54 protein-coding genes, 1 tRNA gene, 4 pseudogenes and 1 riboswitch (2 of these 60 cut by a window edge) are annotated in these 56,574 nt (G+C 64.8%); of the genes and pseudogenes, 55 read left to right on the plus strand and 4 right to left on the minus strand.

The features are described 5' to 3' along the window. The 3 genes in view from ugpE to ugpQ are tightly spaced (at most 32 nt apart) and all read left to right on the plus strand, a layout consistent with a single transcriptional unit that may run on beyond the window. Positions 1-7, plus strand: the 3' end of a protein-coding gene (ugpE, locus tag WS87_RS02610; RefSeq protein WP_059820880.1) for a sn-glycerol-3-phosphate ABC transporter permease UgpE. The gene continues 839 nt to the left of window position 1, outside the view; 7 of the gene's 846 nt are visible here — the last part of the coding sequence; its start codon lies off the left edge, out of view; its stop codon occupies positions 5-7. 32 nt (positions 8-39) lie between these two features. After that, positions 40-1,125 (plus strand): sn-glycerol-3-phosphate import ATP-binding protein UgpC, encoded by a 1,086-nt coding sequence (locus tag WS87_RS02615; protein ID WP_059702559.1) that lies wholly within the window; start codon positions 40-42, stop codon positions 1,123-1,125. A 28-nt stretch (positions 1,126-1,153) separates the two neighbouring features. Beyond that, on the plus strand, positions 1,154-1,918 hold the full coding sequence (ugpQ, locus tag WS87_RS02620; RefSeq protein WP_059820881.1) for a glycerophosphodiester phosphodiesterase: 765 nt from the start codon (positions 1,154-1,156) through the stop codon (positions 1,916-1,918). Positions 1,919-2,082: 164 nt separating this feature from the next. On the opposite strand, the gene WS87_RS02625 is transcribed toward ugpQ, so the two are convergent. After that, positions 2,083-2,814: an OmpW/AlkL family protein gene (locus WS87_RS02625; RefSeq protein WP_059692376.1), complete on the minus strand. Its 732-nt coding sequence runs from the start codon at positions 2,812-2,814 to the stop codon at positions 2,083-2,085. Positions 2,815-3,007: 193 nt separating this feature from the next. Between WS87_RS02625 and WS87_RS02630 the strand changes: the two genes are divergently transcribed. The 5 genes from WS87_RS02630 (at position 3,008) to thpR (ending at position 12,609) form a co-directional block, all read left to right on the plus strand. Next, on the plus strand, positions 3,008-3,721 hold the full coding sequence (locus tag WS87_RS02630; protein WP_059467849.1) for a transposase: 714 nt from the start codon (positions 3,008-3,010) through the stop codon (positions 3,719-3,721). Positions 3,722-4,009: 288 nt separating this feature from the next. After that, positions 4,010-8,713: a glutamate synthase-related protein gene (locus WS87_RS02640; RefSeq protein WP_059820882.1), complete on the plus strand. Its 4,704-nt coding sequence runs from the start codon at positions 4,010-4,012 to the stop codon at positions 8,711-8,713. Between the two features lie 85 nt (positions 8,714-8,798). Next, the gene (locus WS87_RS02645) at positions 8,799-10,265 is read left to right on the plus strand and encodes a glutamate synthase subunit beta (RefSeq protein WP_059820883.1); all 1,467 of its coding nucleotides are present in this window, start codon (positions 8,799-8,801) and stop codon (positions 10,263-10,265) included. A 308-nt stretch (positions 10,266-10,573) separates the two neighbouring features. After that, positions 10,574-12,064, plus strand: a complete 1,491-nt coding sequence (locus WS87_RS02650; RefSeq protein ID WP_059820884.1) for an alanine/glycine:cation symporter family protein — start codon at positions 10,574-10,576, stop codon at positions 12,062-12,064. Beyond that, positions 12,061-12,609 carry an RNA 2',3'-cyclic phosphodiesterase gene (thpR, locus tag WS87_RS02655; protein ID WP_059820885.1) on the plus strand — a complete coding sequence of 183 codons (549 nt, stop codon included), beginning with the start codon at positions 12,061-12,063 and terminating at the stop codon, positions 12,607-12,609. Before WS87_RS02650 ends, thpR begins: the two co-directional genes overlap by 4 nt. A gap of 67 nt (positions 12,610-12,676) precedes the next feature. Here thpR and WS87_RS02660 read toward each other — a convergent pair whose 3' ends face one another. Then, positions 12,677-14,446, minus strand: a complete 1,770-nt coding sequence (locus WS87_RS02660) for an ABC transporter ATP-binding protein/permease (protein WP_059535620.1) — start codon at positions 14,444-14,446, stop codon at positions 12,677-12,679. Positions 14,447-14,715: 269 nt separating this feature from the next. Continuing rightward, positions 14,716-14,839, plus strand: a riboswitch (TPP riboswitch). A 234-nt stretch (positions 14,840-15,073) separates the two neighbouring features. Here WS87_RS02660 and WS87_RS02665 point away from each other — a divergent pair. The 29 genes from WS87_RS02665 to tatC all read left to right on the plus strand — a co-directional run bounded on the left by WS87_RS02665 (position 15,074) and on the right by tatC (position 36,516). After that, positions 15,074-16,210 carry an FAD-dependent oxidoreductase gene (locus tag WS87_RS02665; protein WP_059820886.1) on the plus strand — a complete coding sequence of 379 codons (1,137 nt, stop codon included), beginning with the start codon at positions 15,074-15,076 and terminating at the stop codon, positions 16,208-16,210. Positions 16,211-16,242: 32 nt separating this feature from the next. After that, the gene (gene thiS / locus WS87_RS02670; protein ID WP_014898319.1) at positions 16,243-16,440 is read left to right on the plus strand and encodes a sulfur carrier protein ThiS; all 198 of its coding nucleotides are present in this window, start codon (positions 16,243-16,245) and stop codon (positions 16,438-16,440) included. 39 nt (positions 16,441-16,479) lie between these two features. Further along, positions 16,480-17,295 carry a thiazole synthase gene (locus tag WS87_RS02675; RefSeq protein ID WP_039322226.1) on the plus strand — a complete coding sequence of 272 codons (816 nt, stop codon included), beginning with the start codon at positions 16,480-16,482 and terminating at the stop codon, positions 17,293-17,295. Then, positions 17,292-18,416, plus strand: a complete 1,125-nt coding sequence (gene thiE / locus WS87_RS02680; protein ID WP_082750779.1) for a thiamine phosphate synthase — start codon at positions 17,292-17,294, stop codon at positions 18,414-18,416. Before WS87_RS02675 ends, thiE begins: the two co-directional genes overlap by 4 nt. A gap of 84 nt (positions 18,417-18,500) precedes the next feature. After that, positions 18,501-19,322 (plus strand): ABC transporter ATP-binding protein, encoded by an 822-nt coding sequence (locus tag WS87_RS02685; protein WP_059535623.1) that lies wholly within the window; start codon positions 18,501-18,503, stop codon positions 19,320-19,322. After that, positions 19,319-20,086, plus strand: a complete 768-nt coding sequence (mlaE, locus tag WS87_RS02690) for a lipid asymmetry maintenance ABC transporter permease subunit MlaE (RefSeq protein ID WP_059535625.1) — start codon at positions 19,319-19,321, stop codon at positions 20,084-20,086. The genes WS87_RS02685 and mlaE overlap by 4 nt, the downstream gene beginning before the upstream one ends. Positions 20,087-20,110: 24 nt before the next feature. Further along, on the plus strand, positions 20,111-20,671 hold the full coding sequence (gene mlaD, locus WS87_RS02695) for an outer membrane lipid asymmetry maintenance protein MlaD (RefSeq protein ID WP_059820887.1): 561 nt from the start codon (positions 20,111-20,113) through the stop codon (positions 20,669-20,671). Positions 20,672-20,703: 32 nt separating this feature from the next. After that, positions 20,704-21,669 carry an MlaA family lipoprotein gene (locus tag WS87_RS02700; protein ID WP_059820888.1) on the plus strand — a complete coding sequence of 322 codons (966 nt, stop codon included), beginning with the start codon at positions 20,704-20,706 and terminating at the stop codon, positions 21,667-21,669. A gap of 110 nt (positions 21,670-21,779) precedes the next feature. Beyond that, positions 21,780-22,409 carry an MlaC/ttg2D family ABC transporter substrate-binding protein gene (locus WS87_RS02705; protein ID WP_059535680.1) on the plus strand — a complete coding sequence of 210 codons (630 nt, stop codon included), beginning with the start codon at positions 21,780-21,782 and terminating at the stop codon, positions 22,407-22,409. Then, positions 22,406-22,681: an STAS domain-containing protein gene (locus WS87_RS02710; protein ID WP_059820889.1), complete on the plus strand. Its 276-nt coding sequence runs from the start codon at positions 22,406-22,408 to the stop codon at positions 22,679-22,681. Before WS87_RS02705 ends, WS87_RS02710 begins: the two co-directional genes overlap by 4 nt. A gap of 192 nt (positions 22,682-22,873) precedes the next feature. Continuing rightward, a complete protein-coding gene (locus WS87_RS02715) occupies positions 22,874-23,800 on the plus strand; it encodes an ABC transporter ATP-binding protein (RefSeq protein ID WP_059535631.1) in 927 nt (308 codons plus the stop codon). Further along, positions 23,797-24,552 carry an ABC transporter permease gene (locus WS87_RS02720; RefSeq protein ID WP_059820890.1) on the plus strand — a complete coding sequence of 252 codons (756 nt, stop codon included), beginning with the start codon at positions 23,797-23,799 and terminating at the stop codon, positions 24,550-24,552. Before WS87_RS02715 ends, WS87_RS02720 begins: the two co-directional genes overlap by 4 nt. A 50-nt stretch (positions 24,553-24,602) precedes the next feature. After that, positions 24,603-24,842 (plus strand): BolA family protein, encoded by a 240-nt coding sequence (locus tag WS87_RS02725; RefSeq protein WP_006477131.1) that lies wholly within the window; start codon positions 24,603-24,605, stop codon positions 24,840-24,842. Between the two features lie 13 nt (positions 24,843-24,855). Further along, entirely contained in the window at positions 24,856-26,205 is a 1,350-nt protein-coding gene (gene murA, locus WS87_RS02730) for a UDP-N-acetylglucosamine 1-carboxyvinyltransferase (protein ID WP_059535635.1), read from the plus strand. Continuing rightward, complete coding sequence (gene hisG / locus WS87_RS02735; protein WP_006751807.1) at positions 26,202-26,855, plus strand: ATP phosphoribosyltransferase; 654 nt, start codon at positions 26,202-26,204, stop codon at positions 26,853-26,855. Before murA ends, hisG begins: the two co-directional genes overlap by 4 nt. A gap of 24 nt (positions 26,856-26,879) precedes the next feature. After that, complete coding sequence (gene hisD / locus WS87_RS02740; RefSeq protein ID WP_059692366.1) at positions 26,880-28,196, plus strand: histidinol dehydrogenase; 1,317 nt, start codon at positions 26,880-26,882, stop codon at positions 28,194-28,196. Between the two features lie 119 nt (positions 28,197-28,315). Beyond that, the gene (gene hisC / locus WS87_RS02745; RefSeq protein WP_059820891.1) at positions 28,316-29,389 is read left to right on the plus strand and encodes a histidinol-phosphate transaminase; all 1,074 of its coding nucleotides are present in this window, start codon (positions 28,316-28,318) and stop codon (positions 29,387-29,389) included. Between the two features lie 65 nt (positions 29,390-29,454). After that, positions 29,455-30,042 (plus strand): imidazoleglycerol-phosphate dehydratase HisB, encoded by a 588-nt coding sequence (gene hisB / locus WS87_RS02750; protein WP_006751804.1) that lies wholly within the window; start codon positions 29,455-29,457, stop codon positions 30,040-30,042. 62 nt (positions 30,043-30,104) lie between these two features. After that, the gene (locus tag WS87_RS02755) at positions 30,105-30,725 is read left to right on the plus strand and encodes a MarC family protein (RefSeq protein ID WP_059535640.1); all 621 of its coding nucleotides are present in this window, start codon (positions 30,105-30,107) and stop codon (positions 30,723-30,725) included. After that, positions 30,722-31,363 (plus strand): imidazole glycerol phosphate synthase subunit HisH, encoded by a 642-nt coding sequence (gene hisH, locus WS87_RS02760; RefSeq protein WP_059535642.1) that lies wholly within the window; start codon positions 30,722-30,724, stop codon positions 31,361-31,363. Before WS87_RS02755 ends, hisH begins: the two co-directional genes overlap by 4 nt. A gap of 175 nt (positions 31,364-31,538) precedes the next feature. Beyond that, a complete protein-coding gene (hisA, locus tag WS87_RS02765) occupies positions 31,539-32,294 on the plus strand; it encodes a 1-(5-phosphoribosyl)-5-[(5-phosphoribosylamino)methylideneamino]imidazole-4-carboxamide isomerase (RefSeq protein WP_059535644.1) in 756 nt (251 codons plus the stop codon). 106 nt (positions 32,295-32,400) lie between these two features. Then, the gene (gene hisF, locus WS87_RS02770; RefSeq protein WP_059535646.1) at positions 32,401-33,174 is read left to right on the plus strand and encodes an imidazole glycerol phosphate synthase subunit HisF; all 774 of its coding nucleotides are present in this window, start codon (positions 32,401-32,403) and stop codon (positions 33,172-33,174) included. Next, positions 33,174-33,590 (plus strand): phosphoribosyl-AMP cyclohydrolase, encoded by a 417-nt coding sequence (gene hisI, locus WS87_RS02775; protein ID WP_044845954.1) that lies wholly within the window; start codon positions 33,174-33,176, stop codon positions 33,588-33,590. Before hisF ends, hisI begins: the two co-directional genes overlap by 1 nt. Then, positions 33,587-33,952 (plus strand): phosphoribosyl-ATP diphosphatase, encoded by a 366-nt coding sequence (locus WS87_RS02780; RefSeq protein ID WP_044845953.1) that lies wholly within the window; start codon positions 33,587-33,589, stop codon positions 33,950-33,952. The genes hisI and WS87_RS02780 overlap by 4 nt, the downstream gene beginning before the upstream one ends. Positions 33,953-34,023: 71 nt before the next feature. Further along, entirely contained in the window at positions 34,024-34,416 is a 393-nt protein-coding gene (locus WS87_RS02785; RefSeq protein WP_059449807.1) for a DUF4870 family protein, read from the plus strand. Positions 34,417-34,445: 29 nt separating this feature from the next. Next, positions 34,446-34,811, plus strand: coding sequence for a histidine triad nucleotide-binding protein (locus WS87_RS02790; RefSeq protein WP_059820892.1), 366 nt, complete (start codon positions 34,446-34,448; stop codon positions 34,809-34,811). Positions 34,812-34,904: 93 nt separating this feature from the next. Next, the gene (gene tatA, locus WS87_RS02795) at positions 34,905-35,135 is read left to right on the plus strand and encodes a Sec-independent protein translocase subunit TatA (RefSeq protein WP_034183658.1); all 231 of its coding nucleotides are present in this window, start codon (positions 34,905-34,907) and stop codon (positions 35,133-35,135) included. 26 nt (positions 35,136-35,161) lie between these two features. Further along, positions 35,162-35,692: a Sec-independent protein translocase protein TatB gene (tatB, locus tag WS87_RS02800; protein ID WP_059535650.1), complete on the plus strand. Its 531-nt coding sequence runs from the start codon at positions 35,162-35,164 to the stop codon at positions 35,690-35,692. A gap of 41 nt (positions 35,693-35,733) precedes the next feature. Then, positions 35,734-36,516, plus strand: coding sequence for a twin-arginine translocase subunit TatC (tatC, locus tag WS87_RS02805; protein WP_044845948.1), 783 nt, complete (start codon positions 35,734-35,736; stop codon positions 36,514-36,516). A 226-nt stretch (positions 36,517-36,742) separates the two neighbouring features. On the opposite strand, the gene WS87_RS02810 is transcribed toward tatC, so the two are convergent. Further along, on the minus strand, positions 36,743-37,948 hold the full coding sequence (locus WS87_RS02810) for a Do family serine endopeptidase (protein ID WP_059820893.1): 1,206 nt from the start codon (positions 37,946-37,948) through the stop codon (positions 36,743-36,745). A 21-nt stretch (positions 37,949-37,969) separates the two neighbouring features. Here WS87_RS02810 and WS87_RS02815 point away from each other — a divergent pair, with 21 nt between their 5' ends. The 8 genes from WS87_RS02815 to WS87_RS02850 all read left to right on the plus strand — a co-directional run bounded on the left by WS87_RS02815 (position 37,970) and on the right by WS87_RS02850 (position 43,890). After that, positions 37,970-38,716 carry a Nif3-like dinuclear metal center hexameric protein gene (locus WS87_RS02815; RefSeq protein ID WP_059535656.1) on the plus strand — a complete coding sequence of 249 codons (747 nt, stop codon included), beginning with the start codon at positions 37,970-37,972 and terminating at the stop codon, positions 38,714-38,716. Positions 38,717-38,934: 218 nt separating this feature from the next. Next, complete coding sequence (gene petA, locus WS87_RS02820) at positions 38,935-39,555, plus strand: ubiquinol-cytochrome c reductase iron-sulfur subunit (RefSeq protein WP_059820894.1); 621 nt, start codon at positions 38,935-38,937, stop codon at positions 39,553-39,555. Next, positions 39,555-40,937: a cytochrome b gene (locus WS87_RS02825; RefSeq protein ID WP_059820895.1), complete on the plus strand. Its 1,383-nt coding sequence runs from the start codon at positions 39,555-39,557 to the stop codon at positions 40,935-40,937. Before petA ends, WS87_RS02825 begins: the two co-directional genes overlap by 1 nt. 21 nt (positions 40,938-40,958) lie before the next feature. Continuing rightward, a complete protein-coding gene (locus tag WS87_RS02830; RefSeq protein ID WP_059820896.1) occupies positions 40,959-41,717 on the plus strand; it encodes a cytochrome c1 in 759 nt (252 codons plus the stop codon). A 94-nt stretch (positions 41,718-41,811) separates the two neighbouring features. Continuing rightward, positions 41,812-42,423, plus strand: a complete 612-nt coding sequence (locus WS87_RS02835; protein WP_006400565.1) for a glutathione S-transferase N-terminal domain-containing protein — start codon at positions 41,812-41,814, stop codon at positions 42,421-42,423. Between the two features lie 70 nt (positions 42,424-42,493). Beyond that, positions 42,494-43,015, plus strand: a complete 522-nt coding sequence (locus WS87_RS02840) for a ClpXP protease specificity-enhancing factor (protein ID WP_059449799.1) — start codon at positions 42,494-42,496, stop codon at positions 43,013-43,015. A 19-nt stretch (positions 43,016-43,034) separates the two neighbouring features. Continuing rightward, positions 43,035-43,110, plus strand: a tRNA-Thr gene (locus tag WS87_RS02845). A gap of 576 nt (positions 43,111-43,686) precedes the next feature. Then, positions 43,687-43,890: a hypothetical protein gene (locus WS87_RS02850; RefSeq protein WP_059820897.1), complete on the plus strand. Its 204-nt coding sequence runs from the start codon at positions 43,687-43,689 to the stop codon at positions 43,888-43,890. Positions 43,891-43,971: 81 nt separating this feature from the next. Here the strand turns inward: WS87_RS02850 and WS87_RS02855 are convergent, their stop codons facing one another. After that, positions 43,972-44,772 carry a cystine ABC transporter substrate-binding protein gene (locus WS87_RS02855; protein WP_059820898.1) on the minus strand — a complete coding sequence of 267 codons (801 nt, stop codon included), beginning with the start codon at positions 44,770-44,772 and terminating at the stop codon, positions 43,972-43,974. Positions 44,773-45,109: 337 nt separating this feature from the next. On the opposite strand from WS87_RS02855, the gene tssI reads away from it, so the two are divergent. The 10 genes and pseudogenes from tssI to WS87_RS33470 all read left to right on the plus strand — a co-directional run. Next, positions 45,110-48,289 carry a type VI secretion system Vgr family protein gene (gene tssI / locus WS87_RS02865; protein ID WP_059820899.1) on the plus strand — a complete coding sequence of 1,060 codons (3,180 nt, stop codon included), beginning with the start codon at positions 45,110-45,112 and terminating at the stop codon, positions 48,287-48,289. 35 nt (positions 48,290-48,324) lie between these two features. Next, positions 48,325-52,962, plus strand: coding sequence for an RHS repeat-associated core domain-containing protein (locus WS87_RS02870; protein WP_236873198.1), 4,638 nt, complete (start codon positions 48,325-48,327; stop codon positions 52,960-52,962). Positions 52,963-52,964: 2 nt separating this feature from the next. Further along, positions 52,965-53,507 (plus strand): hypothetical protein, encoded by a 543-nt coding sequence (locus WS87_RS02875; RefSeq protein ID WP_059820900.1) that lies wholly within the window; start codon positions 52,965-52,967, stop codon positions 53,505-53,507. Positions 53,508-54,055: 548 nt separating this feature from the next. Continuing rightward, positions 54,056-54,234: pseudogene (locus WS87_RS34660) on the plus strand (RHS repeat-associated core domain-containing protein); the annotation flags it as partial. 133 nt (positions 54,235-54,367) lie between these two features. Beyond that, complete coding sequence (locus tag WS87_RS02890; protein WP_082750781.1) at positions 54,368-54,856, plus strand: Imm21 family immunity protein; 489 nt, start codon at positions 54,368-54,370, stop codon at positions 54,854-54,856. A gap of 30 nt (positions 54,857-54,886) precedes the next feature. Then, positions 54,887-55,030 (plus strand): annotated as a pseudogene (locus WS87_RS34665) (RHS repeat-associated core domain-containing protein); the annotation flags it as partial. Further along, positions 55,025-55,338, plus strand: a pseudogene (locus WS87_RS34195) (hypothetical protein). The pseudogenes WS87_RS34665 and WS87_RS34195, both read left to right, overlap by 6 nt. A gap of 43 nt (positions 55,339-55,381) precedes the next feature. Beyond that, positions 55,382-55,765, plus strand: a complete 384-nt coding sequence (locus tag WS87_RS02905) for an Imm10 family immunity protein (protein WP_059820901.1) — start codon at positions 55,382-55,384, stop codon at positions 55,763-55,765. After that, positions 55,765-56,049, plus strand: a pseudogene (locus WS87_RS34670) (RHS repeat-associated core domain-containing protein); the annotation flags it as partial. The gene WS87_RS02905 and the pseudogene WS87_RS34670, both read left to right, overlap by 1 nt. 280 nt (positions 56,050-56,329) lie before the next feature. Further along, on the plus strand, positions 56,330-56,574 hold the start of the coding sequence (locus tag WS87_RS33470) for a hypothetical protein (RefSeq protein ID WP_159085630.1). Its footprint extends 259 nt past the window's final position; the window shows 245 of its 504 coding nt (coding positions 1-245); it begins with the start codon at positions 56,330-56,332; its stop codon lies off the right edge, out of view.

Consider the following 56,574-nt stretch of genomic DNA (forward strand, 5'->3'; position numbering starts at 1 on the left):
GAAATGAACCACGGACGGTAACCGGGAGAAGGACCAGGTATGGCTGCGCTGAGCTTGAAGGGCGTCAGGAAATCCTACGACGGCAAGCAGCATGTGCTGCATGGCATCGACGTGGAGATCGCCGACGGCGAATTCATCGTGCTGGTTGGCCCGTCGGGCTGCGGCAAGTCGACGCTGCTGCGGATGATCGCGGGGCTCGAGACGGTGACGGACGGCGAGATCGCGATCGGCGAGCGCGTGGTCAACGCGCTGGAGCCGAAGGATCGCGACATCGCGATGGTGTTCCAGAATTACGCGCTGTATCCGCACATGACGGTCGCGCAGAACATGGGCTACGGGCTGAAGATCCGCGGCATCGAGCGCGCGACGATCGACGCGCGGGTGGCCGCGGCCGCGAAGATCCTCGAACTCGAGCCGCTGCTCGCGCGGCGGCCGCGCGAGCTGTCGGGCGGCCAGCGGCAGCGCGTGGCGATGGGGCGCGCGATCGTGCGCGAGCCGTCGGTGTTCCTGTTCGACGAGCCGTTGTCGAACCTCGACGCGAAGCTGCGCGTGCAGATGCGGCTGGAGATCCAGCGGCTGCATGCGCGGCTCGCGACGACGAGCGTGTACGTGACGCACGACCAGATCGAGGCGATGACGCTCGCGCAGCGCGTGATCGTGATGAACCGCGGTTATGCGGAGCAGATCGGCGCGCCGGTCGACGTGTACGAGAAGCCGGCGACGGTGTTCGTCGCGGGCTTCATCGGCTCGCCGGCGATGAACCTGATGCACGGCCGGCTGTCCGAGGATGGCGCGACGTTCACGGTCGCGGGCGGCGGCCCGGCGCTGCCGGTTGCCGGCGCGCCCGGCATCGGCACCGCGATCGCCCCGGGGCGCGACTGGGTGCTCGGCGTGCGGCCGGAGCACATGACGCCGCAGCCGGGTGTCGCGCAGGCGACGCTGCCGGTCGACTCGTGCGAGCTGCTCGGCGCGGACAACCTCGCGCACGGACGCTGGGGCAACCACGACGTCGCGGTGCGCCTGCCGCACGCGGATCGTCCCGCGCGCGGCACGGCGCTGGCCGCCGCGCTGCCCGCGCATCGGCTGCACTTCTTCGATCCCGAGACCGGCAAGCGTGCCGGCTGACCCTGACGCACCCGCTGGGAGGCGCACGATGACTTTCCGTTCCGACTGGCCATATCCGCGCGTCGTCGCCCATCGCGGCGGCGGCACGCTCGCGCCGGAGAACACGCTCGCCGCGTTCGACGAAGGTGCGCGGCGCGGTCACCGGATGGTCGAGTTCGACGCGAAGCTGTCCGCCGACGACGTGAGCTTCCTGCTGCACGACGACACGGTCGACCGCACGTCGAACGGCAGCGGGCCGGCAGCGGGCATGCGCTACGCGGCGCTGGCCGCGCTCGACGCCGGCGCCTGGTTCGACGCGCGTTTCGCGGGCGAGCGGATGCCGACGCTCGAGGCGGCGGCGGCGCGCTGCATCGCGCACGGGCTGGCGGCGAACGTCGAGATCAAGCCGTGCCCGGGCCGCGAGCGCGACACCGGGCAGCGGGTGGCGGCCGATGCGGCCGCGTACTGGCACGGCGCCGCCGTGCCGCCGCTGCTGTCGTCGTTCTCGTTCGACGCGCTGCAACAGGCGCGCGCAAGCGCACCGGCGCTGCCGCGCGGGATGCTGTACGAGGCGGTGCCGGACGACTGGCACGCGCAGGTCGTCGGCGCGCTCGGCTGCGTATCGTTGCACGCGAACCACAAGACGCTCGACGAACCGCTCGTGCGCGCGATCAAGGCGGCCGGGCTGCGCATCCTGGTCTACACGGTCAACGACCTCGCCCGGGCGCGCGAACTCGTGCGCTGGGGCGTCGAAGCGGTCTGCACGGACCGCATCGACCTGATCGGCCCCGATGCACTGGACGACATCACGTAGCGAGCGGTCCCGCGCGATGATGAATGCGGGAAAACCCTGAGACAAAAAAACGACGCCCCGGCGGGATTTCCGCCGGGGCGTTTTGCGTCGAGGAGACGTTACGTCACGAAAAATCCGCTACAAATTGCAGCAGGATTAACCATTCCCCAAATATTCGACTACGCTTAGAAGCGGTAGCCGACGTTCAGGTACGTGACGATCGGGTTGAGCGAGATCTTCGCTTTCGACGTTTCGGTCAGGGTGCCGACCGGCGTCCGGCGGGCGGTCGTGAAGGTCGCGGTCACGCTGACCGGGATGTACGAGATCGACAGGCCCCCGAACCAGTGCTTCGTGAAGTTGTACGTGAAGCCGGCGTTGAGCACGGGCGCCCACTGGTTGCTGGTCGTGGCGCTGGTCGGGCCGCCGAGCACACCGTTCTCGAAGCTGCTGTTCGTGATCTTTGCGCCGGTGAACCAGACATACGTCGCGCCGACGCCGAGATACGGACGGAACTTCGCGTTGGCGTCGTTGAAGTGATAGCGAAGCAGGACGGCGGGGCTCCACTGGTACGCACGGCCGAGTACGCCGAACTTTTCGAACTGACCCTTGCCGGTAATGTCGAACTTCGGCGGTATCCCCATGACGAGCTCGGTGGAGATGTGGTCGGTGACGAAGTAGCCAGCGGCGAGCCCAAGCGTATCGGCGTCGTTGATGCCGGCGCCGGTGTTGGGAATCGATTGGTTGATGGGCGTGCCGCCGACGCGGTACAGGAACAGCGGATCGCTGCTGTCCTGCGGCGACAGGTGGAACCAGCCGGTGCTGACGTAGAAATCACCTGCGGATTGTGCTTGTGCCGCACCGCTCGCAAACGTGAATGCGAGCGCTGCAGCCCCCGTAATGGCCAGTTTTCGTTTCATTGTGTCTCCTCCGATCTAAGGCGTGCTCATTATGACGACTGCGTTTAAAACCAAACAAGCTCGTAAGTTAGAGTTTTCACCCTAGGATTAGTACGACCGTACGCTTCCGCGCCCCGCCGGGATTGGCATTCTACGCAGGTGCGCAATTTCGGACCTTCGGGTATTTCCTAACGCGTTCAAACGGACATTCAGCATGGCACGGTTAGCACGACTCTACGTTCCCGACCAGCCGCAGCACGTGATACTGCGCGGCCTGGATCAGCAACCCGCGTTCGTCGACGACCAGGACTACGAACTCTTCATCGATTGCCTGAAGGCCGCGGCACGCGATCATCATCTTTCGGTGCATGCCTACGTGCTGCTTCCGCGTCAGGTGCAGCTCCTCGTGACGCCGAGCGACGAGGCAAGCCTGCCGAAGGCGATGCAGGCGGTCGGTCGCCGCTACGTCGCGCATTTCAACCGACGTTATTCGCGTCGCGGCACTTTGTGGGAAGGCCGCTATCGCGCGACCGTGATCGAAGGCGAGCGCTATTTCCTGCTCGCGAGCCGCGTGGTCGAGATGAGCCCGGTGCGCTCGCAGCTGGTCGCGACGGCCGACGCCTATCGCTGGTCGAGCTATCGGCACCACGTCGGGCTCACCGTCGACAGCCTGATCACCGACCATCCGCTCTACTGGGCACTCGGCAACACGCCATTCGATCGTCAGCGTGCGTACAAGGAGCTCTGCGAGCAGCCGCTCGACGAGCGGCAGGCCGACCAGCTCCAGCAAGCGACGCTGAAGGGCTGGGTGCTCGGCGGCGAGAACTACCGCGAGTGGGCGGCGCGCACCGCGAACCGCCGCGTGTCGCCGCTGCCGCGCGGACGCCCCAGAAAGGTGCGTGAAAATACCCCGCCGATCCAGCAGTAACGCGGGAAAGGCGGATCACGAGGCGGCGCTGCGGGCGCCGCTTCTTTTTGCACCAAAATGATACGGCCCCAATAAAACAGCACCAGATCAGAGCATGTGTTTAATTGGGGTTCGATCATGCGGTTTTTGTTGCTATTCCTTTGATTCGTCGCGTATATTCCGAATTCCGGTGGCCCGGGTGAAGCTCGCCCAACCACTGTCGGCCGTGCCGTCTCCCGTCGGGAGCGGGATCGACGGCAACAAAAAATGGTTCAACGGCCCTCGCGGCCCCTTTACGACGGTGTCCCCATGAACGACCACCAGCAGCCGCTCGCCGCGGTGCCCGCCGCACAAGGTCTGTACGACCCGCAAAACGAACACGACGCCTGCGGCGTCGGCTTCGTCGCTCACATCAAGGGCAAGAAGAGCCACGAGATCATTCAGCAGGGTCTGAAGATCCTGGAGAACCTCGATCACCGCGGCGCGGTCGGTGCCGATCCGCTGATGGGCGACGGCGCCGGCATCCTGATCCAGATTCCGGACGCGTTCTATCGCGAGGAAATGTCGAAGCAGGGCGTGACGCTGCCGCCGGCCGGCGAATATGGGGTCGGGATGATCTTCCTGCCGAAGGAAAACGCGTCGCGTCTCGCGTGCGAGCAGGAGCTCGAGCGGACGGTGCGGGCAGAGGGTCAGGTCGTGCTCGGCTGGCGCGACGTGCCGGTCGACCATGCGATGCCGATCTCGCCGACCGTCAAGGCGAGCGAGCCGCTGATCCGTCAGATCTTCATCGGCCGCGGCAAGGACATCATGGTGACGGACGCGCTCGAGCGGAAGCTGTACGTGATCCGCAAGACCGCGAGCCACCGCATCCAGGCGCTGAAGCTCAAGCACGGCAAGGAATACTTCGTGCCGTCGATGTCGGCGCGCACGATCGTCTACAAGGGGCTGCTGCTGGCGGGCCAGGTCGGCGTGTACTACCGCGACCTGCAGGACGAGCGCGTCGTGTCGGCGCTCGCGCTCGTGCACCAGCGCTTCTCGACCAACACGTTCCCGGCATGGGAACTGGCTCACCCGTACCGGATGATCGCGCACAACGGCGAGATCAACACCGTGAAGGGCAACGTGAACTGGCTGAACGCGCGTACCGGCGCGATCGCGTCGCACGTGCTCGCCGACGATCTTCCGAAGCTGTGGCCGCTGATCTACCCGGGCCAGTCGGACACCGCGTCGTTCGACAACTGTCTCGAACTGCTGGTGATGGCCGGCTACCCGCTCGTGCACGCGGTGATGATGATGATCCCGGAAGCCTGGGAACAGCACACGCTGATGGACGAGAACCGCCGCGCGTTCTACGAATACCACGCCGCGATGATGGAGCCGTGGGATGGCCCCGCCGCGATCGCGTTCACGGACGGCCGCCAGATCGGCGCGACGCTCGACCGTAACGGCCTGCGCCCGGCGCGCTACATCGTGACCGACGACGACCTCGTCATCATGGCGTCGGAAGCCGGCACGCTGCCGATCCCCGAATCGAAGATCGTCAAGAAGTGGCGCCTGCAGCCGGGCAAGATGTTCCTGATCGACATGGAACACGGCCGCATCATCGACGACAAGGAACTCAAGGACAACCTCGCGAACGCGAAGCCGTACAAGAGCTGGATCGACGCCGTGCGCATCAAGCTCGACGAGATCGAGCCGAAGGCCGAGGACGTCGCGGCCGGCCGCACGCAGGGCGCGGCGCTGCTCGATCGCCAGCAGGCGTTCGGCTACACGCAGGAAGACCTCAAGTTCCTGATGGCGCCGATGGCGCAGCAGGGCGAGGAAGCCGTCGGCTCGATGGGCAACGACTCGCCGCTCGCGGTGATGTCGAACAAGAACAAGACGCTCTACCACTACTTCAAGCAGCTGTTCGCGCAGGTCACGAACCCGCCGATCGACCCGATCCGAGAGAACATGGTCATGTCGCTCGTGTCGTTCATCGGCCCGAAGCCGAACCTGCTCGACACGAACAACATCAACCCGCCGATGCGTCTCGAAGTGTCGCAGCCGGTGCTCGACTTCAAGGACATCGCGAAGATCCGCGCGATCGACCAGTACACGGGCGGCAAGTTCAGCGCATACGAACTGAACATCTGCTATCCGGTCGCATGGGGCAAGGAAGGCATCGAGGCACGCCTCGCGTCGCTGTGCGCGGAAGCCGTCGACGCGGTCAAGTCGGGCTACAACATGCTGATCGTGTCGGACCGCAAGACGGACGCCGAGCACGTCGCGATTCCGGCGCTGCTCGCCACGTCCGCGATCCACACGCACCTCGTCCAGCAAGGGCTGCGTACGAGCACGGGCCTCGTCGTCGAGACGGGCTCGGCGCGTGAGACGCACCACTTCGCGCTGCTCGCGGGCTACGGCGCGGAAGCAGTGCACCCGTACCTCGCGATGGAAACGCTCGCGAAGATGGCGGAAGGCCTGCCGGGCGACCTGTCGCCGGAGAAGGCCGTCTACAACTTCACGAAGGCGGTCGGCAAGGGCCTGCAGAAGGTGATGTCGAAGATGGGCATCTCGACGTACATGTCGTACACGGGCGCGCAGATCTTCGAAGCACTCGGCCTGTCGAGCGACCTCGTCGAGAAGTACTTCAAGGGCACGGCATCGAAGGTCGGCGGCATCGGCCTGTTCGAAGTCGCGGAAGAAGCGATCCGCCTGCACCGCGATGCGTTCGGCGACAACCCGGTCCTGCGCGACATGCTCGACGCGGGTGGCGAGTACGCCTATCGCGTGCGCGGCGAAGACCACATGTGGACGCCGGACTCGATCGCGAAGCTCCAGCACGCGACGCGCAGCAACTCGTACCAGACGTACAAGGAATACGCGCACCTGATCAACGACCAGACCAAGCGTCACATGACGTTCCGCGGCCTGTTCGAGTTCAAGGTCGAGCCGACCAAGGCCATCCCGATCGACGACGTCGAGCCGGCGAAGGACATCGTCAAGCGCTTTGCGACGGGCGCGATGTCGCTCGGTTCGATCAGCACCGAAGCGCACGCGACGCTCGCGATCGCGATGAACCGGATCGGCGGCAAGTCGAACACCGGCGAAGGCGGCGAGGACGAGAAGCGCTACCGCAACGAACTGCGCGGCATTCCGATCAAGTCGGGCGAGACGCTGAAGTCGGTGATCGGCGACGAGATCGTCAGCGACATTCCGCTGAAGGACGGCGATTCGCTGCGCTCGAAGATCAAGCAGGTCGCGTCGGGCCGCTTCGGCGTCACCGCCGAGTACCTGGCATCGGCCGACCAGATCCAGATCAAGATGGCGCAGGGCGCGAAGCCGGGCGAAGGCGGCCAGCTGCCGGGCCACAAGGTGTCGGAATACATCGGCAAGCTGCGTTACTCGGTGCCGGGCGTCGGCCTGATCTCGCCGCCGCCGCACCACGACATCTACTCGATCGAGGATCTGGCGCAGCTGATCCACGACCTGAAGAACGTGAACCCGAGCTCGAGCATCTCGGTGAAGCTGGTGTCGGAAGTCGGCGTCGGCACGGTCGCGGCTGGTGTCGCGAAGGCGAAGGCCGATCACGTCGTGATCGCCGGCCATGACGGCGGCACGGGCGCATCGCCGCTGTCGTCGGTCAAGCATGCGGGCACGCCGTGGGAACTGGGCCTCGCCGAAACGCAGCAGACGCTGGTGCTGAACCGCCTGCGCGGCCGCATCCGCGTGCAGGCCGACGGCCAGATGAAGACGGGTCGCGACGTCGTGATCGGCGCGCTGCTCGGCGCGGACGAATTCGGCTTCGCGACGGCGCCGCTCGTCGTCGAGGGCTGCATCATGATGCGCAAGTGCCACCTGAACACGTGCCCGGTCGGCGTCGCGACGCAGGATCCGGTGCTGCGTGCGAAGTTCAAGGGCCAGCCCGAGCACGTCGTGAACTACTTCTTCTTCGTCGCCGAGGAAGTGCGCGAGATCATGGCGCAGCTCGGCATCGCGAAGTTCGACGACCTGATCGGCCGCGCCGACCTGCTCGACACCCGCAAGGGCATCGAGCACTGGAAGGCGAAGGGCCTCGACTTCTCGCGCGTGTTCTACCAGCCGGAAGAATGCGAGGACGTCGCGCCGCGTCACGTCGACGTGCAGGATCACGGCCTCGAGCGTGCGCTCGACCACGTGCTGATCGAGAAGGCGAAGGCCGCGATCGAGAACGGCGAGCATGTGTCGTTCATCCAGCCGGTGCGCAACGTGAACCGCACGGTCGGCGCGATGCTGTCGGGCGTGATCGCGAAGAAGCACGGCCACGACGGCCTGGCCGACGACGCGGTGCACATCCAGCTGAAGGGCACGGCCGGCCAGAGTTTCGGCGCGTTCCTCGCGAAGGGCGTGACGCTCGACCTCGTCGGCGACGGCAACGACTACGTCGGCAAGGGCCTGTCGGGCGGCCGGATCATCATCCGTCCGACCAACGACTTCCGCGGCAAGTCCGAGGAAAACATCATCTGCGGCAACACGGTGATGTACGGCGCGATCGAAGGCGAATCGTTCTTCCGCGGCGTCGCGGGCGAGCGCTTCTGCGTGCGTAACTCGGGCGCGACGGCGGTCGTCGAAGGCACGGGCGACCACGGTTGCGAATACATGACGGGCGGCACGGTCGTCGTGCTCGGCGAAACCGGGCGCAACTTCGCGGCCGGCATGTCGGGCGGTCTCGCGTACATCTACGATCCGGAAGGCACGTTCGCGGCGAAGTGCAACAAGTCGATGGTCGCGCTCGAGCCGGTGCTGCAGCAGGCCGAGCAGGAGCGCACGGTCGACCGCGCGCTCTGGCATGAGGGCACGACGGACGAAGCGTTGCTCAAGGGGCTCGTCGAGCGTCATTTCCAGTTCACGGGTTCGCCGCGCGCGAAGTCGCTGCTGGAAAACTGGGACGCGGCGCGCCGCCAGTTCGTGAAGGTGTTCCCGCACGAATACAAGCGCGCGCTGGGCGAGATCGGTGCGAAGAAGGCGGCGAAGGAAGTGCTGGCCGCCTGAGCGACGAACGACATAGCGAATGCCGCGCGCGCATGATTGCCGCGCGCGGCTCCCCCACCCGATACACCGAACAGAAGAGCACCTTATGGGCAAGGCAACCGGTTTTCTGGAGTTCGAACGCCGCCACGAGGCGTACGAAGCACCGCTCACGCGCGTGAAGCACTACAAGGAATTCGTCGCGGCGCTGACCGACGCGGACGCGAAGGTCCAGGGCGCGCGCTGCATGGATTGCGGCATCCCGTTCTGCAACAACGGCTGCCCGGTCAACAACATCATCCCGGACTTCAACGATCTCGTTTACCGCCAGGACTGGCAGCAGGCGATCGAAGTCCTGCATTCGACCAACAACTTCCCCGAGTTCACGGGCCGTATCTGCCCGGCGCCGTGCGAGGCAGCCTGCACGCTCGGGATCAACGAGGATCCGGTCGGCATCAAGTCGATCGAGCACGCGATCATCGACAAGGCCTGGGCGGAAGGCTGGGTGAAGCCGCTGCCGGCCGAGCACAAGACGGGCAAGAAGGTCGCGGTCGTCGGTTCCGGCCCCGCGGGTCTCGCGGCCGCGCAGCAGCTCGCGCGCGCCGGCCACGACGTGACGGTGTTCGAGAAGAACGACCGCATCGGCGGCCTGCTGCGTTACGGGATCCCCGACTTCAAGCTCGAGAAGTGGCTGATCGATCGCCGCATGCGCCAGATGGAAGCGGAAGGCGTGACGTTCCGCACCAGCGTGTTCATCGGCAAGGACGCGCTGCCGGACTCGATCGGCAACATGGCGAAGGAAACCATTTCGCCGGAGAAGCTGAAGGAAGAATTCGACGCGGTCGTGATCGCGGGCGGTTCGGAAACGCCGCGCGATTTGCCGGTGCCGGGCCGCGAGCTCGCCGGCGTGCATTTCGCGATGGACTTCCTGCCGCAGCAGAACCGCGTGAACGCGGGCGACAAGCTCGTCGATCAGCTGCTCGCGAAGGGCAAGCACGTGATCGTGATCGGCGGCGGCGATACGGGTTCGGACTGCGTCGGCACGTCGAACCGTCACGGCGCGAAGCAGGTTACGCAGTTCGAACTGCTGCCGCAGCCGCCGGAAGAGGAAAACAAGCCGCTCGTGTGGCCGTACTGGCCGATCAAGCTGCGCACGTCGTCGTCGCACGAGGAAGGCTGCGAGCGTGACTGGGCGGTCGCGACGAAGCGTCTCGAAGGCAAGAACGGCAAGGTCGAGAAGCTGATCGCGGTGCGCGTCGAGTGGAAGGACGGCAAGATGCAGGAAGTGCCGGGCTCCGAGTTCGAGATGAAGGCCGACCTGGTGCTGCTCGCGATGGGCTTCACGCAGCCGGCAGCCACCGTGCTCGAGGCGTTCGGCGTCGCGAAGGACGCACGCGGCAACGCGCGCGCGGCGACCGAAGGCGATCGCTCGTACTACACGTCGGTCGACAAGGTGTTCGCGGCAGGCGACATGCGCCGCGGCCAGTCGCTCGTCGTCTGGGCGATCCGCGAAGGCCGCCAGTGCGCGCGTTCGGTCGATGCGTACCTGATGGGGCATTCGGAACTGCCGCGCTAAGCTGAAGCGCGCGAGCGGGTTTCGAGGAAAACCGGGCGTCCGAAAGGGCGCCCGGTTTTTTTTGTGGTGCGGCGTTCCGCCGATATTCAATTGTCCTCAGGCAGGTATCCGTCGTCCGCTGTCGCCCGCCGCGCGCCCCCGCATCTTTCCGAAGCGTCGCCTAACCTGATCACATCAGGTACCGATGTTCCGCGATCCGGAAACCTTTCGTTTTGTAATAATTCTTGGAAATTGTCATATCATGTCGCCCGACCGGCCGCGTTCGCGCGGCCGCCGCATTTGACTGACCCCATTTACAAGGACTCTGAATGGAAGCATTCGTGCATGGGCTGATCGACGCCGTCAACGGCGTGCTGTGGAATTACGTGCTGATCGCGCTGCTGCTCGGCGCCGGCGCGTGGTTCACGTTGCGGTTCCGGATGATCCAGCTGAAGGCGCTGCTCCTCAGCATCAAGCTGGTCGGCAGCAAGGGCGAGCCGGGCAGCATCTCGTCGTTCCAGGCGTTCGCGACCGGCCTCGCGAGCCGCGTGGGCACCGGCAACATCGCCGGTGTCGCGGTCGCGCTGACGGTCGGCGGGCCGGGCGCGATCTTCTGGATGTGGATGACGGCGCTCGTCGGGATGTCGTCGGCGTTCGTCGAGGCGACGCTCGCGCAGATCTTCAAGGTGTCGCATCCGGACGGCAGCTATCGCGGCGGCCCCGCGTACTACATCCAGACGGGCCTGCGCTCGCGCGGCTTCGGCGTGCTGTTCTCGCTGTCGCTGATCCTCGCGTTCGGCTTCGTGTTCAACGCGGTGCAGGCCAATGCGATCGCCGATGCGTTCCATACGTCGTTCGGCTGGAGCCGCGAGACGGTCGGCCTCGGCCTCGTGCTGCTCACCGCGCCGCTCATCTTCGGCGGGATTCGCCGCATCGCGTCGGTCGCGCAGGTGATCGTGCCGGTGATGGCGATCGGCTACCTCGCGCTGGCCGTCTACGCGGTCGCGACGCACGTCGCGCTGGTGCCGGGCGTGATCGCGCTGATCGTAAAGAGCGCGTTCGGGCTCGAGCAGGCGGCAGGCGGCCTGACCGGCTATGCGGTCAGCCAGGCGGTCGCGATGGGCGTGAAGCGCGGATTGTTCTCGAACGAGGCCGGCATGGGTAGCGCGCCGAACGCGGCCGCGACCGCGAGCGTGCGGCATCCGGTCGTGCAGGGGCTGATCCAGATGCTCGGCGTGTTCGTCGACACGATCGTCATCTGCAGCGCGACCGCGTTCGTGATCCTGCTGTCGGGCCAGTACGAACTCGGCACCGGCATGGAGGGCGCGGCGCTCACGCAGCGCGCGATCGCGAGCCACGTCGGCGACTGGGGCGGCATCTACATGGCCGTTGCGATCTTCTTCTTCGCGTACTCGTCGGTGATCGGCAATTACGCCTACGCGGAAGGCAACGTCGACTTCATCACGAAGCGGCGCGGCGTGCTGCCGCTGTTCCGCATCGCGGTGCTCGGCATGGTGATGTTCGGCAGCGTCGGGCAACTGCCACTCGTATGGGCGATGGCCGATACGAGCATGGGGCTGATGGCGATCATCAACCTGGTCGCGATCCTCGCGCTCGGCAAGTATGCGCATGCCGCGTGGCGCGACTATCGCCGCCAGCGCGCGGAGGGCATTGCCGATCCGGTGTTCACGCGCAACACGATTCCCGAGCTCGCGCGCGTGCTGCCGGCCGACGTGTGGGGCGAGCACGGCCCGCTGCTGCAGCGTCCGGTGTCGGCCGATGCGGTGGCCGAGGCGCGCGTGGCGGTGCGCGAGTCATGAACGGCGACCGGCTCCGTGCGTTCGTCGCGCTGATGCCCGATGCGGCATCGCGCGACGCGCTGCACGCGCTGCCGGTCACCCGAGGCGCGCGGCGCACGCTGCCCGCGCAACTGCACGTGACGCTCGCGTTCATCGGCGCGATCGAACGCGCGCGTTGCGACGCGCTGGCCGCACGCCTGCCGGCGCTCGCGGCCGCGCATGCGCTGCCGTTGCAGCCGGTCGAGCGGATTGCTTGGTGGCCGAGCCTGCCGCGCGCGAGACTGATCGTCGCGGAACTCGCGCCCGATCCCGCCTGTGCGGCGCTGAATGCCGACTTGTCCGCGCTGCTGCTCGAACTGGGCGTGCCGGCCGACCGACGGCCGTTCAGGCCGCACGTCACGCTCGCGCGGCTGCCGCGCGACGCGGACGGGCAGCCCGCGCACGGCGGTGCGACCGGGCGGCCGGTCGCGCTGCGTTTCGTCGCGCTGACGTTATTTGAAAGCCGGCTGTCGCACGACGGCGTGTCGCATGTGCCGATCGTGTCGGTGCCCGTCAGGCGGGCGTAGCGGGAAGGCGGGCGGGACGAGGAAGAGAACAAGGCCGGCGCGGTATGCGCCGGCCTTTTTGTTTCGGTTACGCGGCGACTTTGTCGCTGTCGTTCACGCGTTCGACGTTGATCGTGCCGACGTGGAACGCGGCCAGCGATTCGCGATGCGCGATGCTGACGATCGCGGCTTTCGGCAGCCGTTCGGCGAGCAGGTGATAGAGCCGCGCTTCGTTGTCGGCGTCGAGCGCGCTCGTCGCTTCGTCGAGGAACAGGAAGTCGGGCTTGTGCAGCAGCACGCGCGCGCCGGCCAGACGCTGCTGTTCGCCCGGCGACAGCACGCGCGTCCAGTGGCCGGTCTCGTCGAGGCGGCCGACATAGTCTTCCAGGCGGCACGCGCGCAGCGCGTCGCGGCACGCGTCGTCGGTGAATGCGTCGGGCGCGGCCGGATAGGTGAGCGCGGCCTTCAGCGTGCCGATCGGCAAGTAGCTGGTTTGCGGCACGAACATCATCCGTGCGCCGACCGGCGCGTCGATCGCCCCGTCGCCGAACGGCCACAGGCCCGCGAGCGCGCGCATGAACGTGCTCTTGCCGGAACCCGACTTGCCGACCACGAGCCAGCGCGAGCCGGGCTCGATCGTCACGTTGCCGATGTTCGCGAGCGCGTTGCCGTTCGGCAGCGCGAGCTTCAGCGACGACGTCGACAGCTTCGCGGCATCGACGTAGTGCAGGTTGATGCCGCCGTGCTCGGTCGCGGGCGACAGGCTTTCCTTCAGGTGCGACGTGCCCATCACACGCTTGAATTCACGCAGACGGTTGACGGTCGCGCGCCATTCGACGAGGGTCGAGTAACTGTTGATGAACCACGAGAACGAATCGCTGACGGTGCCGAACGCGGACGCAATCTGCATCAGCACGCCGAACGAGAACGCGCCCGCGAAATAGCGCGGCGCCGCGACGACGAGCGGAAAGATGATCGCGATCTGACTGTAGAAGGCCGTGACGAACGTGAGGCGCTTCGTGTACTTCATCACGCGCCACCAGTTGTCGCGAATGCGCGTGAACAGCGTCTGCGCGGTGCCGATCTCGGTTTTCTCGCCGTCGTAGAACGCGATCTGCTCGGCGTTCTCGCGCACGCGGATCAAGCCGAAGCGGAAGTCGGCCTCGACGCGCTGTTGCTGGTAGTTGATCGACACGAGCGGGTGGCCGACCTTCTGGATGATCAGCGAGCCGACCACCGCATACAGCGCGGCCGCCCAAACCATGTACCCGGGAATCGCGACAGGCGTCGCGCCGAGCGTGATCGTCAGCGCGCCCGCGAGCGACCACAGGATCGTGATGAACGACACGAGCGTGACGACCGTCGACAGCAGGTCGAGCGACAACGTGAGCGTGGCCGTCGCGAACGACTGGAGGTCGTCGGTGATCCGCTGGTCGGGGTTGTCGGCGAGGCGGTCGCGCTCGATCCGATAGAACGCGCGATCGCCGAGCCATTGGCCGAGGAAGCGATCGGTGAGCCACTGGCGCCAGCGGAACCCGAGCATCTGGCGCAGATAGCGGCCGTAGACGGCAAGGATGATGAATGCGAACGCGAATGCCGAGAACTGCATCAGCAGACCGGGGAAGTCTTGAACGTTCTTCGACTGCAGCGCGTTGTAGAACCCCACGTTCCACTTGTTCAGCTTGACGTTGATCCAGACCACGCAGAGATTGATCGCGATGATCGTGACCAGCAGCCCCCACGCGATTTTCCATTCGGACGACACCCAGTAGGGCTTGATGAGGCTCCACGCGGATACCGGGCGCTCGTCCTGCGGCGCGTCGGAGGCGGAGCGGACGGGATCGATCGATTGGGTCATGTGCTTCCTGATGAGTAGCCGGCGCGCGGACCGGGCGGAGCCGGACGCGCACCGCGATACGGTATGCCGGGACGGGGTGCCGACTGACGGCGGGCGTCCGGATGGTGGCCCGCGCGTCTTAAACGGCACTTAAGGCCGGCGGTGACGCGGCAACCGGCCGCTCGCGCGGCCAGCCTGCGGGCATTGTGCCAGAGCGGCGCGACGCGACGGCGAATTTGCCGCAAGGGGGACAGTTTGCGGCGCTTTCCGCTTTTATGGTCTAATGGCCGACGACGAAACAGGGGTGCTTCGAGCGCGGCCGACGGACAGTTCCGGGCGACGCGGCGAGGCTGAGAAAGACCCTTCGCACCCGATCCGGGTAATACCGGCGAGGGAAGTTTCTGATCCCGCCGGGCCGCGCTGGCTGCCATCCCACATGGTCAGCGCCCGAGTCCCGCCCGGCCGGCCTTTGCTGCCGGTTTCGTCCTTTTGGGTACGCGCGTTGCGCGTTACGGAAGGAATGATGACCGCTCAATCTTCAGTCTTTTGCGCTGTTCCCGATCCGCTGTCGCGTGCGTCCGCACGGGACGGTGCGCGCGCGTCGACGTTCGTCGCACGCGCTCGCGCGGTTCGCGAGGAGGGCGCGCGATGAACCTCCACGCTTCCCGGCCCGATTTCGCGGTACTCGGCGGCGGCCTCGTCGGCCGTCTGATCGCATGGCGGCTTGCGGGCGACGGGCATCGCGTCGCGCTGTACGAGCGCGGCGGCCCGGACGGCGAGCAGTCGGCCGCGTGGGTCGCGGCCGCGATGCTCGCGCCGCTCGCCGAGGCGGCGAGCGCCGAGCTGCTGATCACCGAGCTCGGCGCGGCATCGCTCGCGCGCTGGCCGCAATGGCTCCCGGAACTGCCCGAACCGGTGTTCTTCCAGCAGCACGGCACGCTCGTCGTCTGGCATCACGCGGATCGCGCCGAGGCGCCGCTGTTCGAGCGGCGCGTGCGCGCGAACGCGCCGGCCGAGCTGTTCGACGGTGGCTTCGTCGCGCTGGCCGGCGCGCAGGTCGACGCGGCCGAGCCCGCGCTCGCGGGGCGCTTCGCGCGCGGCCTGATGCTGCCGCGCGAGGGGCAGCTCGACAATCGGCAGGCGCTGCGCGCACTCGCGGCGGGCCTCGCGCAACGCGGCGTCGAGCTGCACTGGCACGCGACGATCGACGACGCGAACCGGCCCGACGCGCATTTCACGATCGATTGCCGCGGGCTCGGCGCGAAATCCGCGCTGCCCGCGCTGCGCGGCATCCGCGGCGAAGTCGCGCGCGTGCACGCGCCGGGCATCGGGCTCACGCGGCCCGTGCGGCTGCTGCATCCGCGCTATCCCCTTTACATCGCGCCGAAACAGGACGACCTGTACGTGATCGGCGCGACCGAAGTGGAGGGCGAGGACATGTCGCCCGTCAGCGTGCGCTCGGCGCTCGAACTGCTGAGCGCGGCGTTTTCCGTGCACCCGGCGTTCGGCGAGGCGCGCATCCTCGAACTGAACGCGCAATGCCGCCCGACGTTACCCGATCACCGCCCGGCGGTGATCTGGGACGGCGCGACGACGCTGGCCGTCAACGGCCTGTACCGGCACGGCTTCATGATCGCGCCGGAAGTCGCGCACGCGGCGGTTGCGTTCGCGCAAGCCGCGCTCGGCGGTGCATTCGCCGATGCCGACGCGTTCGCCGCGTGGCGCGACGCCGCGCGCTGGCCGACGCTCCTTCATCACCGCGACGACGCGCGCCAGCCGGCCTGACGCGCGCCGCCGACCGAATTCGATCAAGCCTCATGGATATCCAGATCAACCAACAGACGCTGACGCTGCCCGACGGCGCGACGGTGGCCGACGCGCTCGCCGCGTACGGCGCGCGTCCGCCGTACGCGGTCGCGCTGAACGGCAATTTCGTCGCGCGCACGCAGCATGCGGCGCGCGCGCTCGCGACGGGCGACAAGCTCGACGTCGTGCACCCCGTCGCGGGCGGCTGAGCGCCGCCGGTTCGCCCTCCGCTCTTCCAGGAAAACGACATGACGTCCCTCACTTCCGCCGACGCGCTGACGCTGTACGGCGAAACCTTCGCAAGCCGCGTGCTGCTCGGCACGTCGCGCTACCCGTCGCTGCAGTCGCTGTCCGATTCGATTGCCGCGTCGCGCCCCGGGATGGTGACGGTCGCGCTGCGCCGCCAGATGACCGGCGGCACCGCCGAGGCCGGCTTCTTCGATCTGCTCAAGCGTCACGCGGTGCCGCTGTTGCCGAACACGGCCGGCTGCCAGACCGTCGCCGAAGCGGTGACGACCGCGCACATGGCGCGCGAGGTCTTCGATACCGACTGGATCAAGCTCGAGCTGATCGGCGACGACTACACGCTGCAGCCCGACCCGGTCGGGCTGATCGAGGCGGCCGCGCAACTGGTCAAGGACGGCTTCAAGGTGCTGCCGTACTGCACCGAGGATCTCGTGATCGGCAGGCGTCTGCTCGACGTCGGTTGCGAGGCGCTGATGCCGTGGGGCGCGCCGATCGGCACGGGCAAGGGCGTCGTGAATCCGTATGGGCTGCGCGTGCTGCGCGAGCGGCTGCCGGACGTGCCGCTGATCGTCGACGCCGGGCTCGGTGTGCCGTCGCACGCATGCCAGGTGATGGAGTGGGGCTTCGACGGCGTGCTGCTGAACACGGCCGTGTCGCAGGCCACGCATCCGGAAATCATGGCGCGTGCGTTCGCGCAAGGCGTCGAGGCCGGCCGTGCGGCCTATCTCGCCGGGCCGATGGATGCGCGCGAGACTGCGCACGCGAGCACGCCGGTCGTCGGGATGCCGTTCTGGCACCAGGACGGGGGCGGCGCATGAGCGTGCGCTTCGCCGATGCATTCTGGCCGCCGGCCGACGAGCTGGCCGAAGCGGCCGAGCGGATTCGCGCCCGCCTGGGCGACTGGCCGACCGGCACGACGCCGTGGCGGCTGTGCGTCGCGGCGCCCGACGTGCCGGCCGACGGCGACGTGCTGATCGTGTCGGCCGGCGATCGTGCCGCGCAGGCGCGCGCGTCGGCTGCGTCGCGCCCCGCGTCGCCGGACGCGGTCGCGATCGGGTTCGACGAACACGGCGCGGTGCTGCACGCCGCGGGCGTGCGCCACGCGCTGGAAGCCGCGCATCCGCTCGCCGACGACTGGATCGCGGCGCTCGCGGCGTTCCTCGATTGCGGCTTCGCGCCGATCGACGCGCTGGTGCTCGCGCTCGCGTGGCGCGACGGCGACGAAGCGCGCGGGGCCGATGCGTGGCCGGTCGATGCCGCGCGGTTCCCGCGCGTCGCCGGCCTGGCCTCGGCACCCGAGCCCGCATTCCCGCCGTGCCCGATGCAACTTGGCCTTTATCCGGTCGTCCCCGACGCCGAATGGGTCGAACGCGTGCTCGAGTGCGGCGTGCGAACCGTGCAGCTGCGCGTGAAAGGCGCGGATCCGGACGCGCTGCGCCGGGAAGTCGCGCGGGCGGTCGCGGCGGGGCGCCGTTATCCCGATGCGCGCGTGTTCATCAACGATCACTGGCAGATCGCGATAGAAGAGGGCGCGTACGGCGTACATCTGGGTCAGGAGGACCTGGAAACGGCCGATCTGGCCGCGATCGCGCGCGCCGGCCTGCGGCTCGGGCTGTCGAGTCACGGTTATTACGAGATGTTGCGCGCGTTGCACGAGCGCCCGAGCTATCTGGCGCTCGGCCCCGTGCACGCGACCGCGACCAAGGCGGTCGCGGCGCCGCCGCAAGGCCTCGCGCGGATTGCCCGCTATGCGCGCTTCGCGGGCGCGCGGGCGCCGCTCGTCGCGATCGGCGGCGTGGGGCTCGACGCGTTGCCGGACGTGCTGGCGACGGGCGTCGGCAGCGTCGCGGTGGTCAGCGCGGTCACGGGCGCAGACGATTATCGGGCGGCGATTGTTGCGTTGCAGCAATGTTTTGCCCGACAATTTGACAATCATTGACCGCAGGGCCCGGAACGGCGTCACGACATCATTCCAATGCAGGCCCTATAATTCGGCGTTCTGCGTAAAAGGACTGTCAGCTCCGTGAGCCCCACTCCTACCGAGACACTGCTGGAACTTCGCGACGTCGACTTTGGCTACGGCGACCGCCTCGTCCTGTCGAACCTGAACATGCGCTTCGGGCGCGGCCAGGTCGTCGCCGTCATGGGCGGGTCGGGTTGCGGCAAGACGACCGTGCTGCGCCTGATCGGCGGCCTGGTGCGCGCACGCCGCGGCCAGGTGCTGTTCGACGGCGCCGACGTCGGCGCGCAGACGCGCGACGGCCTGTACGCGCTGCGCCGCAAGATGGGCATGCTGTTCCAGTTCGGCGCACTGTTCACCGACATGTCGGTGTTCGAGAACGTCGCGTTCGCGCTGCGCGAACACACCGACCTGCCCGAAGACCTGATCCGCGACCTGGTGCTGATGAAGCTCAACGCGGTCGGCCTGCGCGGCGCGCGCGACCTGATGCCGTCCGAGGTTTCCGGCGGGATGGCGCGCCGCATCGCGCTCGCGCGCGCGATCGCGCTCGACCCGCAGCTCATCATGTACGACGAACCGTTCGCGGGCCTCGATCCGATCTCGCTCGGCATCACGGCGAACCTGATCCGCACGCTGAACGAGGCGCTCGGCGCAACGTCGATCCTCGTCACGCACGACGTGCCGGAATCGTTCGCGATCGCCGACTACGTGTATTTTCTGGCCAATGGCGGCGTGCTCGCGCAGGGCACGCCCGACGAGCTGCGCGCGTCGACCGACCCGAGCGTGCGCCAGTTCATCGACGGCGCGCCGGACGGCCCGTTCAAATTTCATTACACGAGCCCGCCGCTGGCTGCGGATTTCGGGCTCGGCGGAGGGCGCGCATGATCAGCGCGATCGGACGTTACGTCATCGGCGGCCTCGAGCGCGCGGGCTACGGCACGCGGCTGTTCGTGCGCCTCGTGCTGGAATTCTTTCCGCTGCTGCGCCGGCCGCGGCTGGTCACGAAGCAGATCCACTTCCTCGGCAACTATTCGTTCGTGATCATTGCCGTGTCGGGCCTGTTCGTCGGCTTCGTGCTCGGCCTGCAGGGCTATTACACGCTGAATCGCTACGGGTCCGAGCAGGCGCTCGGCCTGCTGGTCGCGCTGTCGCTGGTGCGCGAGCTCGGCCCGGTCGTGACCGCGCTGCTGTTCGCGGGCCGCGCGGGCACGTCGCTCACGGCCGAGATCGGCCTGATGAAGGCCGGCGAGCAGCTCACCGCGCTCGAGATGATGGCCGTCGATCCGCTCAAGACGGTGATCGCGCCGCGCCTGTGGGCCGGCATCATCGCGATGCCGCTGCTCACCGCGATCTTCAACGCGGTCGGCGTGCTCGGCGGTTATTTCGTCGGGGTCGTGCTGATCGGCGTCGACCCGGGCGCGTTCTGGTCACAGATGCAGGGCGGGGTCGAAGTGTGGGCCGACGTCGGCAACGGCGTGATCAAGAGCATCGTGTTCGGGTTCGCCGTGACCTTCATTGCACTGTTTCAGGGGTATGAAGCGAAGCCCACGCCCGAGGGCGTGTCGCGCGCGACGACCAAGACGGTCGTGTTCGCGTCGCTCGCCGTACTCGGCCTCGATTTCCTGCTGACCGCGCTGATGTTCAGCTAAGCCTCAGCCAAGCCAAATTTTGGGATGACGATGAAAAAGACTGCTCTCGACTTCTGGGTCGGCCTGTTCGTGGTGGTGGGCTTCCTTGCGGTGCTGTTCCTGGCGCTCAAGGTCGGCAACATGAGCTCGCTGTCGTTTCAGCCGACCTACTCGGTGAGGATGAAATTCGACAACATCGGCGGGCTGAAGCCGCGCGCCGCCGTGAAGAGCTCCGGCGTCGTGGTCGGCCGCGTGAAGTCGATCGCCTTCGACACCAACACCTACCAGGCGCTGGTGACGATCGATATCGACGGCCAGTATCCGTTCCCGAAGGATTCGTCGGCGAAGATCCTGACGTCGGGCCTGCTCGGCGAGCAGTACATCGGCCTCGATCCGGGCGGCGACACCGAAATGCTGAAGGCGGGCGATACGATCACGATGACGCAGTCGGCGATCGTGCTCGAGAACCTGATCGGCCAGTTCCTGTACAGCAAGGCAGCCGACGCGGGTGGCGCGAAGCCGGCATCGGGGGCCTCGGCCGCGCCGGCCGCGCCCGCGCCGGTCGCGGTGCCGGCCTCTGCGGTGTCCGGTTCGACCGCCCAATAACCACACGAGAGAAAGACAAGAGGGTAATGACCATGCAGACGATCCGCATCAGGCACGCCGCGCTCGCGGTGGCGGCAGTCGCCGCGTTGAGCGGTTGCGCGACCGTGCAGACGCCGACCAAGGGCGATCCGCTCGAAGGCTTCAACCGGTCGATGTACAAGTTCAACGACACGGTCGACACGTACGCGCTGAAACCGGTCGCGAAGGGCTACCAGTACGTGGTGCCGCAGCCGGTGCGCGACAGCGTGACGAACTTCTTCTCGAACATCGGCGACGTCTACATCGCCGCGAACAACATCGTGCAGTTGCGAATCGCGGACGGCGTCGGCGACATCATGCGCGTCGTGATCAACACGGTGTTCGGCGTCGGCGGCCTGTTCGACGTCGCGACGATCGCGAAACTGCCGAAGCACACGGCCGACTTCGGGATCACGATGGGCCGCTACGGCATGCCGTCGGGCCCGTATCTCGTGCTGCCGCTGCTCGGACCGAGCACGCTGCGCGACACGGCAGGCCTCGGCGTCGACTACGTGGGCAATCCGCTCACCTACGTGAAGCCGGACAGCCTGAGCTGGGGCCTGTTCGGCGTGAACCTCGTCAACACGCGTGCGAACCTGCTCGGCGCGGGCGACGTGCTGGATGCCGCGGCGCTCGACAAGTATTCGTTCGTGCGCAACGCGTACCTGCAGCGCCGCCAGATGCTGATCGACAACGCGCGCGGCGAGGCCTCGACGGCGTCGAGCAACGACGCGCTGCCGAAGTACGACCTGCCGGACGACGGCGCGGCACCGGCGGCAGCCGGCGCGGCGGGAACGGCGGGTGCGGCCGCGATCGGCGGCGCGACGGCGCCGGCCGGCGCATCGGGTGCGGCCGTTGCCGCACCGGCGTCGGGCAGTGCCGAAGCACCGAACCCGGCCAGCGCGACGAACGTGCCGGCAATGCAGATGACGCCGCCCGCTCCGGGCGGGATTCGTTTCCCGAGCATCAAGCTGCACTGACCCATTTACATTCGTTACAGCCGGAAACGATTGAGTCGGTGGCGCACGCGAACTTGCGCGTAAGCTACCGGCTCCAACCTACGCATCGACTCTTCATGCAGGTCACTATGATGAAAAAACTGTTCCTGATCCCCGTTTTCGCGGCGCTGTTCTCGTTCGGCAGCGCAGCTCACGCGCAAGTCGACCAGTCGAACCCGCAGGCGCTGATCAAGACGGCGACGCAGCAGGTCCTCGACGAGGTCAAGCAGCAGACGATCAAGCAGGGCGACACCAACCGCATCATTACGATCGTCAACAAGGACATCCTGCCGTACACCGATTTCCGCCGCACCACGCAGCTCGCGATGGGTCGCAACTGGCGTACGGCATCGGCCGAGCAGCAGCAACAGGTTCAGGAGCAGTTCAAGCTGCTGCTGATCCGCACGTATTCGGGCGCGCTTGCGCAGCTGAAGCCGGACCAGCAGATCCAGTACCCGCCGTTCCGCGCTGATCCGGCCGACACCGACGTGGTCGTGAAGACGGTCGCGATGAACAACGGCCAGCCGGTCCAGATCGACTATCGCCTGTACAAGTCGGCGAATGGCTGGAAGGTGTATGACCTGAACGTGCTCGGCGCGTGGCTGATCCAGACGTACCAACAGCAGTTCAACGAGAAGATCCAGCAAAGCGGCGTGGACGGCCTGATCCAGTTCCTGACGCAGCGCAACCAGCAACTTGCCGCCGGCAAGCAGGCGTCGTGAGCAGCTTCGAAGCAGGCTCTTCGCTGACCGTCGCGAGCGCGAAGTCCGCGCTCGCGGACGGTCTTGCGCGCATCGGCGCCGGCGCGACCGCCGTCGATTGCTCGGCGCTGACGCAGTTCGACTCGTCCGCGCTCGCCGTGCTGCTCGCATGGCAACGTGCCGCCAAAGCGCGCGGCGCGACCCTCGACCTCCTCAATCTCCCGCAGAAGCTCGCCAGCCTCGCGCGCGCCTACGGCGTCGACGCGCTCATCGACGGCACCGGGCGACATTGACCCTGTCCGACCGAAGCCTGCCGCGCCAGCCGGCGCGCGCACGCTTCAGGCCGCGCGCCTCCTGCGTCGGCCCCACCAGCCGGTTTGCCCTATAATCAAGCGTTTTGCGGGGCAGCCAATCGGCGTCCGGCCCCCATTTTCTTTCGCAGCAAGCACAGAATAGGCGTCGCGGCCCTTGCGCCGCGCACAGTCATGTCAGCCATAGAAATCCGTCACGTCAAGAAGCGCTACAAATCGCTTCAGGCGCTCAAGGGCGTCAGCCTGTCGGTCGAGGAAGGCGAGTTTTTCGGTCTGCTCGGCCCGAACGGCGCAGGCAAGACCACGCTCATCAGTATCCTCGCCGGGCTTGCCCGGGCCGATGAAGGCAGTATCTCGGTGCGCGGCCACGACGTCGTCAAGGACTTCCGCGATGCGCGCCGCGCGCTCGGCGTCGTGCCGCAGGAACTCGTGTTCGACCCGTTCTTCACCGTCCGCGAGACGCTGCGGATCCAGTCCGGCTATTTCGGGCTGCGCCACAACGACGACTGGATCGACGAAGTGATGGCCAATCTCGACCTCACCGAGAAGGCCGACGCGAACATGCGCGCGCTGTCGGGCGGGATGAAGCGCCGCGTGCTGGTCGCGCAGGCGCTCGTGCACCGGCCGCCCGTGATCGTGCTCGACGAGCCGACTGCCGGCGTCGACGTCGAACTGCGCCAGACGCTGTGGCAATTCATCTCGCGGCTGAACCGCGAGGGCCACACGATCGTCCTGACCACCCATTACCTGGAAGAAGCCGAGTCGCTGTGCGACCGCATCGCGATGCTGCGTCGCGGCGAAGTCGTCGCGCTCGATCGCACCGACGCGCTGCTGCGCCGCTTCGCGGGCCTGCAGCTGTACCTGCGGTTCTCGACCGGCGCGCTGCCCGCCGAGCTGCGCGGGCTGGAGACCGATCCGGCCGCGCGCGCGCCGGGCGAGCATCTGCTGCGTCTCACGAGCTACGACGATGTCGAGCGCATCCTCGCGCAGTGTCGCGCGGCCGGCTGCACGTTCGACGAGATCGAGGTCCGCAAGGCCGACCTCGAGGATGTGTTCGTCCAGGTGATGAACGGGGCCGAGGTCATCGAGGGTCTGGCATGAGCGGTTTTCAAACGCTGTTCTACAAGGAACTCCTGCGCTTCTGGAAAGTGTCGTTCCAGACGGTGTGCGCGCCGATCGTGACGGCGCTGCTGTACCTGACGATCTTCGGCCATGCGCTGTCGGGCCGCGTCGAGGTGTATCCGGGCGTCGAGTACGTGAGTTTTCTCGTGCCGGGCCTCGTGATGATGAGCGTGCTGCAGAACGCGTTCGCGAACAGCTCGTCGTCGCTGATCCAGTCGAAGATCACCGGCAACCTCGTGTTCGTGCTGCTGCCGCCGTTGTCCTACAGGGACATCTTCGGCGCATACGTCCTTGCGTCCGTCGTGCGCGGGCTCGCGGTCGGCACGGGCGTGTTCGTCGTGACGATCTGGTTTATCCCGATGCATTTCGCGGCGCCGTTGTTCATCATCTCGTTCGCGCTGCTCGGCTCGGCGATCCTCGGCACGCTCGGGCTGATCGCCGGCATCTGGGCCGAGAAGTTCGACCAGCTCGCCGCGTTTCAGAACTTCCTGATCATGCCGCTGACGTTCCTGTCCGGCGTGTTCTATTCGACGCACTCGCTGCCGCCCGTGTGGCGCGAGATCTCGCGTCTCAACCCGTTTTTCTACATGATCGACGGCTTCCGTTACGGGTTCTTCGGCGCGTCCGACATCAACCCGCTCACGAGCCTCGCGATCGTCACCGGTTTCTTCGTGCTGCTCGCGATGTTCGCGATGCGGCTGCTCGCGACCGGCTACAAACTGCGTCATTGATATCGACGGCGGCGGCCGCCACGGGCGGCGCGCGCCGACAGGAGCCCCTCATGTTGCCGACTCCCGAACAGGTCAAGCAATACATCGCCGGCGGTCTCGCCTGCACTCATCTGGAAGTCGAAGGCGACGGCCAGCATTTCTTCGCGACGATCGTGTCGGCGGCCTTCGAAGGCAAGCGGCCGATCCAGCGGCACCAGCTCGTTTATGCGGCGCTCGGCGATCGCATGAAGCAGGAAATTCACGCGCTCAGCATGAAGACGCTGACGCCCGCCGAATGGCAGAACGCATAACCGGAACCACTGAGTGCAAGTCACCGTCAACGAGCGCGACGCCGTCCAGAGCGTCGCCACGGCACACCCGGCCGCCAACGGGGAATCGCAGGGACATGGGATGGACAAGCTGGTGATCGAAGGCGGTCGCCGGTTGTCGGGCGAGATCGTCGTGTCGGGCGCGAAGAACGCCGCGCTGCCGATCCTGTGCGCGGGGCTGCTCAGCGCCGAGCCGGTCGAACTCGACAACGTGCCGAACCTGAAGGACGTGCGCACCACGCTGAAGGTGCTGAACCAGATGGGCGTGAAGAGCGAAACGGACGGCTGCCGCGTGCAGCTCGACGCGTCGCGCGTCGACAACCTCGTCGCGCCGTACGAGCTCGTCAAGACGATGCGCGCGTCGATCCTCGTGCTCGGGCCGCTGCTCGCGCGCTTCGGCGAGGCGAAGGTGTCGCTGCCGGGCGGCTGCGCGATCGGCGCGCGGCCGGTCGACCAGCACATCAAGGGCCTGCAGGCGATGGGCGCCGAGATCAGCATCGAGCACGGCTTCATCGAGGCACGCGCGAAGCGCCTGAAGGGCGCGCGCATCGTGACCGACATGATCACGGTGACGGGCACGGAAAACCTGCTGATGGCCGCGACGCTGGCCGATGGCGAGACGGTGATCGAGAACGCGGCGCGCGAGCCGGAAGTGAGCGATCTCGCGCACCTGCTGGTCGCGATGGGCGCGAAAATCGACGGCATCGGCACCGACCGCCTCGTGATCCAGGGCGTCGAGCGGCTGCATGGCGCACGCCATTCGGTGATTCCCGACCGCATCGAGGCCGGCACGTTCCTGTGCGCGGTCGCGGCGGCGGGCGGCGACGTGATGCTGACGGGCGTGCGCCCGCACATCCTCGACGCGGTGATCGACAAGCTGCGCGAGGCCGGCGTGTCGATCGAGGAAGGCGACAGCTGGCTGCGCGTGAAGATGGACCGCCGCCCGTCGGCGGTGACGATCCGCACGTCGGAATACCCGGCGTTTCCGACCGACATGCAGGCGCAGTTCATGGCCCTCAATTCGGTCGCGACGGGCACCGCGCAGGTCGTCGAGACCATTTTCGAGAACCGCTTCATGCACGTGCAGGAGCTGAACCGGCTCGGCGCGAACATCACGATCGACGGCAACACGGCGCTCGTGACCGGCGTCGACAAGCTGTCCGGCGCGAACGTGATGGCGACCGACCTGCGCGCGTCGGCGAGCCTCGTGATCGCCGGGCTGCGCGCCGAAGGCGAAACGCTCGTCGACCGCATCTATCACCTGGACCGCGGCTACGACCGCATGGAAACCAAACTGACCGCCGTCGGCGCGAACGTGCGCCGCCTCTCCGGGAGCCAAGCATGACCGCGCCGCTGACCCTCGCCCTGTCGAAGGGCCGGATTTTCGAGGAAACCCTGCCGCTGCTGGCGGCCGCCGGCGTGCAGGTGGCCGAGGATCCGGAAACGTCGCGCAAGCTGATCCTGCCGACGACCGATCCGAACCTGCGCGTGATCATCGTGCGCGCGAGCGACGTGCCGACCTACGTCGAATACGGCGCGGCCGATTTCGGCGTGGCCGGCAAGGATGTGCTGGTCGAGCACGGCGGCTCGGGCCTGTACCAGCCGATCGACCTGAACATTGCGCGCTGCCGGATGTCGGTGGCGGTGCCGGCCGGTTTCGACTATGCGAACGCGGTGCGCCAGGGCGCACGCCTGCGGGTCGCGACCAAATACGTCGAAACGGCACGCGAGCACTTCGCCGCGAAAGGCGTGCACGTCGACCTGATCAAGCTGTACGGCTCGATGGAGCTGGCGCCGCTGGTCGGGCTGGCCGACGCGATCGTCGACCTCGTCAGCTCGGGCGGCACGCTGAAGGCGAACAATCTGGTCGAGGTCGAGGAGATCATGGCGATCTCGTCGCGCCTCGTCGTGAACCAGGCTGCGCTGAAGTTGAAGCGCGCGGCGCTCAAGCCGATTCTCGACGCGTTCGAACGCGCGTCGCAGAATGGCAATTGAGCGCATCACCGTAACGGAATTCCCATGGCCATCACCATCCGCAAACTCGATTCGACGAGCGACGGCTTCGACGCCGCGCTGCGTGCGGTGCTCGCGTTCGAGGCGAGCGAGGACGAAGCGATCGAGCAGTCGGTCGCGAAAATTCTCGCCGACGTGAAGTCGCGCGGCGACGCCGCGGTGCTCGAGTACACGAACCGCTTCGACCGGCTGGACGCGAGCAGCGTCGCCGCGCTCGAGCTGCCGCAGGACGCGCTGCAGACGGCGCTCGACGGCCTTGCGCCGAAGGCGCGTGCGGCGCTGGAAGCTGCTGCCGCGCGCGTGCGTGCGTACCACGAGAAACAGAAGATCGAATGCGGCACCCATAGCTGGCAGTACACGGAAAGCGACGGCACGGTGCTCGGCCAGAAGATCACGCCGCTCGACCGCGTCGGCCTGTACGTGCCGGGCGGCAAGGCCGCGTATCCGTCGTCGGTGCTGATGAACGCGATTCCCGCGCGCGTCGCGGGCGTCGGCGAGATCGTGATGGTCGTGCCGACCCCGGACGGCGTGAAGAACGACCTCGTGCTCGCCGCGGCGCTGCTCGGCGGCGTCGATCGTGTGTTCACGATTGGCGGCGCGCAGGCGGTTGGCGCGCTCGCATACGGCACGGCCACGGTGCCGCCGGTCGACAAGATCTGCGGGCCGGGCAATGCGTACGTCGCGTCGGCGAAGCGCCGCGTGTTCGGCACGGTCGGCATCGACATGATCGCCGGCCCGTCGGAAATCCTCGTGCTGTGCGACGGCACGACCGATCCGAGCTGGGTCGCGATGGACCTGTTCTCGCAGGCCGAACACGACGAGCTCGCGCAGTCGATCCTGCTGTGCCCGGACGCCGCGTTCCTCGAGCGCGTCGAGAAGGCGATCGACGAGCTGCTGCCGACGATGCCGCGCCAGGACGTGATCCGCGCGTCGCTGGAAGGCCGCGGCGCGCTGATCAAGGTGCGCGACATGGCCGAAGCGTGCCGGATCGCGAACGATATCGCGCCGGAGCACCTCGAGATTTCCGCGCTGGAGCCGCAGCAATGGGGCCAGCAAATCCGCCACGCCGGCGCGATCTTCCTCGGCCGCTACACGAGCGAAAGCCTCGGCGACTACTGCGCGGGCCCGAATCACGTGCTGCCGACTTCGCGCACCGCGCGCTTCTCGTCGCCGCTCGGCGTATACGACTTCATCAAGCGTTCGAGCCTGATCGAAGTCAGCGCCGAAGGTGCGCAGACGCTGGGCGAGATCGCCTCGGAGCTTGCATACGGCGAAGGGCTGCAGGCGCACGCGCGCAGCGCCGAGCTCCGGATGAAGGGGTGACGCGCGCCGGAGCCGCTGCCGACGCAGCGGTTCCGGTCGATGAGGAGGCCCGGCGCAGGGCGGCAGCCGCCGCCTTGCCGACCATTTGACGCCGGCGCGACGCACGCCGGCTTGAGACCATGACGACGCCACAAGACATCATCCGCCGCGACGTGCTCGCGATGACGAGCTACCCGGTGCCCGACGCGAGCGGCTTCGTGAAGCTCGACGCGATGGAGAACCCGTATTCGCTGCCGGCACCGCTCGCGGCGGCGCTCGGCGAACGCCTCGCGCAGGTCGCGCTGAACCGCTACCCGGCGCCGCGCCCGGGCGCGCTGCTCGACAAGCTGCGCCGTGCGATGGGCGTGCCGGCCGCATGCGACGTGTTGCTCGGCAACGGCTCGGACGAAATCATCAGCATGATGTCGGTGGCGTGTGCGAAACCGGGCGCGAAGGTGCTCGCACCGGTGCCGGGTTTCGTGATGTACGAGTTGTCGGCGAAGTTCGCGCAGCTCGAATTCGTCGGCGTGCCGCTCAAGGCCGACCTGACGCTCGACGCCGACGCGATGATCGCGGCGATCGCCGAGCACCGGCCCGCGCTCGTCTACCTCGCTTACCCGAACAACCCGACCGGCACGCTGTACGACGAAGCCGACGTCGAGCGGATCATCGTGGCCGCGCAGCACAGCCTGATCGTGATCGACGAGGCGTACCAGCCGTTCGCGGAGCGCTCGTGGCTGCCGCGTGCCGCGGAGTTCGACAATGTCGTCGTGATGCGCACGGTGTCGAAGCTCGGCCTCGCGGGGATCCGCCTTGGTTATCTCGCCGGGCTGCCGGCGTGGCTGACCGAGTTCGACAAGGTGCGCCCGCCGTACAACATCAACGTGCTGACCCAGGCAACCGCCGATTTCCTGCTCGACCACCTCGACGTGCTCGACGCGCAGGCGGCCGAACTGCGTGCGGAACGCACGCGCCTCGCGCAGGCCGTGGCCGCGCTGCCGGGCACGACGGTGTTCCCGAGCGCCGGCAATTTCCTGCTGGTGCGCGTGCCGGACGCAGCCGCCGTGTTCGATGCGCTGCTCACGGAGCGGGTGCTGGTCAAAAACGTGAGTAAAATGCATCCGTTGCTGTCCGAATGCGTGCGGCTGACCGTCGGTTCTCCCGACGAAAACGCGCGCCTGCTGGCTGCTTTGAAACTCGCACTGCCCGGTTGAGCCCAGGGCGCGGCGGCGCGCGACGATCAATCCCCATTTACATCAGACTCAATCAAGGAATTGCCATGCGTGTGGCGGAAGTCGTTCGCAATACCAGCGAAACGCAGATCCGTGTGAAGCTCGATCTCGACGGGACGGGCCGGCAGAAGCTGGCCACCGGCGTGCCGTTTCTCGACCATATGCTCGACCAGATCGCGCGACATGGTCTGATCGATCTCGAGGTCGAAGCGCATGGCGATACCCATATCGACGACCACCACACGGTCGAGGATGTCGGCATCACGCTCGGTCAGGCCGTCGCGAAGGCGATCGGCGACAAGAAGGGCATCCGCCGCTACGGCCATTCGTACGTGCCGCTCGACGAGGCGCTGTCGCGTGTCGTGATCGACTTCTCGGGCCGGCCCGGTCTTGAATTCCACGTGCCGTTCACGCGTGCGCGGATCGGCACGTTCGACGTCGACCTTTCCATCGAATTCTTCCGCGGGTTCGTGAACCACGCGGGCGTCACGCTGCACATCGACAACCTGCGCGGCATCAACGCGCATCACCAGCTCGAAACGGTGTTCAAGGCCTTCGGCCGGGCGCTGCGTGCGGCGGTGGAGCTCGACGAGCGCGCGGCGGGACAGATTCCGTCGACGAAGGGCAGCCTCTAACTTCCGAACGGACAGGACGCCAACGACAACCTCACGGCTTCGGCGCGGCGCGCCGGCTTGCGATGGATCTGCTCAAATCGTTCATTTCGCTGCTGGCGCTGATCAACCCGATCGGCGCGGTGCCGTTCTTCCTGAGCCTGACGGCGCAGCAGTCGGACATCGAGCGGCGCCGCACGATCCGGATCGCGTCGGTGTCGGTGTTCTGCGTGATGACGGTGACGACGCTGCTCGGGCAGCAGATCATCGACTTCTTCGGCATTTCGGTCGGCTCCCTTGAAGTGGGCGGCGGCATCATCATGTTGCTGATGGCGATCAACATGCTGAACGCGCAGATCGGCAACACGCGATCGACGCCGGAGGAGCGCCACGAGGCCGAGCTGAAGGACAACATCGCGGTCGTGCCGCTGGCGATTCCGCTGCTCACGGGCCCCGGCTCGATCAGCACGGTGATCATCTATGCGGCGAACTCGCATCACTGGTATGAGCGAGCCGGGCTCGTCGCGATCGGCGCGGTCCTGGCTCTGCTGTGTTTCTTCGCGATGCGGCTTGCCGAGCCGATCGCGAACTGGATCGGCCGCACCGGCATCAACATCGCCACGCGGCTGATGGGTTTGATGCTGTCGGCGCTGGCGGTGGAATTCATCGTCAATGGACTGAGGGCGCTACTGCCTGCACTGAGATGAAAACTTCGATTGCGATTGTGGATTATGGGATGGGCAACCTGCGCTCGGTCGCGCAGGCGCTCAAGAAGGCCGAACCGGCCGCCGACGTGGCGATCGTCGATACGCCGGCCGCGATTCGCGCGGCCGACCGCGTCGTGCTGCCCGGCCAGGGCGCGATGCCCGACTGCATGCGCTGCCTCGGCGAATCGGGGCTGCAGGAAGCGGTGATCGAGGCGTCGCGCACGAAGCCGCTGCTGGGCGTGTGCGTCGGCGAGCAGATGCTGTTCGACTGGAGCGCGGAAGGCGACACGAAGGGTCTGGGCCTGTTGCCCGGCAAGGTCGTGCGCTTCGAGCTCGACGGCCGGCTGCAGGACGACGGCTCGCGCTTCAAGGTGCCGCAAATGGGCTGGAACCGCGTGCACCAGTCGCAGCCGCACCCGCTGTGGGACGGGGTGCCCGACGACGCGTATTTCTACTTCGTGCACAGCTATTACGTGCGCCCGGACAACCCGGCGCACACGGTAGGCGAAACGGCATACGGCGCGCCGTTTACGTCCGCGGTCGCGCGGGACAACCTCTTCGCGACCCAATTCCACCCCGAGAAAAGCGCGGAGGTCGGGTTGCGTCTGTATCGCAACTTCGTACACTGGAAACCGTGAACGTCGTGTGCGTGCCACAGTCGGCGGGCGGGAAAGGCCCGTTCGCAAGCCCGCTATTGGCGGGAACAGGCCCTATGCGCCGAAAGAGTTGTACTAAACTAGCGAGACGGCGCGGCACCGGTTTGGCCGGTACGCGCCGGATTCTTTTCATTTTCCACGACGACACCCGATTGCTATGTTGCTGATTCCGGCCATCGATCTCAAAGACGGTCAGTGTGTGCGCCTCAAACAGGGCGATATGGACCAGGCCACGATTTTCTCCGAGGACCCGGCGGCGATGGCCCGCAAGTGGGTCGATCTCGGCGCCCGGCGGCTGCATCTGGTCGACCTGAACGGCGCGTTCGCCGGCAAGCCGAAGAATCTCGAAGCGATCGAAGCGATCCTCGACGAAGTCGGCGACGAAATTCCCGTGCAGCTCGGCGGCGGCATCCGCAGCCTCGAGACGATCGAGAAGTATCTCGACGCCGGCCTCTCCTACGTGATCATCGGCACCGCGGCCGTGAAGGACCCGGGGTTCCTGCAGGACGCGTGCACCGCGTTCGCGGGCAACATCATCGTCGGGCTGGACGCGAAGGACGGCAAGGTCGCGACCGACGGCTGGAGCAAGCTGACGGGCCACGAGGTGATCGATCTCGCGCGCAAGTTCGAGGACTACGGCGTCGAATCGATCGTCTACACGGACATCGGCCGCGACGGGATGCTGCAGGGCATCAACATCGAAGCAACCGTGAAGCTCGCCCAGGCGGTCGGCATTCCGGTGATCGCAAGCGGCGGCCTGTCGAACCTCACCGACATCGAGAACCTCTGCGAAGTGGAGGAACACGGCGTCGAAGGCGTGATCTGCGGACGTGCGATCTACTCCGGCGATCTCGATTTCGCGGCCGCGCAAAAACGCGCGGACGAACTGAACGGCGAACTCGACGACGCCTGAGCGCGGTCGTTCCGTTCGCCGGGGTCGCCAGCAGGCGGCCCCGACCGGACGCCTCGCGCGAGGCGTCCGTAACCGGCCGTCCCATCGCGGCATTTGGCGCAACATCATGGCTCTAGCTAAACGCATCATCCCCTGCCTGGACGTGACTGCCGGGCGTGTCGTCAAGGGCGTCAACTTCGTCGAACTGCGCGATGCCGGCGACCCCGTCGAAATCGCCCGCCGCTACGACGACCAGGGCGCCGACGAACTGACGTTCCTCGACATCACCGCGACCTCCGACCAGCGCGACCTGATCCTGCCGATCATCGAGGCCGTCGCGTCGCAGGTCTTCATTCCGCTGACCGTCGGCGGTGGCGTGCGCGCCGTCGAGGACGTTCGGCGCCTGTTGAACGCCGGCGCGGACAAGGTCAGCATGAATTCGTCGGCGGTCGCGAACCCGCAGCTCGTGCGCGACGCGGCCGACAAGTACGGCTCGCAGTGCATCGTCGTCGCGATCGACGCGAAGCGCGTGTCGGCCGACGGCGAGGCGCCGCGCTGGGAAGTCTTCACGCACGGCGGCCGCAAGGGCACGGGCATCGACGCGATCGAATGGGCGCGCAAGATGGCCGAGCTCGGCGCGGGCGAAATCCTGCTCACGAGCATGGACCGCGACGGCACGAAGTCGGGCTTCGACCTCGCGCTCACGCGCGGCGTGTCGGACGCGGTGCCGGTGCCGGTGATCGCGTCGGGCGGCGTGGGTTCGCTGCAGGACCTCGCGGACGGCATCAAGGACGGCCGCGCCGACGCCGTGCTGGCCGCGAGCATCTTCCACTACGGCGAGCACACGGTCGGCGAGGCGAAGCGCTTCATGGCCGACCAGGGCATTCCGGTGAGGCTGTGATGAATACGGAAACGAAATCCCTGCCCGCGTGGCTCGACAAGGTCCGCTGGGACGACAACGGCCTCGTGCCGGTGATCGCGCAGGAAGCGTCGACGAACGACGTGCTGATGTTCGCGTGGATGAACCGCGAGGCGCTGGCGAAGACGATCGAGACGCAGCGCGCGGTCTACTATTCGCGTTCGCGCAAGCGCCTGTGGTTCAAGGGCGAGGAGTCGGGCCACGTGCAGCACGTGCACGAGGTGCGGCTCGACTGCGACGAGGACGTCGTGCTGCTGAAGGTCGAGCAGGTGTCGGGCATCGCATGCCACACCGGCCGGCATTCGTGCTTCTTCCAGAAATTCGAAGGTACGGTGGACAGCGGCGACTGGGTCGCGGTCGATCCGGTGCTGAAAGACCCCGAACACATCTACAAATGACGCAATCGACCGAAGACACGCTGCTGCGCCTCGCGGCCGTGATTGATAGCCGCAAGGGCGGCGACCCCGAACAATCGTACGTATCGCGCCTGTTCCACAAGGGCGACGACGCGGTGCTGAAGAAGATCGGCGAAGAGGCGACCGAAGTCGTGCTGGCCGCGAAGGACGTGCGCCAGGGCGGCGCGCCGACGGCGCTGGTCGGCGAGGTGGCCGACCTGTGGTTCCACTGCCTCGTGATGCTGTCGCATTTCGACCTGAGCCCGGCCGACGTGATCGCCGAACTCGAGCGCCGCGAAGGGCTGTCGGGCATCGAGGAAAAGGCGCTGCGCAAGCGTCGCGAGCGCGAGGAAAACGGCGGGTGACGACGCGCGGCCTGCCGCGCCGACGCCAGTGCGGTAAGCTGTAAGAATTGTCATCTAACGGGGGTAGCATCATGACCGATACGCCGAGCCAGTTTCCGACGCCGTCGGTGCCGGGCGCAGCGGACGCCGAGCGACTGAAAGGTCTGCGCACGCTGACGCACGTGCTGTACGGCCTCTACGCAATTCATTGGCTGACGGGCGGCGTCACCGGGATCATCGCGATCATCATCAACTACGTGAAGCGCGACGACGTGGCCGGCACGCCGTACGCCGACCATTTCGAGTGGCAGATCCGCACGTTCTGGCGCGCGCTGATCGCCTACGTGATCGGCTTCGCGCTGATGTTCGTGGTGGTGGGATTCGTCGTCATGTTTGTCACATGGATTTGGACGCTGTACCGTATCATCAAAGGTTGGCTGTACCTGAACGACAACAAGACGCTCGATCCGCAGGCTTGGTTCTGACCGGCGCGCGGGCGTTTCGCAGGAGCAACATGAGTCACGATCCGAATTGCCTGTTCTGCAAGATCGCGGCGGGCGAGATTCCGAGCACGAAGGTGCACGAGGACGACGAATTCGTCGCGTTCCGCGACATCCGCCCGGCGGCCGAGACGCACGTGCTCGTGATTCCGCGCCGGCATCTGCCGACGCTGTCGGCGGCGAGCGAGGCCGATGCGCCGATGCTCGGCCGGCTGATGCTGTTGGTCGCCCGCCTGGCCGACCAGCTCGGCGTTGCGTACACGGGGGGCGAAACCGGGTTTCGCACAGTGATCAACACGGGCCCCGGCGGCGGGCAGGAGGTCTACCACCTGCACGCGCATATCCTGGCCGGCCCGCGCCCGTGGTTGCGGATGGGTTGACGTGGCGGGGCGTTTCCCCGCATCGATAGTCGAAGCCGGCGTGCCGCCGGCGATTTGCGCCGCGACGCGGCGTGGTTGAGGAGAGGTTTCATCATGGGTGGATTGAGCATTTGGCACTGGCTGATCGTGCTGCTGATCGTCGCGCTGGTTTTCGGTACGAAGAAGCTGCGCAACATCGGCAACGACCTCGGCAGCGCCGTGAAGGGTTTCAAGGACGGCATGAAGGAAGGCGAGACACCGGCAGATGCGCAGCAACTGCCGCGCTCGGGTTCGGTCGACGTCAACGCGAAGGAAACGACGCGTTCCGACTCGAACAAGGCGTAACGCCGGCACGCTGACAGGCATTCGCGATGCTGGATCTCGGTCTTTCGAAGATGGCGCTGATCGGCGTCGTCGCGCTCGTGGTGCTCGGCCCCGAGCGCCTGCCGCGCGTCGCGCGTACGGCCGGCGCATTGTTCGGCCGCGCGCAGCGGTACATCAACGACGTGAAGGCCGAGGTCTCGCGCGAAATCGAACTCGACGCGCTGCGGACGATGAAGACCGATTTCGAGTCGGCCGCGCGCAATGTCGAGACGACGATTCACGACAACCTGCGCGAGCACGAGAAGGAACTGAACGACACGTGGAATTCCGCGGTCGGCGGCCTTAACGAAGGCTCGGTCGATGCCGGCACGTACGGCTCCGACACGCCCGCGGCGCCGTCGTGGCGCGGCAGCACGGCCGCGCTCGCGCCGAAGCGTCGCAACTGGCGTGTGAAACAGGCGGCGACGCCTGTCTGGTACAAGCGCGCGACGACCCGCCGCACGCACGTGCAGTCGGGCGCCGCGCGTGTCGCGCGCCATCAGCCGGCCAGCCTGCGCCGGCCGACGCGCTTCTTCTGAGTCGAGCGCATGCTCGCTCGTCAATCCTACCGAGGGCCGGTGTGAGCGACCCGCAGCAGAATCCGGGCGACGCCCCGGAAGAAACCTTCATTTCCCATCTCGTCGAGCTTCGCGATCGCATCATTCGCGCGGGGCTGGCCGTGATCGTCGTGTTCCTCGGGCTCGTGTATTGGGCGCCCGACATCTTCCGGCTGCTCGCGCGGCCGCTGATGGAAAACCTGCCGAAGGGCGGCAGGATGATCGTGACCGACGTCACCGGCTCGTTCTTCGTGCCGATGAAGGTCACGATGCTCGTCGCGCTCGTGATCGCGCTGCCGATCGTGCTGTACCAGATCTGGGCGTTCGTCGCGCCGGGGCTGTACCAGCACGAGAAGAAGCTCGTCGCGCCGCTCGTCGGCAGCAGCTACGTCCTGTTCCTGTGCGGGATGGCGTTCGCATACTTCCTCGTGTTCCCGACGATCTTCCGCGTGATGGCGCACTACAACGCGCCGCTCGGCGCGGAGATGTCGACCGACATCGACAACTACCTGAGCTTCGTGCTCGGGATGTTCATCGCCTTCGGGGTCACGTTCGAGGTGCCGATCGTCGTCGTGCTGCTCGTCCGGATGGGCGTGCTGACGCTGAAGAAGCTGAAGGAGATGCGGCCGTACGTGATCGTCGGCGCGTTCGTCGTCGCGGCGGTCGTCACGCCGCCGGACGTGTTCTCGCAGCTGATGCTCGCGCTGCCGCTCGTCGTGCTGTTCGAGATCGGGCTGCTGGCCGCGCGCTTCTTCGTGCCGAAGCCGACGGAAGAACCGGAGGCGGAGAACGGCGCCGCAAGTTGAAGAGACGCGGCACGCGGCGGCCGGCATGAGGGGCGCCCTCGATGCGACCTCTTGACGACGTTGAAGCTGGACGAGTGATCGGGCGGTGCAGGTGACGGGGGCGAACGCAGCTCCGTCACCGCGACGAAGGGTCGTCGAAGCAAAGCAAAAGGGCAGCCGATCAGGCTGCCCTTTTGCATTTCCATCGTTGACTGGCAAGTGGCGCCGATACGCCGCCCGCCGGATGTCACTCGCTGTCGCTGTCCTGTTCGTCGAGCGTCTGCTTCGGCGGCGGCGGGCGCTTGCCGATCACCACGCTCACGTCGAACTCCTTGCCCTTGCGCACGACGTGCACCTTGGTCGGCGTGCCCGGCTTGATCTGCGCGACGGTGTTGAGCAACTTCGTCGTGTCGGTGATGTCGTCGCCGTTCACGCTCACGAGGATGTCGCCCGGCTTGATGCCGGCCTTGTCGGCCGGACCGCCCTGCAGCACGCCCGCGACGATCGCGCCCGACTTCTGCTGGAGCCCGAACGACTCGGCGATTTCCGGTGTGACGTCCTGCGGCTCGACGCCGATCCAGCCGCGCGTGACCGAACCCGTCGTGATGATGCTTTCGAGCACGGTGCGCGCGGTCGACACGGGGATCGCGAAGCCGATGCCGAGCGAGCCGCCCGAGCGCGAATAGATCGCCGTGTTGATGCCGAGCAGGTTGCCGTTCACGTCGACCAGCGCGCCGCCCGAGTTGCCGGGGTTGATCGGCGCGTCGGTCTGGATGAAGTTCTCGAACGTGTTGATGCCGAGGTGATTGCGACCGAGCGCGCTGATGATCCCCATCGTGACCGTCTGGCCGACGCCGAACGGGTTGCCGATCGCGAGCACGACGTCGCCGACCCGCGACTGGTCGGAACGGCCGAGCGTGATCGTCGGCAGGTTCGTCATGTTGATCTTCAGCACGGCGAGATCGGTTTCGGGGTCGCTGCCGATCACCTTCGCGGTGGCCGTGCGGCCGTCGGCGAGCGCGACTTCGATCTGGTCGGCGCCGTCCACGACGTGCTGGTTCGTTAGAATGTAACCTTCAGGGCTCACGATAACGCCGGAGCCGAGGTTGGCGGCAGGTTCGTCCTGCTGCTTGCGGGCGTTGCGGTCGCCGAAGAAGTAGCGGAACAGCGGATCCTTCGCGCGCGGATCGGGCGGCAGCGAGCCATCCTTGCTGGAGAAGACGTTGACGACGGCGGGCATCGCCTTTTGCGCGGCCTCCGCGTACGACGTGGTCGCCGGTGCACCGCCGATGCCCGGCGCGACTTCCCGCAGCGCGACGATCGGCGTGGCGAGCTGCTTGCCGAGCTGTCCTTGCCGTTGCAGCCATTGCGGCTTGAGCGTCACGACGATGAACATCAGCGCGAGCAGTACGGTCACCGCCTGCGCGAAGAACAGCCAGAAGCGTCTAAGCATCTGAATGGATTAGAGGTTTATATGGATCGGATCGAACTTGAATTGTACTTGAACAATACCCTTGAAACCGCGCGCTTCAAGGACTATTGCCCGAATGGCCTTCAGGTCGAGGGGCGTCGCAAGATCGAGAAGATCGCCACCGGCGTGACGGCGTCGGTCGCGTTCCTCGAGGCCGCGCTCGAATGGGGGGCGGATGCGGTGCTCGTCCATCACGGCTATTTCTGGCGCAACGAGGCGCCGCAGATCACGGGCCGCAAGTACCGGCGCCTGAAGCTGCTGCTCGCGAACGACCTGAACCTGTTCGCGTTCCACCTGCCGCTCGACGCGCATCCCGAGTTCGGCAACAACGCGCAGCTCGGCGAGAAGCTCGGGTTGATCGGCGAGCAACGTTTCGGCGACGGCGATCTTGGCTGGATGGCCACGCTGCCGATGCCCGTCACGCTCGAGCACTTCGTCGCCAAGGTCGAGCGCACGCTCGGCCGCACGCCGCTCGTGCTCGGCGATCCGGAGATGCAGCTGCGCCGCATCGCGTGGTGCACGGGCGCCGCGCAGAGCTATTTCGATGCCGCGATCGACGCCGGCGCCGACGTGTTCCTGACCGGCGAAGTGTCGGAATCCGTCACGCATGCATCGGCCGAGAGCGGCGTCGCGTTCGTTGCGGCAGGGCACCATGCGACGGAGCGCTACGGAATCCAGGCGCTTGGCGCCCACTTGTCCGAAGAATTCGATATCGAACACCTTTTTATCGATATTCATAATCCGGTCTGAACGACGGATTTGCGGCGGCGCATCGAAATTTCGCAATGTAGCGGACGCTTAAAAGTGAAATGATTTAATCGCTCCGATAGTGGGGGAAAACCCTTAACTATCAACTACTTCGAAGGGATTTTCATCTCCGGGCCTTGTAAATGGCGACTCCATTCGCGCAAACTAGCGGCGGAATGAAAAGTCGTGACGGAAAATCCAACTCAGAAGTGGGGCGTGTGATGCGAGACAAGGAAGAAAAACGCGTCGACAGCGGCCGCCGTACCTGGCTGATTGCGACATCCGTAGCAGGTGGCGTGGGAGGCGTAGCCACCGTCATACCTTTCGCGGCGTCGCTTGCGCCGTCCGCGAAAGCGAAAGCGGCCGGCGCTCCGGTCGAGGTCGACATCAGCGGCCTGAAGCCCGGCGAGATGGTCACCGTGCCGTGGCGCGGCAAGCCAGTCTGGATCCTGAACCGTACCGACGCCATGCTGGCCGACGTCGTCAAGGCCGACAAGGAAGTGGCCGATCCGACCTCCGAAAAACCCTATACGATGCCCCTGCCCGCGTATTGCGCGAACGAATATCGCTCGCGGGCCGATCGCAAGAACATTCTCGTCGTGATGGCCGTGTGTACGCACCTCGGCTGCACGCCTAGCCAACGCTTCACGCCGGGTCCGCAGCCGAACCTGCCGGACGACTGGCCGGGCGGCTTCCTGTGCCCGTGCCACGGTTCGACCTACGACCTCGCCGGCCGCGTGTTCAAGAACAAGCCGGCGCCTCAGAATCTCGACATCCCGCCCTACATGTTCACGTCGGCGACGACCCTCGTGATCGGCAAGGACGAGAAAGGAGAAGCGTGATGGCTGCCGACAACAAAGAAGTCTCCACGACAGGTGTCACCGGCTGGATCGACCAGCGCTTCCCGCTCACGTCCACCTGGAAGAAGCACGTTTCCGAGTACTACGCGCCGAAGAACTTCAACTTCTGGTACTTCTTCGGCTCCCTCGCGCTGCTCGTGCTCGTCAACCAGATCGTCACGGGCATCTTCCTGACGATGAACTACAAGCCCGACTCGATGCTCGCGTTCGCGTCGGTCGAGTACATCATGCGCGAGGTGCCGTGGGGCTGGCTGATCCGCTACATGCACTCGACCGGTGCATCGATGTTCTTCGTCGTCGTGTACCTGCACATGTTCCGCGGGCTGATGTACGGGTCGTACCGCAAGCCGCGCGAGCTGGTGTGGATCTTCGGTTGTGCGATCTTCCTGTGCCTGATGGCCGAGGCGTTCTTCGGCTACCTGCTGCCGTGGGGCCAGATGTCGTTCTGGGGCGCGCAGGTGATCGTGAACCTGTTCTCGGCGATCCCGTTCGTCGGCCCGGACCTGTCGTTGTGGATCCGCGGCGACTACGTCGTGTCCGACGTCACGCTGAACCGATTCTTCGCGTTCCACGTGATCGCGATTCCGCTTGTGCTGGTCGGCCTCGTGATCGCGCACCTCGTCGCGCTGCACGAAGTCGGGTCGAATAACCCGGACGGCATCGAGATCAAGGCGAAGAAGGACGCGAACGGCATTCCGCTCGACGGCATCCCGTTCCATCCGTACTACTCGGTGCACGATTTCTTCGGTGTCTGCGTGTTCCTGATGGTGTTCGCGCTGATCGTGTTCTTCTCGCCGGAGATGGGCGGGTACTTCCTCGAGTCGAACAACTTCGTCCCGGCGAACCCGCTGCAGACGCCGCCGGAGATCGCGCCGGTCTGGTACTTCACCGCGTTCTACGCGATGCTGCGCGCGACCACCGACCCGTTCAAGATCGTGCTGATGATCGTGATTGCGCTGCTCGGCGTGCTCGCGCTGATCCGCGCGCGCGGCAAGTGGAAGGTCGGCCTGCCGGTGCTGGCCGCCGCGATCGTCGTGTTCATGTTCCTGACGGAGTCGAAGTTCTGGGGCGTCGTCGTGATGGGTTCCGCGGTGATCACGCTGTTCTTCCTGCCATGGCTCGACCGCAGCCCGGTGAAGTCGATCCGCTACCGGCCGCTGTTCCACAAGGTGTTCCTCGGGATCTTCGTCGCGGCGTTCCTGATCCTCGCGTTCCTCGGCACACGACCGCCATCGCCGGTCGCGACGCTGATTGCGCAGGGTTGCGCGCTGATCTACTTCGCGTTCTTCCTCGGCATGCCCGTCTGGACGCCGCTTGGCACGTTCAAGCAGCCGCCGGAACGGGTGCGCTTCAAGCCCCATTAACGTGAGCGAGGAGAGAACGACATGAAGAAACTGCTTTCGACGCTCGCGCTGATCGGGGCGACGGCCGTGGCGCTGCTGGCGGCGCCGGCCGTGCGCGCGGAAGGTAATTTTCCGCTCGACCGGGCGCCCGATAACACGGAAAATCTCGTTTCGCTTCAGCACGGCGCGCAATTGTTTGTAAACTATTGCCTGAACTGCCACAGCGCGAACCTGATGCGCTACAACCGTCTGACGGATCTGGGCATATCCCAGAAGGAGATCGAAACGAATCTCCTGTTCACGACCGACAAGGTCGGGAACACGATGTCCGTCGCGATGCGGCCCGAAGACGCGAAGAACTGGCTCGGCACCTCGCCGCCCGACCTGTCGGTCGAGGAGCGGGCGCGCGGCCGCGACTGGCTCTACACGTACCTGCGGAGTTTCTACCGCGACGATACGCGGCCGAGCGGCTGGAACAACGCGGTGTTCGAGAACGTCGGCATGCCCCATGTATTGTGGCAACTGCAGGGGCAGCGCACTGCCAAATTCGAAGACAAGACGGACGAGGAGACGGGCGAGAAGGTCCACACGCTCGTCGGCTTCCAGCAGGTCACGCCGGGGACGTTGTCGTCGCCGGACTATGATGCTGCGGTGGCCGACCTGGTGGCCTATATGACATGGATGTCCGAGCCGGCCCAGCAGACCCGCAAGCGCCTCGGCGTGTGGGTGCTGGTCTTTCTCGGTGTCCTGACTTTCCTGGCCTGGCGGCTCAATGCCGTGTACTGGAAAGATATCAAGTAAACACGCCTGACCGGCGTGGGGCCGGCGCAAGGCGGAACCCGTGAAAGGGGTTGCGCCGCGTGCCGGCCCTCGGCTTTTTTGAGGAAACGCAAATATGATGGTTCTGTATTCCGGCACAACTTGCCCGTTCTCCCAGCGTTGCCGGCTGGTGCTGTTCGAGAAGGGCATGGATTTCGAGATCCGTGACGTCGACCTGTTCAACAAGCCGGAAGACATCTCGGTGATGAACCCGTACGGTCAGGTGCCGATTCTGGTCGAGCGCGACCTGATTCTGTACGAATCGAACATCATCAACGAATACATCGACGAGCGCTTCCCGCACCCGCAACTGATGCCGGCCGACCCGGTGCAGCGCGCACGCGCACGCCTGTTCCTGCTCAACTTCGAGAAGGAACTGTTCGTTCACGTCAGCACGCTCGAGAACGAAAAGGGCAAGGCAGCGGAGAAGAACCACGAGAAGGCACGCCTCGCGATCCGCGATCGCCTGACGCAGCTCGCGCCGATCTTCGTGAAGAACAAGTACATGCTCGGCGAGGAGTTCTCGATGCTCGACGTCGCGATCGCGCCGCTCTTGTGGCGTCTGGATCACTACGGCATCGAGCTGTCGAAGAATGCCGCGCCGCTGATGAAGTACGCCGAGCGGATCTTCAGCCGTCCGGCCTATATCGAAGCACTGACGCCGTCCGAAAAGGTCATGCGTCGTTGATGGTGCAATGAGTGCATGACGGAGCGGGCGCGCGGCGTGCCGCGTGCCTGCTCCGGGTTCGAGGATTGTGATGCAAGAGATTTCAACGAAACCTTATCTGCTGCGCGCGCTGTACGAGTGGTGCACCGATAACGGTTACACGCCGCATATTGCGGTGAGGGTCGACAACTCGACGCGCGTGCCGCGTCAGTTCGTGCGTGACGGCGAGATCGTGCTCAACATCAGCTTCGAGGCCACGAGCCAGCTGCAGATGGGTAACGAGTGGATCGAGTTCACCGCCCGGTTCTCCGGGAAGGCGCACAAGATCGAGATTCCGGTGGCCAACGTGCTCGCGATTTACGCGCGGGAGAACGGGCAGGGGATGGCGTTCCAGGTCGATGCGGTGGCGGGCGAAGGCGAGGATTCGGGCGCGTTCGAAGACGATGCCGAGCAGGCCGACGACGCGCGACGCGACGAGTCGCCTGCGGTGCTGACGCCGGTTGCCGATCACGGCGCGAACGAAGAGCCGTCCGAAGGTGCCGATGAACCGCCGAAAACCGACGGCGATGGTTCGAAAGGCGGCAGCAGACCTCGCCTCAAGATCGTGAAATGAGGTAGAATCTCGCGCTTACGCCGGCTTAGCTCATCTGGTAGAGCAGTTGATTTGTAATCATCAGGTGGCGGGTTCGAGTCCTGCAGCCGGCACCAAATTGAACGAAGGGCCGGGAGATTTTTTCTCCCGGCCCTTCGTCGTTTCAGCACCGCGAACCGACAAACCCGACGCGGGGCGCGCGGCAAAGGCGCTTCAGCGTATTGCATGTGCGGACGCGAGCACGCGGGATTTCCTTCTCGATTCGGTGCCGTACATTTCCCGGCCGGCCCGCGACGCCTCGTGTCAGGAGCGGCGCATTCCCTCGGTTGCAATGCCGCTCCAAGCGATGCCGTTGCGCCGCAGCCAATCTTTCAGGCACTGCCTGCAAACGAGCAACCTGCCGTCGACGATGAGTGCGGTCGTCGGTATTGGTCGGCCAGATGCCCCCCTCTTTTGCTGTCACGGCCGCGTCACGATGCCCCAATAACGTTGCACGTCCCAGCCGTGGCGTACGCATCCAGCGAATCCGATGACATCGCCCCTGCTCAGGGAGCGCCTGGCTTCTCGCGACGACGTGCCCTCGTCGCAAACGGCCGCGCATTTCCGCATCCCTATGCCTTCGGGCCATTTCATCAAAAGACAGGATCGACGCCGGTTCAAACCGGATCGCGGACGATCAGGAGACAAGGACCATGCTGAGTCCGCACGAATTCTCGATGCTGCTGCGCATTGCCCGCGCACCGGACAGTGTCGACCCGTCCAACCCGGCGTTCGCCGTGCTCGTCGAAAAGCGGCTGGTCGACGATACGCAGGTGCGTGTGAATGCGGTGGCGGCGCGTCCGGCGCTCACGCCGATCGGCCAGATCCTGCTTGCGCGCTTCGACGAAGCGGCTTGAGAGAAGGGAAGCATCATGCAGACGGGCGTCACGCCTTCGCCGCAGCGAAGGACGTGACGCAACGCAAGCGCGGCGAACCGCTTACTGCGCGACCGGCACCGTCACGTCGCTGCCGAACCAGTGCATCGAGATCTTCTTCAACGAGCCGTCCTTGCGCAGCGACTCCAGCGCATCGTTGATCGCCTTCTCGAACTTCGGATTGCCCTTGCGGAACGGGATCGCCATCTCCTGCTTGCCGCCGTTCAGCACCGCGCCCGAGCGCAGCGGCAGGTTCGACGTCTTGATCATGTACGGCAGCATCAGGCGGTCGTCGAGCGTCGCCTCGATCCGGCCCGCGGCGAGGTCACGCAGCTTTTCCGGCGCGCCGGGATACGTCTGCACCTCGATGCCCGGCACGCTGCGCGCCATCTGGTCGTAGTTGGTGCCGAGCGTTACGCCGAGCTTCTTGCCCTTGAAATCCTCGAGCGACTTGAAGTTGCGCGTGTCGTCCTTGCGCTGAATCAGCTGCGCGGCCGAATACGTGTACGGCTCGCTGAAGTCGAGCGCTTCCTTGCGCTGCGGCGTGATCGTGACCTGATTGACGATCACGTCGAACTTGCCGGCTTGCAGCCCCGCGATGATCCCGCTCCATTCGGTCGGGACAAATTGCGTCTTCACGCCGAGCTTGCCGGCGACGGCATTGGCGACATCGACGTCGAAGCCCTCGAGCTGTCCCGACGTGCCGCGCGAGTTGAACGGCGGATACGTGCCTTCGAGGCCGACGCGCAGCACGCCGGCTTTCTTCACCGAGTCGAGCAGGTCTTCCGCGTGCGCGGCGACGGCCGTGAAACCGAGGGCCGACACGAGCAGCAGGCCCGACAGCAGGAACTTCGAACGTTTCATCGCAGATCTCCAGTGTTCAGTGTGGTAATCGAGCGCCGGGCATCGGTCGTGCCCGGACTGGGCCGGAATACGGGCACGTAGACACTACTCGCAACCGGGCCGCGCCGGAAGTCGAATTGGCCCTGATTGCAATCGATTTCAGCGGGCCGTGGGCGAGCCGTTCAGCGTCGAACAAGCGTTCGAACGGTTCGCCCGGGCCGTTCGGAAGATGCTTGAAAAACTCTTTTAAATCAGTTCTATTTTTGGAGACTCGAAGTAATTTGTCTGTAAAATCGCGCGAGCGAAATCGCATAGCGCGCCATCCGAGGGCGCGTCAAAAGAAGAAAAGGCCGTTGCCATGAACATGCAGAACACTGTTGCCGCATTGCGCGGCGGGTTGCTTCAGCAGGACCGGCTGCTGAAGCTCGATACGCCCTTGGGCGCCAACGTGCTGACCGTGCAGCGGGCCGTCGGCCGTTCGCGTATCGGGCGTGCGTACGAATTCACGCTCGACGTACTGTCGACCGATAGCGATCTGGAGCTTAAAAAGCTGATCGCGCAACCCGTCACGTTGTGGATCCAGCAGGGCGATCGCAGCTACCGGCCGATCCACGGATACGTCCATACCGCGCGCCGCCTGGGCGCCGACGGCGGGCTCACGACCTATCAGCTCACGTTCGCCGATTTCACGCATTTCCTGAAGTTTCGTCGCGACCAGCGGCTCTGGAACGATACGACCGTCGACCAGATCATCAGCGATGTGCTGAACCAGCATCCGCAGGCGCGAGGGCATTTCCGCTTCGCGCTGTCGCAACCGCTGCCGAGCCGTTCGTACACGCGCCAGCACGACACCGACTGGCATTTCGTGCATCGGCTGATGGAGAGCGAAGGCCTTTACAGCACGTGGCAGCAGGCCGACGACGGCAAGTCGCATACGCTCGTGATCACCGACAACCTGCAGGCGTTCGCGCCGCTGTCGCCGGAAACCGTGCGCTTCTATCGCGGCGGCGCGGCGAGCGAAGCCGATGCGTTCACACAATGGTCGGGCTCGCGCACGCTGCAGAGCGTGACCCGAACGACGCGCACCTTCGACTACAAGAATCCGTCGCAACCGTCGAACCCGAAGGGCACGACGCTGCCGACGATGAGTGGCCAGGGCGAATTGCCCGACCAGCTCGAAGTGTACGAGTACACGGGTGCGTACACGTATCTGGACCAGACGCGCGGCGACCATCTGACGAAGGTGCGGATGGAGGAATGGGAGTCGCACGCGAAGCGCTTCCATGGCGCGGGCGGCGTGCGCGCGATCGACGCGGGCCGGCGCTTCACGCTGTCGGACCATCCCGAACATGATCGCGATCCGGCCGACCAGCGCGAATTCGCGACGATCGGCGTCGAATGGTGGATCGAGAACAACCTGCCCGTGGCGAGCAGCAGCGCGGACTTTCCGTACAGCCTGCGCGACGCGTTGATGCAAGCGCAGGAGGGCTACGGTGCCGATCCGGCGTTTCGCGTGCCGCACGACGATGGCTCGGTCGGCTTCTATCTCGTCGAAGTCGAGGCGCAGCGCGTGAGCGTGCCGTATCGCAGCCCGTTCGAACATGAGAAGCCGAAGATGCATCTCGAGACGGCGCTCGTCGTCGGGCCGCAGGGCGAGGAAGTCTATACCGACGAGCTGAACCGGATCCGCGTGCAGTTCGTGTGGGATCGCCTCAATCCGGGCAACGAGAACGCGTCGTGCTGGGTGCGCGTCGTGCAGTCGGATACCGGCGGCGGCTACGGCGGTGTGCACGTGCCGCGGATCGGCGAGGAAGTGCTGATCGATTATGTCGGCGGCGATTGCGATCGGCCGCTGGCGGTCGGGCGTGTGTACAACGGCGCGAACCAGCCGCAGTGGCATAGCGACGGGATTCTCTCCGGCTATCGGTCGAAGGAGTATTCAGGCAGCGGCTACAACCATCTCGTGATGGACGACGCGACCGGGCAGAACCGCGTGCAGCTGATGAGCAGCAGCGCGAACAGCCTGCTGCATCTGGGCTACCTCATCGATCAGAACGGCAATTCGCGCGGATCGTATCTGGGCAGCGGCTTCGACCTGCGCTCGGATGCGTATGGCGCGGTGCGGGCGAGCCAGGGGCTGTACGTCACGACTCATCCGAAAGCGCCGAACAGTCAGCCGCTGGACGTGAAGGAGGCGCAGCAGCAGCTCGTGACGGGCGAGAGCCTCGTCGAGGCGATGTCGGGCGTGAGCGAGCAGCATCAGGCGGAAAGCCTGAAGGATGCGCACGAGACGATGCGCGCATTCACCGACGCGACGCAGGACAGCGCGTCGGGCAGCGCGTCCGGCGGCCGCACGGCGGGTGGCGGCACGGGCAGCGCGAACGCGTTCAAGGAACCGGTGATGCTGTTCGGCAGCCCGTCGGGGATCGGGATGTCGACGCAGCAGTCGCTGCACCTGGTCGCGAACGATCACGTGAACGTCGCGAGCGGACAGAGCGTGCACGTCGCGACGGGCAAGTCGCTGATCGGCAGCATCGGGCAGAAGCTGAGCCTGTTCGCGCAGAACGCGGGGATGAAGCTGTTCGCGGGCAAGGGCAAGGTCGAGATCCAGGCGCAGTCGGACAACGTCGAAGTCACCGCGCAGAAGGCGGTGAAGGTTGTGTCCGCAACCGATCGGATCGAAATCGCGGCCGATCAGGGGATTCTGCTGACGAGCGGCGGCGGGTATATCCGCATCAAGGACGGCAACATCGAGATCCATACGCCTGGCGCGGTGGATGTGAAGGGTGCGTCGCATACGTTCGCCGGGCCGGCAAGCATGGGGTATCCGTTGCCGAGTCCAAGGCCAGATCAGCCGGGGCAGTTGGAGTTGCTGCATACGTACGGGAATGGCCAGCCGGTGAAGGGCGGCTTGTTCTCGGTATTCGATGCAAATGGTGGGTTGTTGAGGAAAGGGGCGCTCGACGGCAACGGGCACATGATCGTGAGCGGCCTGCCACCTGGAGCGGTGCAGGTGAAGTTCGGAGAGGATCCGCGTTCGCAGGATCAGCAATCGAGCAGGTTCGATGTGGCGCCGTGGCCGGCCAATCCGGCGCCGGCGACAGGTGCTGCTGAGACGGCACAGGCGCAGCTGGGTTCGTTCTTGCCGGCGGCGGGTGGGGCGGCAGGTGCATTGACGGGATTGGCGGGCGCGGCGTCGCAAGGCGGCGCCGCGCTGGCGAAGGCTGCTGCCGGTCAAGGCATGGGCATGGCCCGGCAGGCACTGGGCGGGATGTTGCCCGCGGGCGCGTCGAATGCGCTTGGCGCGGCGAATACGCTCGCAGACTTGGCTGGTTCAGCGTCGCAGGGCGGCGCTGCCCTCGCGAAGGCAGTGGCCGGTCAAGGCCTCGGCATCGCGCAGCAGGCGGCGGGCAGTGTGCTGCCGGCAGGCGCGCAGGCGGCCCTGTCGCAAGCAGGACAGTTGAGCGCCGCAGCGCAGCAGGTCAGCGGTCTCGCGCAAACGGCACGTAGTACCGCTGCCGCGCTGAAGATGAGTTGAGCGTCGCCCTTTCAATTTTCCCGGAATAAAAGATCATGACCGCTGCGGGCGTCATTCAACCCAAACCTACCGATGTGTTCGTGTCTCCGATCATGAAGATCACGGAGGCCGATGTACAAGCCGGCATCGATGTTTTCGACAAGTGGCTGATCAAGGTCAGCGGTGGCGCCGTCAACGTCAGCCGGCTGAAGATGGTCGCGGAGAACGTGCCGGTTCTGGCCAATATCTTTGCTGCAGTCGACGCGGTGCTCGATATCAAGGAGATGATCGAGCGCGGCAGCAACGCGATCGGCATGTTCGATTGGGTCAATCTCGGTCTCGACCTCATCGGGGTCGTGCCGTTGCCGCTGGGCACTGCCGAGCTTCGTCTGGGTGCCCGCCCGGTGTTGAAGCTTATTCGACAAGAGATCGTCAAGAGCGGAAAGGCGGTGGGCGAGGCGGCGTTGCAGGTGCTGCGCGACTCGGTCATCGCGGCAATCGTCGCGAATGTGCAGGAACGCTACGCGGGCGAAATCGAGCAATTCCTGAAAGTGATGCGCGATGGACTGAAGGAGGTGCTCGATCAATGCGCCAAATTCATCGGCGATCTGATGAAGGCGATTGCCGATCTGTTCGCGCATGCGGCGGGGAAGAAGTACGAAGTTGGGCACAACGTGACGTCGGCCGGGTCGCATTTGAAGGATGTCGGGCAGGCGCTCGTTGCGTACGACGGCAGGAAAGTTCTCAGCAGCGGGCTTGGGTTTCTTACGGATTTCGTGAAAATTGAAGCGAAGGCTGCCATCAATACGGTCACCACCGTCGCCAATATGGTGGACGACGAAGCGCCGAAGAAGCTGCAGCTTTTCGCCGACGATATCTACAAGCGAATTCCGACGGTCCAGAAGTGCATTCGGGAGTTGGACGGGAACGATGCGGGCAAGATCGGCTGGTTGATCATGATCGGCGAAGACGGGATGCGGAGCTGGCGCAAGCGCAACCCGAAGCCGCATGCGACGGGGATTCAGGAGCACGGGACGACGAAGGTTGCCGAGCAGCGAGCAGAGCATCGGGTGGATGAGGTGCGAACGACCACGGAGGCAAAGCATCCGGGACCGAATTGTTGCCTTACGCATTCCCCGGTGAAGACGCCACCTGCGGCCACCGAGCATTCAATCGGATTCGCGCTCGGCGATGAGCAGATCAACCACGAGGACTTCACGATCGAGGGGCCGTTGCCCATTGCCTGGCAGCGCACCTATCGGTCGTTCTTCGACGCGAACGACGAGCACGGCGAATTGGGCGCGCGCTGGATTACGCCGTACACGACGCGCTTTGATATTGACGAGAGCAAGTTCGTCTATCACGACGCAACGGGACGCAGTCTCGAATATCCGTTGCTCGACGCCGGGAGTGCTCACGACGACCTGTCCGAGGGCCACACGTTATTGCGCCTTGACGATCGGTGGCTGACGCTGACGCGTGGGCACGTGCTGCTCGAAGCGTTTGAGCGACACGGCAATGTGTTTCGTCTCGCGTTCGTCAAGGATCGCGCCGGCAATCAGGTGACGCTCGAATACGATGCGCAAGGGCGGTTGCATCGGTTGATTGCGCCGCATGCACAGGTCGCATTCCGTCACGACGTGCGCGGTCGTATCGTCGAAGCGACGCATCATGACGCGCAGGGCGAATACATCGGCACGCTTGCCCGTTATGAGTTCAACGAAGAAAACGATCTGATCGGCGCGACCGACCGCTACGGCAACCGTCGCGAATACCGTTACAGTCACCATCTTGTGACGCGGTACACCGATCGTACCGGTCGCGGCGTGAATCTCGAATGGAACGGCAACGGGCCAAAGGCGAAGTGCTTCCGCGAGTATGGAGATGACGGCAGCGACGAGGTCACGCTGGCGTGGCATCCGGACTTCCGGATGGTCAGCGTGACCGATGCGCTTGGTCACGTCACCCACCACTACTACGACAGCAAGGGCTATTCCTTCCGTGTGATTCATCCGGACGGCAGCGAAGAGTGGATGTATCGGGACGAGAACGACAGGCTGGTTCAGTACATCCATCGTGACGGTACCGTCGAACGTATGGAGTACGACGCACGTGGCAACTTCGTGCGTCATCAGCGTACCGATGGCAGCGTGATCGAGATGACGTATGACCAGAAGGATCAGCTCGTTCGCGTGACGGATCCGCTTGGGCATCCGTGGCTGCGTGAATATGACGATGCGGGCAACATGGTCGTACAGGTCGATCCTCTCGGGCACAAGACCGAATACGCGTACGACGGACAAGGTCTGGTTACCGAGATCAAGGATGCGAAGGGCGGCGCGAAGTCGCTGAAGTATGACGTTGCCGGTCGGTTGATCAGCTACACCGACTGCTCGGGCAAGACGACTCAATGGGTGTACGACGCTCAAGGCCGCCTCTCGGAGGCGAAAGACGCAGCAGGCGGGGTGACGGTATACCGCTATGGTGTGAACGGCCAGTTGATCGAGGTGGTGTCGCCCGCAGGTCGCGAGCAACTGAGCTACGATGCGGAAGGGCGTCTGCTGACGCACACCGATCCGCTGAATCGCAATACACGCTACGGCTACGACGCGAGCGGACGTATCAATATCCGCACCGATGCGTCGGGGCAGTCGTTGTCATATCGCTATGATCGGCTCGGGCGTCTGGTTGCGTTGACCGATCCGAATCACGCGACTTACGCGTTTCGCTATGACGCGACGGGCAGGCTGATCGAGGAGATCGATTTCGACGGGAAGGCGACGCGCTACTCGTACGACGAGGCGAGCAGCCGTCTGGAGTCGATCGACGAGGCTGGCCAGATCATGACGATGTCTCACGATCGCGGTGGCCGTCTTCAAGGCCGCGCGGTCGACGATGAGGCGGAGCGTTTCACTTACGACCCGTTGGGACGATTGATCGAAGCGAGCAACCGATACAGCCGCGTGCAGCGCTTCTTCGATCCGGTCGGCAATCTGGTGCGTGAGCATCATGCTTACGACCTGTTCGGCGCGAGCCGGAGTTTCGTGTGGCATCACCAGTACGACGAAATCGGTAACCGGATCAAAACGATCCGGCCCGATGGTTGCGTGGTCGATTGGCTCATATACGGCTCGGGACACGTCCACGGGATGATGCTGGATGGCAAGGAGCTCGTTCAGATCGAGCGTGACGATCTGCATCGTGAGACGCTGCGCACGTTGCCGAGCAAGATCGATCAACGCACGGCATACGATTCGGCAGGGAGGTTGGCGCAGCGGACCGTGCAGCGTGCGAATGCACCCGCACCGCTGGCCGAGCGCCGCTACCGTTACGACGCGGCTGGCCAGCTCGTGCAGATCGAAGACAATCTCAAGGGGCTGACGGACTATCGCTACGATCCGGTCGGACGGTTGCTCGAGTCGATCGGACCGGCCGGCAAGGAGCGGTTCGCATTCGATCCGGCAAGCAACATCATCGATCCGGCACGCGTTGAGACGGCTCGCAAAGAGAGCAGGCCGAGCCCGGTGCGTGCGGAAAGTTCGTTGCCTCCCGAAGTGCCCAAGGTATTGGGCAATTTGCTGAAGCAATATGCCGGGCGGCATTTCGAGTACGACGCGCGTGGCAACCTCGTTCATCGCACATCGCCGGCGGGCGAGCAACGTTACGAGTGGAATGCGTTTAATCGGATGACGGCTGCGAGCGTGCAGGAGACTGCGCGCAACAGTGAGTCACGGTATTACTACGATGCGTTGGGCCGCCGGATTGCGAAAGAGGTGAACGGCGAGCGTACGGTGTTCGGTTGGGACGGAGATACGCTGGCGTATGAGAGCGGCGAGCACGGTAGCACGCATTACTTGTACGAAGCAGAATCGTTCGTGCCGATGGTGCAATACGTCGGTGCACCGGTCAGTGGATGCGAGACACCGTCGCGTGGCGATACAGATCGCTACGAGCCGGAAGATGATCCGCTGCAACGGGTACCGGAGCGGGCAGGGCAGGTGCATGCCTTCTATTACCACTGTGATCAGATCGGCACTCCGCAGGTACTGACGGATGACGATGGCGATGTGGTGTGGGAGGCGTCGTACAAGGCGTGGGGTGAAGCTCGCGAGGTGATCGCGCGGGCGTCGAGAGCGGTAGGGATCGCTCCGAGGAATTCGCTGCGGTTCCAGGGGCAGCAATTTGATGATGAAACGGGGCTTCATTACAACCGGTATCGGTACTACGATCCGAGTAGTGGGCGCTTCGTGTCGAAAGATCCGATTGGGTTGGCTGGCGGGGTCAACGTCTACCAGTACGCGCCGAACCCGATAAGCTGGATTGACCCGCTTGGCCTCGCGAAGCGCGGCCCGAAAACCGGCGGGTGCGGCCCACATAACGAAATGATTGCCGCTTGGGGGCAAGAGGTGGCAGATGCTGGAGGAATAGTCATTGCCGGTGGCGGAGTCGAAAAAGAAGTACTGGTCGGGACCCCCGGTGGATTCAAAGGGGGCCGACGTCCAGACATTATCTACACTGATTCCGACGGCAAGACAATCTTCGGCAATGTTGGCAAGGTGCGCGCTGATGGCGTGACGCCAGTGAAGCGGGAAGAGCAGGCAATGGAAGACTTGCGCACAAAAACGACGGGGAAGAACGTTCCAGACGACGTCCAGTTCCGAGCCTACAATTGCTGTCCGTGTAAGGGGAAATAGGCATGGATCGCAATGTGTTTATGACGTTCGACGACTTCGTGAAGATCAATACGGAGTTGCTCGAAAGGACGGGGCTGGCACTGTACCGTTCGGAAAGCTATGACCATCCGTTTGTGCATGTCGAGCGTGTCGACGCTGATGTGTGGCGGGACAGTGGATTGCGTGCGCTGGCTCTATTGATCGGCGATCCTGGGGATGCTCACAATATTCTTGGGCCGCGTCAGTTCGACGTTAAACGCCCTGCTCGCGTAGGCTTTGTTAGCGTGCGGTACGGGGGAGACGACGAATATGCGATTGGTGCAACGCATTATGGCGCGGACGGTTCTAACACTGAGAAATTGATCAATCGTGAACTCAACAAGCTGTTGCGCCAATACGCTCATAAAGGCGTGATTGACGTCGAAGGCAATAGCGGACGGATTTCCGATAACTACTACTGGACAGACGCGGCACTGGCTAGCCATAAGAATTGGCATCAGTTCATTGGAACAGGCGTTCGCAAAGAGGGCAACAAGGACCCCGGTTACCGGCCGAAGCCGGACTGAAGCGAGGGCCGCATGAGCGGCCCTTGCGGTTTCTGGGCTAGAGGCTCGAACGCGGCCCGGAGATTGGCCAACGTGCACTTACGCATTTCTCCCCCGATCGGGGAGAAATGCAGCGGCTGCCGTCAGTCTGCCGTCGGCTAAAAGAGCCGCTTTGCAACTTCGCGGCGAGCGTCGTCGTCGAAGGCGGCAGTTGACCATGTTCATGCTTACGATCCAACCGGTAAAGTCAAGGTCGTGTCGCCAGATGACGGAAACTCGCACTTCCCTACTAAAGGTGAATAGAAATGCAAGGTATATCGAGCCAAGACTATTTTGAAACGAGTGATGGGACTGTTCGAATATGGATCGAACAAGGTTCGTCCGTCCATATCAAGGCGGTTACAAAAGAGAATGACCCGGTCGAGCTGTCTGAGTCGGAGGCGTTGGAAATAGCAGAAGTTCTTAGGCACTTTGCGAGCCGAATCTGACTGTTTGTAAAGCTAGACCAAGGGCCGCGTTAGCGGCCCTTGTTGTTTGTGTGATGCGTTGAAGCTTGGCGTTCAAGTGGCGGCGAGCGTACGGTGTTCGGTTGGACGGAGATACGCTGGCGTATGAGAGCGGTGAGCACGGCGGCACACACTACTTGTACGAAGCAGAGCCGTTCGTGCCGATGGTGCAATACGTCGGTGCACCGGTAAGTGGATGCGAGACACCGTCGCGTGGCGATGCAGCTCGCTATGTGCCGGAGATTTCGTTCCCGACCACCAAACTCCGAACGCGCTGAACGAGCAGGGGAAGGCCCAGCGGCTGTATCCTCACTGTAAGCGTTGCAGTCTCAAACAGGCTGGCCAAGTCACGCAGGCAAAGAGGAGGAAAGGCTAATGAGCAAGTACGTCTTTTCAAACTGGATCAACAGTTCAGGCGGACCATTGGTGGTAATGGAGGAAGCAAAGGCGTCGCTATGGAATGGCGTGGGTGGAAGTCCGTCTGATTTCGATTTGGCATGCCAATCTGTTGACTACGCCAGCAAGCTGACATTGCACGGATCAGATGTGCTTGTCTTGGGCGACGAGCCATTGCAAACAGCGATCGCTACGTCTGACAGCAGGCAACTGATCGTTCGCTGGAAGTGGGCCGATAATGAGGCGGATGTGCGTATTGCAATCGAGTACATCGATTTCAACACAATAAACATTATCGAAAAATTGACAATCAACTGGGTCAATCAGCCACTTGTTGTGTTTGATATAGTTGATCCCGCCCAATGCCTGAGATTCACAACACATTCTGGCTCCAACGAAGTGTCAACGTTCATCCACCAGCCGACTTCGAGGACATCTCTACTGGTGCACGCGATTGCCGCCGTGTAGCTGGATGTGGTGACATGGAAAATGTAGCCGGGGCTGCACTGTAACCGGCATCGGTACTACGATCCGAGTAGTGGGCGCTTCGTGTCGAAAGATCCGATTGGGTTGGCTGGCGGGGTCAACGTCTTTCAGTACGCGCCAAATCCAGTTGATTGGATTGATCCGATAGGTTTGGCTCGCTTCGGGTCAGGGAAAGGAACGCATACGACCCAAGTTACTGTGCGCAGCGCGGGCGGTTCCAAAAGGCACTGTGGCGTTTTTCAGAGCGGTAACATGACGCCGGAGGAAAAGGCGTTAGGATTTCCGCAGAATACTCTGGCCATCCATACTGAGGCGCGTGTGGTCTCGCAAGTGGCATTAGAGCCAGGGGGTACATGCTCATCGACGGCCAGTATCCGCCGTGTACATCTTGCAAAGGCAAGATGAACGCACGTGCTATACAGTCAGGTGCGAGGATTCAATATAACTGGCAGGAGGACTGGTAGCAAAAGACGTGGACGGCTAGTCCTTCCAAGGGGTTTAAATAGAATGAAATTTGAATTTGTCGCAAACGACGTGACCTATACGTTCGAGGATGGAGTTCATGTTCTTGGGCTAGTTGATAGCGCAAATGAGCCACAGGACTACGTCATCCTGCAGCGTGGGACTGAGTTCGATGAGCAAGATCGGAAGTTGGGTCAGGACACCTATTACGTGGAAGTCTGCGCTGATGGGGTTGCGGGATATGGCGGGGTCAAGTCGGTTTCACTTCATGCCGGCACGTTGAACATTGAACTTGAAGATGATGCCAAGTGGAGGGAAGATCTGTCGTCGATGCAGATCGATGTGCAAGCAGCCAAGGACCGCGAGGGTTTGAAGGCATGGCTGTCGGCTATATTCTCCGGTACGAGTACCAAAGTCGCGCTTGATTAAACGAGTCGGGTGAGGTCGCGTGGCCGGCACGTTACAAGGCGTGGGGCGAAGCGCGCGAAGTCATCAGTGAGGCGGCTAGGAAAGCGGGGATCGCGAACCCGCTGTGGTTTGCGGGCCAGTACTTCGATCGCGAGACGGGGCTACATTACAACTGGCACAGGTACTGCGATCCCACGTCGGGACGATTCATATCGAAGGACCGGATTGGGCTGGCCGGTGGGATCAACGTCTACCAGTACGCGCCGAACCCGACACCGTGGACCGATCCGCCAGGTTTGCAAAAGAAACCATCGGTTCCACCGCATATATCGTGGCAGAAGCAAGCGGGCCGTGTACTGGGCGAGCCCCAGTATGACGATCGAGTTAAACAAGGTAAGCCCACCTCGTGCTTCTGTGATTGGGACGATGCAGTGCAGTACACAGATGAGGCTTGGAGCAAGGGTAGCCCCGTCCCTGGGCGCCCGAATGTACGGGACCACGATTTCAAGACGCCCATTGGTTTTGGCCCCAACGGAGGCACGCAAACTTCAGTGCGCGTTCACCAAGACAATGGAGGAAAAATACATGGACATCCCAAAGGCCCAGAGACCTCATGATTCGAATTTTGATTGGGAAAGATTCTCGCGTTCCGTTATTGATTCGTACGGGAGTTTTGAATCCCCGGACTACTCGTTCGTTAAAGAGAATCTTGCTGCGACAAAGTACCCTGGTGTGATTCAATTTATTGAAAAGAATTTTGATTTCCATGAGGATACCGAGCCCAACACCGACGTAAGTCACGGATATTTCGTGAGGGGTGATGGTGCGGA

This window comes from Burkholderia sp. MSMB0856 (assembly GCF_001524645.2).
In the GTDB taxonomy this organism is placed as follows: domain Bacteria; phylum Pseudomonadota; class Gammaproteobacteria; order Burkholderiales; family Burkholderiaceae; genus Burkholderia; species Burkholderia diffusa.

Excerpts from the sequence above, each read along its gene's own strand:
- WS87_RS02615 (WP_059702559.1), top strand. The coding sequence starts at position 40 with ATGGCTGCGCTGAGCTTGAAGGGCGTCAGGAAATCCTACGACGGCAAG.
- ugpQ (WP_059820881.1), top strand. The coding sequence starts at position 1,154 with ATGACTTTCCGTTCCGACTGGCCATATCCGCGCGTCGTCGCCCATCGC.
- WS87_RS02625 (WP_059692376.1), bottom strand. The coding sequence starts at position 2,814 with ATGAAACGAAAACTGGCCATTACGGGGGCTGCAGCGCTCGCATTCACG.
- WS87_RS02630 (WP_059467849.1), top strand. The coding sequence starts at position 3,008 with ATGGCACGGTTAGCACGACTCTACGTTCCCGACCAGCCGCAGCACGTG.
- WS87_RS02640 (WP_059820882.1), top strand. The coding sequence starts at position 4,010 with ATGAACGACCACCAGCAGCCGCTCGCCGCGGTGCCCGCCGCACAAGGT.
- WS87_RS02645 (WP_059820883.1), top strand. The coding sequence starts at position 8,799 with ATGGGCAAGGCAACCGGTTTTCTGGAGTTCGAACGCCGCCACGAGGCG.
- WS87_RS02650 (WP_059820884.1), top strand. The coding sequence starts at position 10,574 with ATGGAAGCATTCGTGCATGGGCTGATCGACGCCGTCAACGGCGTGCTG.
- thpR (WP_059820885.1), top strand. The coding sequence starts at position 12,061 with ATGAACGGCGACCGGCTCCGTGCGTTCGTCGCGCTGATGCCCGATGCG.
- WS87_RS02660 (WP_059535620.1), bottom strand. The coding sequence starts at position 14,446 with ATGACCCAATCGATCGATCCCGTCCGCTCCGCCTCCGACGCGCCGCAG.
- WS87_RS02665 (WP_059820886.1), top strand. The coding sequence starts at position 15,074 with ATGAACCTCCACGCTTCCCGGCCCGATTTCGCGGTACTCGGCGGCGGC.
- thiS (WP_014898319.1), top strand. The coding sequence starts at position 16,243 with ATGGATATCCAGATCAACCAACAGACGCTGACGCTGCCCGACGGCGCG.
- WS87_RS02675 (WP_039322226.1), top strand. The coding sequence starts at position 16,480 with ATGACGTCCCTCACTTCCGCCGACGCGCTGACGCTGTACGGCGAAACC.
- thiE (WP_082750779.1), top strand. The coding sequence starts at position 17,292 with ATGAGCGTGCGCTTCGCCGATGCATTCTGGCCGCCGGCCGACGAGCTG.
- mlaE (WP_059535625.1), top strand. The coding sequence starts at position 19,319 with ATGATCAGCGCGATCGGACGTTACGTCATCGGCGGCCTCGAGCGCGCG.
- mlaD (WP_059820887.1), top strand. The coding sequence starts at position 20,111 with ATGACGATGAAAAAGACTGCTCTCGACTTCTGGGTCGGCCTGTTCGTG.
- WS87_RS02700 (WP_059820888.1), top strand. The coding sequence starts at position 20,704 with ATGCAGACGATCCGCATCAGGCACGCCGCGCTCGCGGTGGCGGCAGTC.
- WS87_RS02705 (WP_059535680.1), top strand. The coding sequence starts at position 21,780 with ATGAAAAAACTGTTCCTGATCCCCGTTTTCGCGGCGCTGTTCTCGTTC.
- WS87_RS02715 (WP_059535631.1), top strand. The coding sequence starts at position 22,874 with ATGTCAGCCATAGAAATCCGTCACGTCAAGAAGCGCTACAAATCGCTT.
- WS87_RS02720 (WP_059820890.1), top strand. The coding sequence starts at position 23,797 with ATGAGCGGTTTTCAAACGCTGTTCTACAAGGAACTCCTGCGCTTCTGG.
- WS87_RS02725 (WP_006477131.1), top strand. The coding sequence starts at position 24,603 with ATGTTGCCGACTCCCGAACAGGTCAAGCAATACATCGCCGGCGGTCTC.
- hisG (WP_006751807.1), top strand. The coding sequence starts at position 26,202 with ATGACCGCGCCGCTGACCCTCGCCCTGTCGAAGGGCCGGATTTTCGAG.
- hisD (WP_059692366.1), top strand. The coding sequence starts at position 26,880 with ATGGCCATCACCATCCGCAAACTCGATTCGACGAGCGACGGCTTCGAC.
- hisC (WP_059820891.1), top strand. The coding sequence starts at position 28,316 with ATGACGACGCCACAAGACATCATCCGCCGCGACGTGCTCGCGATGACG.
- hisB (WP_006751804.1), top strand. The coding sequence starts at position 29,455 with ATGCGTGTGGCGGAAGTCGTTCGCAATACCAGCGAAACGCAGATCCGT.
- WS87_RS02755 (WP_059535640.1), top strand. The coding sequence starts at position 30,105 with ATGGATCTGCTCAAATCGTTCATTTCGCTGCTGGCGCTGATCAACCCG.
- hisH (WP_059535642.1), top strand. The coding sequence starts at position 30,722 with ATGAAAACTTCGATTGCGATTGTGGATTATGGGATGGGCAACCTGCGC.
- hisA (WP_059535644.1), top strand. The coding sequence starts at position 31,539 with ATGTTGCTGATTCCGGCCATCGATCTCAAAGACGGTCAGTGTGTGCGC.
- hisF (WP_059535646.1), top strand. The coding sequence starts at position 32,401 with ATGGCTCTAGCTAAACGCATCATCCCCTGCCTGGACGTGACTGCCGGG.
- hisI (WP_044845954.1), top strand. The coding sequence starts at position 33,174 with ATGAATACGGAAACGAAATCCCTGCCCGCGTGGCTCGACAAGGTCCGC.
- WS87_RS02780 (WP_044845953.1), top strand. The coding sequence starts at position 33,587 with ATGACGCAATCGACCGAAGACACGCTGCTGCGCCTCGCGGCCGTGATT.
- WS87_RS02785 (WP_059449807.1), top strand. The coding sequence starts at position 34,024 with ATGACCGATACGCCGAGCCAGTTTCCGACGCCGTCGGTGCCGGGCGCA.
- WS87_RS02790 (WP_059820892.1), top strand. The coding sequence starts at position 34,446 with ATGAGTCACGATCCGAATTGCCTGTTCTGCAAGATCGCGGCGGGCGAG.
- tatA (WP_034183658.1), top strand. The coding sequence starts at position 34,905 with ATGGGTGGATTGAGCATTTGGCACTGGCTGATCGTGCTGCTGATCGTC.
- tatB (WP_059535650.1), top strand. The coding sequence starts at position 35,162 with ATGCTGGATCTCGGTCTTTCGAAGATGGCGCTGATCGGCGTCGTCGCG.
- WS87_RS02810 (WP_059820893.1), bottom strand. The coding sequence starts at position 37,948 with ATGCTTAGACGCTTCTGGCTGTTCTTCGCGCAGGCGGTGACCGTACTG.
- WS87_RS02815 (WP_059535656.1), top strand. The coding sequence starts at position 37,970 with ATGGATCGGATCGAACTTGAATTGTACTTGAACAATACCCTTGAAACC.
- petA (WP_059820894.1), top strand. The coding sequence starts at position 38,935 with ATGCGAGACAAGGAAGAAAAACGCGTCGACAGCGGCCGCCGTACCTGG.
- WS87_RS02825 (WP_059820895.1), top strand. The coding sequence starts at position 39,555 with ATGGCTGCCGACAACAAAGAAGTCTCCACGACAGGTGTCACCGGCTGG.
- WS87_RS02830 (WP_059820896.1), top strand. The coding sequence starts at position 40,959 with ATGAAGAAACTGCTTTCGACGCTCGCGCTGATCGGGGCGACGGCCGTG.
- WS87_RS02835 (WP_006400565.1), top strand. The coding sequence starts at position 41,812 with ATGATGGTTCTGTATTCCGGCACAACTTGCCCGTTCTCCCAGCGTTGC.
- WS87_RS02840 (WP_059449799.1), top strand. The coding sequence starts at position 42,494 with ATGCAAGAGATTTCAACGAAACCTTATCTGCTGCGCGCGCTGTACGAG.
- WS87_RS02850 (WP_059820897.1), top strand. The coding sequence starts at position 43,687 with ATGCTGAGTCCGCACGAATTCTCGATGCTGCTGCGCATTGCCCGCGCA.
- WS87_RS02855 (WP_059820898.1), bottom strand. The coding sequence starts at position 44,772 with ATGAAACGTTCGAAGTTCCTGCTGTCGGGCCTGCTGCTCGTGTCGGCC.
- tssI (WP_059820899.1), top strand. The coding sequence starts at position 45,110 with ATGAACATGCAGAACACTGTTGCCGCATTGCGCGGCGGGTTGCTTCAG.
- WS87_RS02870 (WP_236873198.1), top strand. The coding sequence starts at position 48,325 with ATGACCGCTGCGGGCGTCATTCAACCCAAACCTACCGATGTGTTCGTG.
- WS87_RS02875 (WP_059820900.1), top strand. The coding sequence starts at position 52,965 with ATGGATCGCAATGTGTTTATGACGTTCGACGACTTCGTGAAGATCAAT.
- WS87_RS02890 (WP_082750781.1), top strand. The coding sequence starts at position 54,368 with ATGAGCAAGTACGTCTTTTCAAACTGGATCAACAGTTCAGGCGGACCA.
- WS87_RS02905 (WP_059820901.1), top strand. The coding sequence starts at position 55,382 with ATGAAATTTGAATTTGTCGCAAACGACGTGACCTATACGTTCGAGGAT.